The sequence below is a fragment of the Ornithinibacillus massiliensis genome (assembly GCF_018310345.1).
Taxonomy (GTDB): domain Bacteria; phylum Bacillota; class Bacilli; order Bacillales; family Amphibacillaceae; genus Ornithinibacillus; species Ornithinibacillus massiliensis.
On the sequence record NZ_JAGXBY010000006.1, the window covers coordinates 216237 to 273907 of the forward strand.

Consider the following 57671-nt stretch of genomic DNA (forward strand, 5'->3'; position numbering starts at 1 on the left):
CCATTACAAGAACACATGTAGAAGACTTAGGGAAGCCAGGTGTTGTCAACGATGTACGCAATAATTTTGATAAAAAAATGGAAGCAATTCTCTGCCACCAATCCCAAGCAAGCGGAGTTATTCGCAGCTGGAATCAATCAGACGACTTGACAGACGATTTAAAAGAGCAAGCTAAAGAGCGTCTTGGCTTTGAATCCTTTTATATTTGGAAATATTAAAAGAATCCCCTGTACAAATGGTACAGGGGATTCTATGTTGGAAGGAAGGATACTTGAACAATACAGTAAGGCATGCCAGAGTGACGAGCACATGTACCTGAAGATCAGTAAGATGAGCCCAAATTAGGGTACATGCATCTGAAGTTCGGTAAGATGCACCCAAAACTAGAGCCCATGCGCCTAAACCTAGAGAACATGAGCCCAAGCCCGAGGGAGATGCGCCCAACCCCTCCACTCCAATTCCATTCATATTTCCGACTTCCATTAATAAACTATAAAAGAGGACAACTACTAGAAAGAGAAGCAATTTTTATATAGAATAGAATAATGGTGCGGATAGGAAGGGTGGTGGATGTTTTGTTTTTGAGAGGAATTTTATCTTTAGTTTTGAATGCTGTTGCTTTAATTGTGGTTGCGCAGTTATTTAATTCCTTCCATTTGGAGGGATTTGGTACTGCTTTGTTAGCAGCGTTAATTTTAGCAGTGCTTAATGTAGTGGTTAAGCCTATCTTAATCATTCTTACGTTACCATTTACAATTTTAACATTAGGGCTATTCTTGTTTGTTATTAATGCGTTGACATTGATGATTACACAAGGTGTGATGGGTGATTCTTTTGTTATCGATGGATTTGGTACAGCGCTATTAGCTGCTGTTATTCTTTCCATTATCAATTTATTGCTTAACAGAGTAGTAAAAGATACCTTAACTTCATAATAAATTATGTAAAGCATCGGAGTGATACCGATGTTTTTTCTTTGGGTTTCAACTATTGGGTGATACATCTTTTTTCCTTCCACATACGAAAATATGCTACAATTAGAAGCAGTTAGGACTTCTGATGGAGGAAAAGTAAATGACAACAATTGTACGTACAAAAGATTTGCTCGAAAACTTCAATTTAGAGTTAGTCGCTGGAGAAGAGGGTATACATAGAGAAATTACAACGAGTGATATTTCTCGTCCGGGCATTGAGATGACGGGATATTTTAAGTATTATCCGAAAGAAAGACTTCAATTAATTGGAAAAACAGAAATGACATATTTTCTTGATTTGAGTCAAGAAGAACAGCGGGACCGTATGGAGAAGATTTGTACTGATATTACCCCTGGTATTGTGGTTACAAGAGGGATGACTATTCCTCAGGTAATGATTGATGCAGCGAATAACTCCGGTGTTCCCATATTACATTCTCCGAGGAAGACAACTAGGGTTATCAGTAGATTAACGAACTTCTTAGAGGCAAAATTTGCACCGTTTACGGCGATTCATGGTGTGTTAGTGGATATTTATGGTGTAGGTGTTCTCATTACTGGCCAGAGTGGTGTTGGTAAAAGTGAAACTGCATTAGAGCTTGTGAAAAGGGGACATCGTCTCGTTGCAGATGATAGTGTCGAGATTCGCCAGGAGGATTATGATACGCTAATTGGTAACTCACCACCATTAATTGAGCATTTATTAGAAATCCGTGGTCTTGGGATTATTAATGTGATGACTTTATTTGGAGCAGGTGCCGTACGTAGTAATAAGAAAATATCATTGATAATTAACTTGGAAATTTGGGATCCGAAGAAGCAGTATGACAGATTAGGATTAGACGAAGAAAAGATGAAAATAATGGATGTAGAATTACCGAAAGCAACCATTCCCGTTCGCCCAGGACGTAACTTGGCGGTTATTATCGAAGTGGCAGCGATGAATTTTCGCTTAAAACGTATGGGTGTGAATGCGGCTGAAGAGTTTTCGGAACGATTATCTAAAATGATTGTACAAGAGAAGGAACAGGAGTGAGCGTATGAGTTGTGATGCACCATCTCTCGATCGCGTTTTCTTTCAATTAGGTTCTTTACCAATTTATTGGTATGGGGTCATTATTGCAACAGGGGCTTTTCTAGGTCTCTATATTGCTATGAAGGAAGCGGATCGGATTGGACTGAAGAAAGACTTATTTGTTGATTTAGTAGTTTTTGCAATACCGATTTCCATTCTATTTGCAAGGATCTATTATGTAATTTTCGAGTGGGAGCGTTATGTAGGGGAACCATGGTGGAAGATATTTGCAGTTCGGGATGGTGGAATTGCCATTCATGGAGCATTAATTGGTGCCGTATTAACAGCAATCGTTTTTGCTCGTGTGAAAAAAATTCCATTCTGGCAATTAGCAGATGTTGCAGCACCTAGCTTAATCTTAGGGCAAGCAATTGGTCGTTGGGGAAATTTCATGAACCAAGAGGCGCATGGCGGCCCAATAATGAGCCAAAATGTAATCGATACACATTATTCGCTACTACCTGATTTTATTATGGATCAAATGTGTATCGGTGGGACATATTATTACCCGACATTCCTATATGAATCGTTATGGAACATAGTAGTTCTTATTTTATTACTGTGGTTACGTCGACGAAACCCAATCCGCGGTACCGTATTCTTAACTTATTTAGCAGCATATTCTGTTGGTCGCTTCTTCATCGAAGGAATGCGTACAGATAGCTTGTACATTGTAGGTAACCTACGAACAGCACAGTTCCTTTCTGTGTTATTAATTGTTGGTGCGATTGTATTTATTATTTATCGCTATAAAACTGTTAAAGAGCGATATCAAGATGTTGAAACAAAGAAAAATCTAGGCAAGAAAAGGAATGCTAAGAAGAAGAAAAAATAACAGCTTTGGAGAGAGGGAAGCAGTAGATGTCGGGTATATTATTGCGAGGTCTTAAACAAGGCCTTCAGACAACCTGGACGCTAGGGAAGGTTATATTTCCGATAACCTTAATTATTACTATCTTGCAATTTACTCCTGTACTACCTTGGGTTATTGACAAAATTAGTCCTTTAATGGGCTTGGTTGGACTGTCAGGGGAAGCGGCAGTACCGATTGTACTAGGAAATGTCTTGAATTTGTATGCTGGTATCGCAGCCATAATTTCCTTTGACTTTACAGTGAAAGAAGTATTTATTATGGCGATTATGCTATCGTTCTCTCATAACCTTATCATTGAGTCTGCAGTTGCTTCCAAAGTAGGAATTAAATGGTGGATTATAGTTGGTGTTCGTATTGGGCTTGCGTTAGTTGCAGCGATAGTCATTAATTTAGTTTGGAATGGTGGCGGAGAAATAGCCCAGTACGGATTCATTTCGAAGGAACCGACCAACTTAACTGGTTGGACAGAGATAGGCTTACATGGTGTAACCACAGCGTTTATTGCTGTAGTGCAGCTAGCTATAATCGTTATACCTCTTATGATTATTATGCAATACTTGCGAGAAAAAGGATGGTTAACAAAGCTGTCCAATGGCTTTGCCCCAATTACAAAACTATTAGGAATGGAAAAAAATACATCCATGACCTTAGTAGCTGGATTGACGATTGGGCTTGCCTATGGTGCAGGACTAATGATTCAAGCAGTCAAGGAAGATGGTGTGTCCAAAAAAGATATGACACTAGCGTTAATTTTTCTGGTATCCTGCCATGCAGTAGTGGAGGACACGTTAATCTTCATTCCTTTAGGGATTCCTGTATGGCCGTTGTTAGTAATGAGGCTAGTGACGGCAATCGTGTTAACCATGACGATTGCATACTTTTGGAACCGATCGGACCAGCGTAAGAGAAAGGAAATCACCAATGAACATTCATACCATACTATTTGATTTAGACGGAACATTAATTGATACAAATGATCTAATTAATGAGTCTTTTTACCACACATTCAAACAATTTGGATTGGAATTTACCCATGAAGAGATTGTTAGCTTTAACGGACCACCACTTAAAGAAACATTTGAAAAGATTGATTTAGATAAAGCAGAGGCGATGATTACAACATACCGTGAACATAATCTGGCACATCATGATAGCTATGTAAAAGCTTTTCCCCATGTTAAGGAAACCTTAGAAGCGTTAAAAAAACATGGCTTACAGCTCGGAATTGTGACAACAAAGATGCGGAAAACGGCAATAAGAGGAATGAAATTGACAGGAATTTATGACTATTTTAATACGATTATTGCCTTAGATGATATCACTCATGCTAAGCCACACCCAGAGCCAGTCCTACGAGCGATGGAGAATCTTAATGCAGAAGCAAATACGACATTAATGGTAGGAGACAATACCCATGATATCGAGTCAGGTCAGCATGCAGGAGTATTTACTGCTGGGGTAGCCTGGTCATTAAAGGGAGAAGAAGTATTAAATCAATGTAAGCCAACCTATATGTTACAGGATATGAAGGATTTATTAGAAATCATTGGGGTGTAAGAAATGAGAAATACAGAGCGCCATTCTGTTAAAGAGAATAATTCCCTTTGGCAAATATATAAAACCGTATCCTTTTGGAAGGTTGTTAAAAATTTTATCGTCATTCAAGTTGCTAGATATACACCTTTTTTACGCATGAAAAATTGGTTGTACCGTGTCTTTTTACGCATGAAAGTTGGTAAGAATACCGCTTTTGCGCTCATGGTAATGCCAGATATCATGTTCCCGGAGAAGATTACGGTTGGCAACAATTCCGTTATTGGCTATAATACAACAATCTTAGCTCATGAGTATTTAATTAAAGAATATCGCCTTGGTGAAGTGCGGATTGGCGATGAAGTAATGATAGGAGCCAATAGTACCATTCTTCCTGGTGTTACAATTGGCGATGGCGCGATTGTTTCAGCGGGTACATTAGTACATAAGGATGTACCTGCAGGTGCTTTTGTTGGTGGTAATCCGATGAAGCTTATTTATACAAAAGAAGAGATGGAGAAGCGCCAGCAAGCACCTCTCCCAGATGACAGTCAATAAGAAAACCTCAAACATCTAAAGACAAACTTTAAAGATGTTTGAGGTTTTTCACTTTTTCTTTGTTTTTTCTATTCGTCATTCTAAACGTAACAGACGAACTAATAGTATGAACTAGTAATACAATTTATAAGGAGGAACCGGTAATGGGGAAATTTTCAAGCGTGCATCGAAACGAAATTATGGAAGAAATGAAAAGAAAAGAACTAGATTTACTGGTTATAGGTGGCGGGATTACAGGTTCCGGTATTGCTTTAGACGCAGTTACACGAGGACTAAAGACGGCGGTATTAGAAATGCAAGACTTTGCTGCAGGTACTTCCAGTCGCTCGACAAAGCTAGTACATGGAGGATTACGGTATTTAAAGCAATTTGAAATAAGGATGGTTACAGAAGTAGGGAAAGAGCGTGCTATCGTCTATGAAAATGGTCCACATGTTACAACTCCTGAATGGATGCTTCTGCCCTTTCATGAGGGGGGAACGTTTGGGCCCTTTACAACGAATATCGGTCTTAGAGTTTACGATTATTTAGCAGGCGTAAAACGGGGCGAACGAAGAAAGATGCTATCACCGAAAAAGGCCTTACAGCTGGAACCATTGCTTAAAAAGGATGGGTTAAAAGGAGCGGGTTACTATGTGGAATATAAGACAGATGATGCGCGATTAACAATAGAAGTTATCAAGAAGGCTGTAGAAGAAGGTGCCCATGCTATTAATTACGTAAAAGTTATTTCTTTTATTTATGATGATCATGGCAAGGTTATCGGTGTAAAGGCTGAGGATCAAACAAATGGTGAAATCCATATTATTTATGCAAAGAAGGTTATAAATGCATGCGGTCCATGGGTAGACAAATTGCGTGAGCTAGATGGTTCTAAGCATGGCAAGCATCTTCATTTAACGAAAGGGGTCCATCTTGTGTTTTCACAAGAGAGGTTTCCATTACAACAGGCTGTGTATTTTGATACGCTGGACGGAAGGATGGTATTTGCTATACCTCGTGATGGTAAAACATATGTTGGAACAACCGATACAACATATAAAGGAGAAATAGCCCATCCAACTATGACGAAAGAAGACCGTGAATATATTGGGTGCGATAAATTATATGTTTCCTTCCCTTCGTGTTAAGGAGGAGGATGTAGAATCAAGTTGGGCTGGTATACGACCTTTAATTGCGGAAGATGGAAAAAAGCCTGGGGAAATTTCACGTAGGGATGAAACTATTATTTCTAAATCAGGGTTAATTTCGATGGCTGGCGGAAAATTGACCGGTTATTGGAAAATGGCTGAGCAAGCAGTAGATACCGTTGTAAGTCAATTAAAAGACGAGCTTGGAATCATCTATTCGGAGTCTGAAACAAAAACATTACCTATTTCTGGTGGAGAGGTAAATGGGTCTAAAGGCTTCCAAAATTTTATGAAGGGTAAAGTAAAGCAAGGTGTAAAGCTAGGTATTGAGGAAAAAGTAGCAAGAAAATTAGTGAAGAGATATGGGGCAAATGTGGATAAGGTCTTTAACTTATATGAAACAAGGAAACAAGAGGCAGTCGAAGAAGGAATCGATGCGGTCGTTTTTGCCGAGCTTTGTTATGGATTAGAATATGAACTAGTCTATAAACCTACTGACTTCTTTATTAGAAGAACAGGTGCATTGTTTTTTGATATAGATTGGGTAAGAGTGCATAAAGAAAACGTGATGCTCTATATGAGGAAGCAGCTGAATTGGAAGGCTGAACGGAAAATCAACTTTGTTCACGAGTTAGAGCGGCTATTGAAAGAAGCGGTTGAGCCTGAAGAATAGTACCTCTGGATAAGGACCTAAATATGAGATGGTAGAAGGGCGTATAGTATAGATAACCTTTCGTTCTATAGGCAGAAACTAACTATGTTATTCCACAAATAATTATGGTATACTTTCAACGATATGTGAAAAAATAGGGGGATATGCATGCAACCAGTAGAAAAAAAGAATAAATTAGCTCAGACTAACAATGTTATCCCTTTTATCCCTACAGGTGATTTTTACTTTGCGAAAGGTGTAGAATCATTTCGCAAGCGAAAGTTTGACATTGCATTAAAGTGGCTCACCAAGGCGGTAGATGCTGCACCAGATAACCCTTTATACCAATGTCAAATGTCAATCATCTATACGGAAACCGGCTCTTTTCATAAAGCAAATCAAATTCTAACGAATGTATTACAGTCTACAGGAGATCAATATGTAGATTGTTATTATTTACTTGCCAATAATTATGCCCATTTGGGACTTTTAAATGATGCGAAAAAATTTGCAGTGTCTTATCTTGATAAAGAACCAGATGGTGATTTTAGCGAGGATGCGAAAGCATTATTGCAATTAATTGAAATTGATGATGATTTTGATGAAGATGAGTGGGAGCTTGATGAAGAGGATGAACTCCTCGTATATCAAGAAACCGTTTTTCATCATTTAGAAAATAATGAGTGGGATAAAGCTTTAGCTTTGTTAGAGGAAATGATATTACTATTTCCAGATCATAAGATAGCACATCATGAATATACGTTTGCACTATTCTTTTCCGGTAGAAGAGAAGAAGCAATTGAAAAAGAACTAGAATTATTTAAGGAAGACTCAAATAGCTTATATAGCCATACGAACTTAGCTGTATTTTACTATGAGACAGGCTATATGGAGGAATATGAAAAGCATATACGTGCATTACTAAATATATATCCAATGCATGAACAACAAAAATTACGTATTGCAGTGACCTTAGCTCGAACAGGATTATATAATGAAGCATTTACACGTTTCCGAATGCTTGATAAAGCAGTGGTGAAAAGTCACATTTCCTATTATCGTTGGTATAGTATGACCATCTATCATTTAGGCGAACCTTCTAAAGCGCTAAGTATATGGGAGGAAGGTTGTAGAAGGCATCAACGATTATCGCCACAGGAAGTGCCATGGGAATCTTGAGCATTTAATTAGACGAGGAAAGGTAAATCTTATACCCTTTATATAGACCAAGAATAGAAACAGAAAGGGGCGTTATTAATGTCCGAAGAAAAAATATATGATTTAATTATTGCTGGTGCAGGACCTGCTGGTATGACTGCAGCTCTTTATGCATCTCGTGCTAACTTGGATACCTTAATGATTGAACGTGGTATTCCAGGGGGACAAATGGCTAACACGGAAGACGTAGAGAACTATCCTGGATATGATCATATTTTAGGACCAGACCTATCCAATAAAATGTTTGAACATGCGAAAAAATTCGGTGCAGAATATGCATACGGTGATATAAAAAGTGTCGATGACCAAGGTGATTTCAAAATTATCCATGCTGGTTCTAAACAATACAAAACGAAAGCCCTAATTATTGCAACGGGTGCCCAATATAAAAAACTTGGTATCCCAGGTGAGGAAGAATTAGGTGGTCGTGGTGTATCTTACTGTGCCGTTTGTGATGGTGCGTTCTTTAAAGAAAGAGAATTGATTGTTGTTGGTGGTGGAGACTCTGCTGTTGAAGAAGGGGTTTACCTAACTAAATTTGCAAGCAAGGTAACCATTATTCACCGTCGTGAGGAATTACGTGCACAAAAGATTCTTCAACAACGTGCATTTGACAATGAAAAAGTAGACTTCATTTGGAATACAACAGTAGAAAAAATCAATGGTCCTGATGGAAAAGTGAGCAGTGTTACGTTGAAGGATGTTCATACAGGTGAAGAATATGAAAAGCCTGCGGATGGTGTTTTCGTATATATCGGTATGGTACCGTTAAGTGAACCATTTAAATCTCTTGGTATTACGAATGAGGAAGGGTATATCGTAACAAATGATAATATGGAAACGTCAATACCTGGAATCTATGCTGCTGGTGATATTCGCGACAAAAAACTTAGACAAATTGTAACCGCAACTGGTGATGGTTCAATTGCCGCACAAGCAGCACAAGCATATATCGAAGAATTAGAAGAGAAAATTAAAGCGAAAAAATAGGATGTATTTTGAAAGTAAAAGCATCTTAACGTGTCTGTAACACGGACGAAACATTTATGGGGTACAATAAGAATAACTAATTGACCCCCTTTTTAATAGATAGATTAGTTTTGGCGCAGATGTTTATCATCTGCGCATTTTTTTTATTTCGTAGGATAATTGGCGGATGGCATATAAAAAAAGGAAAAATAATCATATTCTTGTAGCATTAAATTGATTACATGTATAATAGATATAGTAGTATACAATTTAACTACATTCGAGATGTAGATATATAAAAATCTAAGCGAACGGTATGAGGTGATACAAGTGACAAATGTTGAACAGGAGACAAAGATGGTTATTATAACTGGAATGTCTGGTGCCGGTAAAACCGTCGCTATTCAGAGCTTTGAAGATTTAGGCTATTACTGTGTAGACAATCTCCCACCGGCCTTACTACCAAAATTTCTTGAATTAATGCGGGATTCAACCAACAATATTCATAAAGTTGCCCTAGTAATGGACCTTCGTGGCCGAGAATTTTTCGATTCCTTATTCGAAGCACTCGACCTGCTAAGTGATGAAGAGTGGTTAGATGAACATATTTTGTTCCTTGATGCAAAAGATCAGCAGCTAGTTACACGATATAAAGAAACTCGACGCTCCCATCCTTTAGCATTTGGTGATTTACCATTAAAAGGTATTGAGCAAGAACGTCAAATTCTTGACGAGATGCGAGGTCGCGCACATCGTGTGATTGATACATCTAATTTAAAGCCACGACAATTACGGGAGAAAATCCTTAATTACTATGCTGAAGAAAAACAGGAAATTTTTTCTGTCAATATGGTATCCTTTGGCTTTAAATATGGAATTCCAATTGACGCTGATCTAGTGTTTGATGTGCGTTTTCTTCCAAATCCACATTATGTCGCCCACTTACAGCCTTTAACAGGATTAAATCAGGATGTATCCTCCTATGTGTTCAAATGGTCGGAAACACAGAAATTCCAGGAAAAAGTGTTGGATTTATTACAATTCATGCTTCCACAGTATAAGAAGGAAGGTAAATCTCAGCTTGTTGTAGGTATTGGGTGTACAGGTGGCCAACATCGATCTGTAGCACTAGCAGAGTATTTCGCAAAGAAATTAGCAGCTAACTATATTACACATGTCACACATCGAGACATTGAGAAGAGAAAGGGCCATTAAATAATGACAGAACAGAAGCTACCACGGATTGTGGTAATTGGCGGAGGAACTGGGATGCCAGTTCTTTTGCGTGGTCTAAAAAGCCTCCCTATAAAATTAACTGCATTAGTTACGGTTGCCGATGATGGTGGAAGTACCGGAAGAATTAGAAATGATATGGCAATTCCTGCACCTGGTGATATTCGCAATGTTATCGCAGCAATGTCGGAAGTGGAGCCAATGTTAATTCAGCTTTTTCAGCATCGATTTGTGAATGGAAATGATTTATCTGGCCACTCTATGGGGAATCTCCTATTAGCTGCGATGACATCCATTACCGGGGATTTTTATACTGGAATAAAAGAGATTTCTAGAGTGTTAAATGTGAAGGGGAAAATCTACCCGATTTCCAATGAAAACATTAAACTTTGTGCCGAGATGAAAGATGGAACCATTGTGGAAGGGGAATCTAATATCCCTACATCTGGTAAACAAATTAAGCGAGTGTTCCTAAATCCGGAAGATGTAACACCACTTCCAAATGCAATTAAAGCAATTGAAACTGCTGATTTAATCGTCATTTCACCAGGGAGTTTATATACTAGTATCATGCCCAATTTAATTATTCCGCATATAGGTGAGGCATTACAGCATGCAAAGGCTAAAATCGTTTATGTCTGTAATGTGATGACTCAATATGGCGAGACGACAGGTTTCTCAGCAAGTGATCATGTACAAGCCATTACCGATCATGTTGGCAAGCATGTCATTGATGCGGTCGTAGTAAATAGAAAGCAGATTGATCCAAAGATTCGTAATGTCTATGCTGGAGAAAAGGCAGAGCCAGTAGAATATGATATTGAACGATTATTGGATATGGGCTTAGAGATAATAGATGGCGATATCATTGATTATTCCAAAGGTACGATTCGTCACGATACAAAAAAAATTGCTACCCTATTGTATTCATTAATAAAAAAATAAGGTAAAGGAGGGAGTAGAATGTCCTTTGCTTCTGAAATTAAAAAAGAACTAACTGCTACAGAGATTGAGGATTGTTGTTCTTATGCAGAGCTAGCGGCACTTATTCGGATGAACGGTACAGTGTCCTTGTCCAACTTTAGGTACACATTAGATGTGCAAACAGAAAATGCAGCAATTGCTAGACGTATCTACACATTAATAAAAGCTAGCTTCTCACCGATACCGGTAGAGCTTTTAGTACGTAAGAAGATGAAACTTAAGAAGAATAATGTGTACATTGTTCGTCTAAAGGAAGACGTCCATGAAATGCTTACAGAATTAGGCATTATGAAGGATTCTTATACATTTGTACGAGACATATCGCCCCAATACTTAGAAAAAGATTGCTGTAAGAGAGCCTATTTACGAGGGGCATTTCTAGCAGGGGGATCGATTAATAATCCAGAGACCTCTTCTTACCATCTAGAAATTTCCAACACGAGCGAAGAGCATAATGATGCCTTATGTGAATTACTAAATTCTTTTGGCTTACGTGCAAGGGTGCTGGAGCGTAAAAAGGGATTTATTGTTTATATGAAGGAAGCGGAAAAGATTACCGAGTTCTTAAGTATTATTGGAGCAAACAACGCCCTATTTAAGTTTGAGGATGTACGTATTGTAAGAGATATGCGTAACTCAGTAAATCGACTAGTTAACTGTGAAACGGCTAATTTAAATAAAACGATTGGTGCTGCTTTCAGGCAAATTGAGAATATTAAATTGATCGAGAGAACGGTAGGACTAGAAGCATTACCTGAAAAGCTACGCGAGGTGGCGTTGTTACGGGTTCAACATGAGGACGTATCCTTAAAAGAATTAGGGGAATTAGTCTCTAGTGGTAAAATTTCAAAGTCAGGTATTAATCACCGACTTAAGAAAATAGATGAATTTGCAGAAAAAATCAAACAAGGCGAAATTTTGTCTTAACTTAATTGTCATTTTGGATATTCATGATATAATAAAATATCATGAATATTTTTTTAATTATACATCATGTTGTTTGCGCTTACTTTGGGGGGAGGGTGAGATATATGGTGGAGAGAGTTGTTACAGTTGAGCTTGAGTCGGGGTTACAGGCTAGACCTGCTGCACAATTTGTGCAAGAAGCAAATCGCTATTCCGCGCATTTATTTTTGGAAAAAGAGGGCAAACGAGTAAATGCAAAGAGTATCATGGGGCTAATGAGTTTAGCGATTACAACTGGTGAATCGATTAAATTAATAGCAGATGGATCAGATGAGGAAGTAGCATTGGATCATTTGGTATCTTTTGTTAGCAAGAAATAAATTCCTTTACGTATTTAAGTATGTGAAATAGATAACATTATAGACAGCAAAAAGAGAGGGTGAATACCCTCTCTTATTACTTTCCTATTCTGGTTTACGCTCTAACACTTTATCAATTAAACCATATTCCACAGCACCTGCAGCTGTCATGAAGTTATCACGCTCTGTATCACGGTTAATTACTTCAATTGGCTGACCAGTACGCTCAGATAGAATTTTGTTTAAGTTTTCTCTCATTTGAATGATGCGTTTTGCATGAATTTCAATGTCAGTAGCTTGACCTTGTGTACCACCTAGTGGTTGGTGAATCATTACTTCACTATTAGGTAAAGCATATCGCTTACCTTTTGCACCAGCTGCTAATAGGAAAGCACCCATAGATGCAGCCATTCCAGTACAAATAGTAGATACATCAGATTTAATAAATTGCATGGTATCATAGATTGCCATACCAGCAGTGATGGATCCACCTGGTGAGTTAATGTATAGGGAAATATCTTTTCCAGGATCTTCAGCTTCTAAGAATAATAATTGAGCAACGATAGAGTTTGCTACATTATCATCAATTGCACTTCCTAACATGATGATTCTGTCTTTTAATAAACGGGAATAAATATCATATGCGCGTTCACCACGATTTGTTTGTTCAATAACTGTAGGTATTAAGTTCATTGGAATTCCTCCTTTAATCTTTTCCTATGGATATATCCAATCTTTGGATAATTTTATCATATAACAATGGTCAATTAAGGTCAAACAAAAACGTTCGACTAATATTTCATCTTGTTCATATTGTCAAAAGCACATTTTCCATCATGCCCGTCAGATGAACGAATTAAACCATTTTCAACTAAAAATACTTGTTAATTAAGTCTACAGACGTTATAATAGCCTATGTGTTCGATTTTTTGATTAACTAAATTCTTATGCGCCCATAGCTCAGCTGGATAGAGCACTGGTTTCCGGTACCAGGTTTGCCGGGGGTTCGAATCCCTCTGGGCGCGTCTTAGAAAAAATAAAAGCAAGGGATAGAGGGCGACTCTTCCCTTGCTTTTTAGTTTGCCAGGCATCCGCGTATTCTCTAGGGTTTCAGTTCCTAATCTCGGACTTAGTAGTAATGCTTGTATCCTTTCAACTATCGATTCCTGTATATCTTAGTATGGTACCAATCTTTATGACTAAGCTAATATTTTGTAGGTATATCATCCAGTACAATTATTTTATCATTCCGAATAACATAACTGTATACTATATCATTATTGTCTTTTAAAATAATGAATCCTCCATATTTTTTTCCATAACTTCCTTTCCAATTGTAGTTTCCTTTAACCATTAGTATACCAGGGTTTTGATATCCTTTTTCTTCTTTTAAATACTCTACTGCAATTTCCTCTGATTCTATAATTTTTTTAGGATTTCCATAGATAAAAGCACTATAAGTACTATATAAAGTTCCTATCGCTAGAATTACTAGGGTTATCACAAAGGTTATTTTGACATATTTTGACATTTTCTCACGGCCTTTAAGTATATGCATAATGTATATGAGGTGTTCATTTTTTCAATTTGGGGTGAGGAGAGAATATGAATAACACTATCAATAATTACTCAGTTAATAAGATAGCTTACTTAATTATCTATTTCACCCTGTAAAATAATCGAGTCAAATAGCCAAAAAATGATTGCAGCTGATCCACTAATAACATAGTACGAAGTCATAATAAATGGGTTACCAACATCATCCATTAAAAAGAATACAATAGCAGAGGCTACCAGTGCGCCTACAACATAGACTAGCAAGTATGGGATATAAAACTTTTTAGGTTTCAAGCTAAGCATAATCTGGATCGTAGAAGCAAAAAGTAAGTAAAAGAGGAAGTAAATTATAGTATACATAACTGTATAACCAAAAACAAAACTATGAAAAGTTAAAACAACTGTCAGTATACCTAGAGTCACTGCTGACAGAAGAGAACAGAGAATCGAGAAGGAGATAACTAAATCCAGATCAAGGTCCTTTAATTTTTTCATACCTTCACACCCTATCTCTATTATTCTATAACTATTATATAGGAACCAATACATATTTTAAATAGATGAAATTATTAGGTAAGGTATGAAGGTAAGTATATAAATAACAAACAATAAGGTGGATACTTTTGTGTATCTTGATTCAAACAGATTACGTAAACCATGATTAATAATCCCCAAAATGAAAACGCAAAAGCATAAGCCTAAAGCACTTATAGACACAATAAATAATAGTTGTTCCATTAGATAACCCGCCTTTCTAACTAATTGTTAATCTAATCTTAGCAAGAGGCAGTTCGTATACAAAATCGAATTATATAACAAATAATGATATGGTGTGACAGTATTGTCACACCATATCATTCAGTTTTAACTAACCCTACCTGGTTTCCGGTACCAGGTTTGCCGGGAGTTCGAATCCCTTTTAATCGCGTCAAAAAAGCAATGGATTAAGTATTTCTTATCCCCCCTTGCCCTTTTTGAGAAAAATAAAGTTTGCAAACCTCTTCTTAACTACATACCCAAACATAAGTCATTCCCATCAAAATTCAATTTACTCTGATACATTTCTAGTCTTCTAAGTGCAAAATCAAATTCAACATTAAAAATGCTTATAATATCCGTTACAGTAGGTGTGTGTATTTTTTCCAACATAAAGGTTGGAACGCAAAAGTGATAAGCAAAATGGTTCGCTTGCCATTCTTGAAGGTCCTTAAAGGATTTTTTCATGGTCAGCTGGTTACCGAAATGCCTTAAATAATGACAGATTTCATGCCCGAATAATTGCCATTGTTTTTGTTTAGTATCATATTGAAGAATAATGTTATTACCATATCTATAGGTAGAAGAACTGTAATAAAGATTAATCCCAAGTTTATTGGCTATTTCTTCTATATCTAATTGTTCAGGACGGCTAATGGATAAATTATGATATAAGTTGAAAACATAATCTTCTAAATGTGTATACATTTCATTCCCCCTATGTTGAATAATACGAATATATGTTCTGTTTTATAGTAAAAGATTAGGCGTGCAAGTTGCACCCCTTTAAAAGTCCATGTATGAAATTAACTTTATTCTTTTTAGTAAGTGATATTTTTCAAAAATATGATTCTAATGCGAACTAATCTTCTTTATTTCTTACTTAATTTAAATTTTATAAATTCATATACCTCTTCTAATTGTTCTGGTGTCATGTTGGCAAGGTCATTAAACATCAAATCCGCTTCATGGAATTCGCTAGTAATCTTATCGATGATTTTAACCTTCTGAAGCTCTTCAGGATCCGGATTGGAATAAAGCAAATCGGAACTACTGATTTTTTTCTCAGGTGCAAACCCAGCCATTATGAAGAGGTCATCCAAATTTAGGTCTAGCTTCTCAGCCAATACTCGCAAGGTGGGTTTAGAAGGATTGTGTTCTCCACGTTCAATTTTACTTAAATGGGAGAAACTAATACCTGTCTTTTCGGACAGAGCACGTAAAGACATTCTGTTATGTTCTTTACGATAATTCCTCAAAAACTCTCCAATTTTATTATTATCTACCATACTTATCACCACTGGTTCCTCGACTTATTTGTAATTGTATCGTAAAGCAACACAAAAATAAAGAAAAATCTATTTTGTGTTGACATTTAACACGAAATAGATTATCTTAGTGTCAAGTCGCAACACGTAAAGACACTACTACATTTCTAAAAGGAGGTCATACTATGCCAATTTATAATAGGCTTCTACAGCTTTCAATAAGGAAAATCGTGTCAGAATACAAAGTGGGGGGAGTACATTCTTAACAGTAAGTCGATGCAAAATAATTAGCAAATCTCTAATTATCAATGGAGAGTATTTTTATAAAAGTTATGTGTCGAAAAACAACACAAGTAGATGCCATCTATTAACAATAGTACACATACTATGAATGTTTGATAGACCTTATAAACTAGTAAGAATAGTAGACTTAGCTGAAATGCATTGCATCTTAATTGAAACCACAGGATTCAAGAACAACCAAAAAATAGTAATAGGATAGTTTGTGAGAAGTATAGATAGAGGAGTGAGGTAGATGGCTAGATTTAGAATGGTGCATACGGAGTTCTGGGATGATCCTAAAGTGGTAGAGGAAATGACACCTGAGGATAAGTACTTTTTTCTATATCTCTTAACAAACGCAAACACGACACAAATTGGTATATATCAGATTACCAAAAAACAAATGGCATTTGATACTGGCTATTCTTTAGAAAGTATAAACGCACTGTTAGATAGATTCATCAACCATCATGAAATTGTTGTTTATAACCCGAAAACAAGAGAAATAGCATTAAGAAATTGGGGTAAATATAACTTCAATAGAGGTGGTAAACCAGTTATCGATTGTGTCAAATCAGAATTGAATCAAGTAAAGGACAAGTCCTTAATATCCTTAGTTGCAGAACGAATCGAAAAGCAAGAAATTAAAAAAATTTACGATTCGTTCTACGATGCGTCAACGATAAGTGGACAAGAAGAAGAAAATCAAGAAAAAGAAGAACAAGAAAAAGATGTAGAAAAAAAGTCAGCAACTACTTCAAATACTATTGCCTTTTATCAAGATAATTTTGGACACATAAGTCCACATATTGCAGAAGAAATCCTAAGTTGGGTAAAAAAACTTGGAAACGAAATGGTAATCGAAGCTTTAAGTAGATCCTTAAATAGAAATAAGCCTAACTGGGGCTATGCCAAAAGTATCTTATTATCATGGGTAAAAAAGAATATTACGAATATCAATCAGGCTCAGGCTGAAGAAATAATGTATCTGAAACAGGTACATAGCGAAGTTGTACCTGATTGGTTCAAAGAACGTAAGGGGAACGCTAATCATTTTTCTAAAGAACTGGAATCCAGTCGAGAGGAAGTTGCAGCTTTGCTAGCCCATTATAGGAAAAGTGCGGGGAGTAGCTAAATCAATTTTAAAGGAGGAATCGATATGAAAGAAATTTCAATTATGATTTTATTACTAACCATTATGGTTTATGCCATTATGGTAATAATTTATCTCAACCTTTACAACAAGGCTAAAAAGAGAATTAAGCTGCTGGAAAGGGAGAACAGAATTTTATTATGGAAGAACAGGAGGAGATAATATGAGATTAAAAGATATTCCTATTAAGAGAGGTGTATTAACCATGGACATCAGTGAAAGTCAGAGCCCATTTGTAGTTGTCTATAGTCAAGGAAAGGCTAGAATTACTTATTTACCTGAACATGGTGAGACAAAGGTTGTTACACATCAAGGGAAGGTAAAGCGAATTAAGTTTGATGAAGGGGAAGAATTTTGAATAAAACAAGCTGAAAAATAGATTCTTTGAATCTTGCTAGAGTTAAAAACGGCGAATAAATCGTTCTACCAGTAAGCTGGAGGACACTGAATATTAGCTACGGCTAATGTTTAGTGGCCTCTTTTTTGTTTAAATTCATATGAAGAGTTTGGAGGAGATTAGATGGGTGAAAAAACAAAGGATAATTGGGCGGATAAGTTAATTTTAGAGTATGAACAAAGCAAGCAAGAGCTATACAAAATGAAAAACAATCTAGGAGATTCATTGCTCGATCAGTTAGATAAGACACAGATAAATAGCATGATTGAAACGGTTCAAGAAGCAATTGATTGGATGTCTACCGGTCGAGAGCCAAATAAAATACGAGGAATTGATAAAAAGGCAGCTTATCAACGAATGGCAATAGAGGATATGGACATGTTTCCATCACTGGAGATAATTCCTCAAGAACGGAAATTAGATGAGAAGGAAAAAAGTACGGTTCTCAATATACTAGCAGAGATGACACCGAGACAGAGGCAATGTTTTCTATTGCACACTGTCTATGCGCAATCATTCGCGGAAATAGCTGAGGAATTAAATATTGGAAGAAGTACAGTCCAAAAGCATATTGAACGTGCGAAGAGTAAGATTTGTCGTGCAAATGTCGTATGAAGTTCTTAATAAGTGAAGGGAGCTTTTTCAAATGGAGCTCTTGGATTAAATAGACTATACACAAAGTATATTGAATGTGCGAAGAGCAAGAATTGTCGTGCAAATGTCGTATGAAGTTCCTAATAAGTGAAAGGAGCTTTTTCAAATGAAGCTCTTGGATTAAATAGACTATACACGCTTTATATATTTTATCTGAGCGATTAACAAAGTCTCCTAAGCTTATTGGAGCCTTCAATACGGTGGAATAGGAATAGTGTGGAGTGTGTATATAGGGTAGGAGGGATTGAATGATTTAAGGGAGTTAGGAAAGGAAATATGAATTTACTAGGCTAATCTGAGCCAAGTAATTCATGCAACCAAGTAATGTCAACATGATTCCTGAAATCTAAGCAGGAAATCAATTACTTTACGTTATGATTGAAGTAAAAATGTATACAAATCTAGGAGGTAATTAAATGGATCCAAAACGTGCAATGTTAGAAGGGAAGAATAAGATTCTTCTTTTTCGTAAATTAAGTGAGGCAAATTCAGAAGCAGCAAAATTATCATTTCAAACTAGTCATACGTTTGATTTTTCGCGAGATGCAGAAGCAATTATGACAAAGGATGGAACGATTAGGAAGTTAAGTGAGTTAGAAAGCGAAGTAACAGGAATTGAAGCGATTCAGGCTAAAGACGATCCTGTAGCAACTATGCTTTTGGAAGCGGTACTTGAAGGGGACAAAATGGAACTGTGGGAAGTTACCGTTGATGAGGACCTAAAGAACGAGGATGGAAAGTATCCCGCTATCTATTGTCAGGGTTACATGACGAGTTGGAGTTCGGAAAATGGTGCAGAAGATGAAGCAACTTATTCAGGCGATTTTGCAATTGAACTAACACCTCAGTTTGGCTTTGCTACACTTACGGAAGAACAGCAACAAGCTGTTCAATATGCATTCCAAGATACAACTCCAGAAGGGGATCAACAGTAAGAGGAAGCATTAGAAAAATGATATTTTTACAAGCACAAAAAGTAGCTGCTGAATGGCAATAGCAATTTAAAATATAGGATTATAAGAGTGGGCGTATAGCCTTCTCTTATAATTACAAAAGAGGAGAACTAGCCGTGAACTTTAAAATTAATAATAAAGACGTAAAATTAAAATTTGGATTAAAGTTTTGTAGATCATTAGATGAAGTATATAAAGTAGATTATCAAGGTCTAGAATTTGGAATGGGAGTAAACTTTGCCTATATGAATTTAGAGCAACGTAATCCGGTTGCTATAGCGGAGATAATTAAAGCGGCATCTGCTCATGTTGGTTTTTCATCAGATGAAATCGATGAAGCGGTCGAACATTATGCTGAAGAAAACGATGGATTAGAGAAGCTTTTTACCAATTTAATTCATGAAATGGGAAAGTCTCAGGTAGTAGCGTCAACAATCAAGCATTTTCAGGAAAACGCAAAAGTCACGAAGTAAACAGAAATCGATCATTAAGAACGTATGAGCAAATAATAATCAATTGTTTTCGCTATTTAGGTTGTCAATCTCTTTATGAGATTGAGATTATGTCAATTTACGAATATCAAATGAGAATGAAAGCTTTTAATCTAGGGAGAATTGATAAAGAGTATGTTATGCACCAACAGGCATGGTTAAATCATCAGGTAACACTTACAAAGGAACAAGGTAAAAAACAAGTCCCGATCTATAAACGATTCGAGGACTTTTTTGATTACAAAAAACGTATTAAAGAAGTAGAACACGACGAAAAACGTGAAATCACTCCACAAATACGGAAAATGGCACAAATCGCTGCCGTGGTTAATGGTGGAAGGAGGTAGATTGGTATTGCTGAACAATATAGCTTTGAAGCTTTTATAAAAGCAACGGGTATAGATAAAGTTGCCAAAGGTATTGATGACACAACAAATAATATAGAAGGTATGCTTTCCAAGGTAAAGAGCGCGGCATTAACTGTTAATAATGCATTCTCTGCCTTGAATATAGAGATTAATCCAGAAAGTGTTGCTGTCTTGACAGGGATTTATAAATCAATAAGTGATACAGTATCAGTTATTGATAGTTCAATCGATACATTTAATAAATTTCCAGACGCATTAAGTAATTTTATTAATTTGAGTAAAGGGTTAATGAACCCTATGGGTATAATCATTGGATTACTAATAGGGCTAGTATCAGTGTTTGTCTATCTGTGGAGAACAAATGATAGTTTTAGGGACGCAGTGATTAATGCCTTCAATAATATTAAAGACGTAGTTATGCCTATTGTCCAATTAGTCGGCGATTTTATTATGCAAATATGGGGCTATGTAGTCGAATGGTGGAGCGAAAATGGCGAAAAACTACTTTCTGTTGCTTCAAGTGTATGGAATACCATTTCAGAAGTTGTGACGCTTGTAATTCAAGAGGTTGTGAACTCGGTGAAGGAAATTTGGAGTGCCCTCGTAGCTTTTTGGGATGAGCATGGAGAAATGATACTTGAAGTAGCACAACGTGTATGGAATAAAATTTGGGATGTCATTAGTTTTGTTTCAGAGGTTATCTGGAGTGTAATTGAAGGGGTTATAACTAATATCTTCAATATAATGCAAGATATTTGGCCTTCCATACAAGGGATTATTATTACAGTTTGGGAAGTAATTCAAGGAGTAATAAGCGGGGCTACTGATTTTATCGTGGGAATAATACAGTTCTTTAGTGCTCTATTTAGTGGTAATTGGTCTGGTTTATGGGATGCAGTGAAACAGGTTCTTAGTGGAGCTTTAACTATTATAAAGTCCCTGATAAGTGGTGCATTTAATCTTATCAAGGGCATTATTTCAACCATTCTAAATACCGTAAAAAGCATAGTTACAACTGTGTGGAATAGTATTAAAGAAGCTATATCAAATATTTTAAATAGAGTAATTGATACAGTGACTGGTGCATTTACCTCGGTTAAAGATGCTGTAACAGAGGGAATTGGGAAAGCTCTAGATATTGTATTTAACATTGGTGATAAGTTCCTAGAAGCTGGTAAAAATATTGTTACGTCCATTGCAGATGGTATTATGGGCGCAATTAGTTTTGTAACTGATGCAATTGGTAATGTAACACAAAAAATCCGTAACTTTTTACCATTTAGTCCAGCGAAAGAGGGCGCTTTGAGGGACATTATGAAAATACAAATTCCACAATCGATTGCGAAATCCATTGATAATGGAAAACGGGTTGCTGTTAGAGCTATGTCGGATTTGACGACTGCTATCAATGATGAAATGCCTATTACGGATATTGGTGGGGTTGTGGCTGGAATTAATCATCAAGCCAATGGACAATTAAATCACACGATTAACAGTGAAATATTTGTATCTAAACAACCGGCATATATTAATCTTGCAATCGGTGGAAATGACTTCGAGGGATTTGTTGATGACATTACTTCCGTTCAAGATCGAAAAACAAAAGTTAAGAAACTATTTTTATAGGAGGTGCTTTATGTATAAATTTGTAGATACAGTTGCAGGAAGTGGTACAGAAAGCACTTCCATGTCAATTGAGACAGTATTTAATTCATTTAATCTCGATCAATTACTTACTGACAAGGATGGTAGTTTCATAACTCTGACAGTTAGTGGTAGAAGTAATATAGATCAGAAAATTAATACTGTAGCTGTTCCTGGAATGGATGGATTAATAGAGCAAGATGGAGCGAATTTAGAAGCTCGTGAGATAACTGTCATGTATAAAATAACGGATCGTACCAATGAGGGATTAAGGAAAAGATTGGACCAGTTAAATTCACTATTAGAGGGCTCCAAAAAGGAATTGTCATTTACTGATGAGGATGCTCTGTTTTATGCAACCATGCAGTCAAATCAATTACCAGAAGAAGATTCTAACACGTTAAATGGTACGATTATTTTTCTTTGTTCGGATCCTTTAAAATACGGACCTGAACAAACAGAGAATTTTGAATCAGAAGTACACACAGTGACTAATGATGGCACAGTAGAAGCAGCGCCAATTGTTGAATTTATAGTAAGAGAACCAATCACATTTGCGTTGATTCAAAACAACAGCGACGCGAATAAAATAGGGGATCAAGTTTACCCAAAATATACCATGCTTGGGAGACCAGTAGATGTAGAGAGCCAAACTCCTTATTTAAAGTATGAGAGAATTTTCTATTCTAACGGTGACAGTTTAGTAGGATTTGTAAATGCTTCTAATAGTGATATTGACGGTGGAATTGTTGCTGGAGATATCATAACTAGGAATAGTAGGTTTGTAGCAGATTCTTACGGTGAAGGTTCTAGTTGGCATGGTCCAGCTATTAAACACTCGTTATCTGAGCCATTAAGAGATTTTCGAATGAAAGCATTTTTAGGATTTTTTAATAGTAAGGCAGGGCAGGTCGGACGTGTTGAAATTTATCTTAAGGATGTACTTGGTCGTGATGTCTGCAAAGTTGCTTTAAAAGATACTTCTACTGGGAGAGCTAACACCCGGGCAGAGTTTAGATCTGGTGGATTAACTGACGGTAAATATATTATAAGTGAACATGGTGATAATGTTGGCACTTGGAATAACTTTTCTGGTCAAGTCCATATTGAAAGAGAAGGGAACAAGTGGTATTGCTATTTAGCGAAAGTTGACACATCTACAGGTCGACACCATGCAAGACGTACTGTGGAGTGGGAAGATAGTGAAAACAAATATACGAATCAAGTAGCTCAAGTAGTCATTCATATAGGTGCTGTAGGAAACCACTTGATACTAGGATCCAATACTGGCTTATCCTCTATTAGTATCGATAAAATCAACCAGAAAACAAATGGCGTTCCATTTATTGCAGGCGAGGGTGATATTATCACTCTCGACAGTTTAACCGGTGACGCTTTTATTAATGGAGAACCACGTAATGATTTACTTGATTTTGGCTCCGACTTTATCAGTCTTGTAAAAGGTGAGAATCAGTTGGTGGTACATCCTAACAGCTTTGATACACTACTGAGATATAGAAAACGGTATAGATAAGAAGGGAGGATGAGCTTTGACTAAAATTTTCATAATAGATGGTCAAACTGATGACTTTTTAGATTGGATAAATAAACAGGATGTAATTGACAATATTCATGAACGTGATATGTCAGCTATGCTTGAAACATTTAAGTTTACTGCATTTGCTGACAGACGTTATTCGCAACATCTAACAGATAAAAACAGATTAGTTATTCCCGGTGAAGATGGTGAGTACCGGGAATTTGTTATTAAGTTGACTGATCGATATCGCGATAGTGATGGTGCAAATCTTATTGATGTAACTGCTTTAGCTTCATTTCAAGAGCTGATAGGGGCAAAAGTAGTATCACCTACAAAAACAGCCCAACAGTCAGCGGAAGTACATGTTAGAGAAATTCTAGCCGGCACAGAGATAGAGGCGGGCAATGTTGCTTACAAAGGATTGCGAGCAATTTCTTTCGATAATTACACTGATCCATTTTCTGCTTTAAAAAAACTAGCTACAGAGTTTGAACTAGAACTAGACTTTAGGGTTGAAATAAATAGCAATCGAATCACTAAAAGATATGTAGATTTAGTTGAGCGAGTAGGTGGATGGAGAGGTAGACACGTAGAGTTCGGAAAAGACCTTCAAGGTATTAGAAGGAAGGAAGATTCCAGTGAAATTGTAACAGCCCTCTTATGCTTAGGACCTGAAATGGAAGATGGTACACGATTAGAAGTGTATGTAGAGGATAAAGAAGCACTAGAACGATGGGGGCGCAGAGGTCAGCATATAGTAAGTATATATGAACCTCAATCCGAAGGCCGTGATATGACTGAGGAAAATCTTATTAGACTTGGTAAAGCCGAGTTAAAAAAACGTATTAACGCAATTGTAAGCTATGAAGCCAATATCATAGATTTAGAACATATAACCAGAATGGAAAATAAAAGGATTCGTTTTGGTGATATTGTAAAAATAAAAGATACTACGTTTAATCCGCCCTTGTTCGTAGAAGCCCGTATTTATAAGCAAAATCGGAATATCTTTAATCCAGCAAGTAAAAAGGTTGAGCTCGGAGACTTTATAGAATATACCGTCGAACAGGTCCAAAATAACTGGAAAGCTATTCGTGATGAAATTGATAGGAAAGTAAGGATAGCTGAACTCCGTGCAGGAATTGGAGACATCCGTTTTACTATTATTGGTTATCGAGAGCCATTAAGAGTGCAGAAATCAAGTGTCGATAGTCAGTTTGATAGTTTAGTAAATAACCTTGATTTAGATACTGGTATCCGGAATAGCCTAACCACTGTTAAAGCTTCTTATGACAATACGTATGGAGTATTATTGGATACGATAGACAGTACAGTGGATAAAGAGGAATTAACAGAAGATGATTTGCAGCAAGTAAATGTTCAGTATGCGAACTATGAATCTGGACTTGCTGAACTAACTAGGCTATTTGAATTTGCAACAGATACCATTGCAAAGAGAAAGGCTGATGATGCAGAGGATGGTGCTAATAGGTACACCGACGAGCATTTAGTCGACATAAACCTCATTTTGGAAAGAGCTCAAGAAAGAATTGATGAAGCACGAAATGAAATAGAAGAAGCTGACAAAAGAATAGGTGACGCTTTAGATGAATTAGAAAATTTAGAAAATAGGTTGAATGAACTTGATGGTGACAAAGTAAACATAATTGATTATGATGTAAAAATTAAAGAATTAACAGATGATATAGCTGATAAAGTTGATGGGCAATGGGTTGGTGGACAAATACAAATAGCGCTTGATAATTTAGAAATTGGCGGTTACAACTTAGCTAGGGGTCTGGGTGGAGATATATATAATAAAAATAGACTTTATTCTCAAGATAGACCTAAAGCTGAAATAGTTACTTTTAATGGTAAAAAGTGGATAAGGTATACAGGTAATAATCTTCGTATTCAAAATATAGTAATTGAGCCTAATACAACGTATACATGGAGTTTTACAGCTTATACAACTAATAACCCAATACAAGTTAGAATTTATGATTGGGACGGGTCTGGCTATGGTGGAGTTTATCATGAGATTAAAACAACTCCAACTAGAATAAAACATACGTTCACTACAAACAGTAATTCTAGTTACGAAATATTGCATATAAACAACCTTGACGCTAATGATGTTTACTATTTTGCCGATTTTCAGTTACAAAAAGGTAATAAAGCAACTGACTGGTCATATGCACCAGAAGACATTTTTGCAGACATTGAACTGAAAGCAAATGTTGATGATGTATATGTGAAATCACAAATCGATAGCATGTTTGACAATGTTGTATCATACACAGTTTATCAAGCTGATCAAGAAGGTATAGTAGAACGTTTTGACAGTATTGAAACAAAAATATATCAAAATGAGCAAGCAGTTGGTGTTAAGGTAGACCAAACAACTTATGATACTACAATAGGTCAAATTAACAACAGAATGGCGCAATGGGAAATGACAGCAGATGGTATTGAGCAAAGTGTAAGCAACTTACAATATGATATTGACCATATGGAAATTGGCGGAAGGAACATAGTATCACTACAAAGTGTCTCTACTTCTGGTAGTGTTGATATAAAAGGTTATGTTTATACAATAAATAGAACATCATCTGGTAATCCATATATACGTGTTACACGAGAGCGATTTGAGGAAGGTAATTACTATGTAGCTACATTTAAGGTCAGAAAAATTAGTGGTAATGTTGTATCTATGGGCGGTCATACAAATTCATTTAGTGTTTTTGAAGTTTATAGGGATGGGGTCCAAGTTGGGACTTCTTGGTCAAGTGCAGATCGAACATACCCTGACGATACAGAAATGCATGAGTACAGGGTATATTTTAAGGCGTTAGACAGTTTCCCTTCTGATTCAGCCCCATATTGGTATATACAACCTAACCGTCCGTCATATGGGCAAGATTATGTTGTAGAAATTTGGGACTTTCAGATAGAAGAAGGTAACAGACCCACAGGTTGGGCTCCTGCTCCTGAAGATCAGATACATTATACAGAAACACGCATAAGACAATTAGCTAATGAGATTGACCTGTCTTATGTAAAGAATAATGAAGTTATTTCACGTATTAACCTATCAAGTGAAGGCGTAAGAATCGATGGCAGTTTGCTAGAAATAACTGGTGATACCTTAATTCATGGTAATTTATCTGCAAGAGATGCAACATTCTTAGACATGACTACAAGAAATATGACAGCTATTAATGCAACTATTCAAAGCAGTACAGTAACTGGTAATTTAACAGCTACCAATGCAACTTTTTTACAAGGTACTTTTAATAAAGCGACTATTGTAGATGCAACCATACAAAACGCAACTATAACGGGGAGATTGAATGGTGCTACTGGTACCTTTAGAGGGGATATGACAGCAGGAAGTATCAATATTGCGACAGATGCTACTGTTGGGAACAACTTGAATTTAGGAACTAACACTATAAGTGGTGCGAAATCAATACGATTTTTTGGAGCAACTTCTTATATCCGTTCAGAATATGTTTTACAAAGTGGTTTTCTAAGAAATCAATTGAGCATAGTCGCTGGTGGAACTTCTGGTATAGTTACTATCTCTGGGTCTGAATTAATATTAACTGGTACAAATTTAATTACGTTTGAAGGGCAATCAAGTGCGGCATCGATTGATATAACTGGCGGTCCTGCAAGATGGAGACAGTCTAACTCACATTACATCATGCAAAATACTGTCGGTGAAGTAGCCTTTTATAAAGATGGCTCCCAACTTGCAAGATTTTCACATAGAGATGGAACTACAAGAAATCCGTTCTTTCGTATGGGTGGCGGAGGATTAAAATTTTTATCAAGTGGTTCTCAAATACAAGTAAGAAACTCTGCCGATACAGGTTATATACCTATTACAGCAAGTGCATTTAACCCGCCTAACTCAAGTTTTAAAACCAAGAAAAACATAGATATCTATACTGATAGTACATTAGAAAAACTGAGAAGTATGGAGCTATATACATTCCATTATAATTATGAAATAGACACAGACCACAAGCATCTAGGGATAATGGTAGAAGAATCACCAGAGATTATTATGGCTTCTTCAAAAGAAACTATTGATTTATATTCTACGATTGGCTTTGCACTTAAAGGGATAAAAGAGTTAGACCGGAATATGGAAGATCATATCTCTTGGCTAAAAACAGAAAATCAATACCTCAAAAATGAGATGAAAATTTTACAAAATAAAATAGAGCAGTTAGAGGAGAAGATAGCATGATAAAAATTCAGAATCAATATTTAAAAGATGTAGCAGAATTTTTGCAAAACAACATTACAACAAAGGGCAAAAAAAATATCCACCGTATGAGAATTGTTAAAATTATTCAAGATCGATATAAGGAAGTGGTAGAAGAAGAAGTAACCCTCTTGAAAGAATATGCTAAAACAGATGAAAACGGTGAGGTAATTCGTAATAAAGATGGTGGTCTGGATATTGAAGACAAAAAAGGCTTTAACGAACAACATAAAGCGTTGTTTGATGAGTATTTTGTAATTGATGGGATAAATCTCGAACCAGCTTTAAAAACAGTTGAAAAACTTGTAAATGAACATGACAAAGAATTAGTTGGAAAACCCGCAGAAATGCATTTTATTTTATCTGATGCGTTTGAAGAAAATAAAACAGAGGAGGAACAAGAATGATGTCAAACTATATTTTTGAAGAAGTTAGTTCTAGATATATAACAGAAAATGGTGAGCAGGTAAGACTAGTGAATTACCGTGGGAAAGATGAGCAGACTATTCCTAATACCGTTTTAAATATTGATGGAAGTTTTACTATGCCAGTGAAGGACTTTTTTGAAGCAGGTGTTAGTGGCAATTTATCAGAAGTGATTAGGGATAAAGTGGTTGAAAGAATAGTGGGAAATAAAAATACAGAGGAAACGGTAGACGCTGAATAAGGCGTTATTTTTTATGCCATACAATAGAGGAGGTAACCATGGATGAAACATTAATTCAATACTTTCTTACACAAGGACCATTTGCGGTTCTTTTTGTTTGGCTTTTTTATACAAGTAGAAAAGAGGCAAATGAAAGAGAGAAACAACTCTATCAAACAATCGATGATCAAAACGAAATATTAAAAGGATTTAGCACGAAGTATGACATTGTTATAACTAAGCTGGATGATATTGAAGAGCGTTTACCACCACGGTAAGGGCTCTTTTTTATCGCCTTCTGAGGGGAGGTGATGAAGGTTGAAGATTAACTGGAAAGTTAGATTTAGTAATCCAGTATTCTATGCCCAGCTTATTCTAGCAATCTTGTTACCCATTATCAGCTATTTAGGTATTAAATTTGAGGATTTAACTACATGGGTGATAATGGGGGATGTTCTTGCACAAGCAATCTCTAATCCATATGTATTGGCACTAGTATTGGTAAGTGTTTGGAATGCACTGATTGATCCGACAACCAAGGGCTTAAGTGATAGTGTACAAGCAAGAACATATCAAAAACCGAGAGATGATGTGTAATATTACGATACAAAAACTAACGGATTAAATAAGTGGCTAGTCCAAATGGGCAAGTCACTTTTTTAATATAAAAAATATTAGGAGGAGATTGTTTATGGCTAAAATCGCATTAGACGCAGGACATGGTATGAATACACCGGGGAAAAGAACTCCGGATGGTGAAAGGGAATGGTATTTCAACAACAAAGTAGTAGTTGCAGCTACTAGGTATTTGAATGAATATGAAAATGCCATTATTATTCGTTTAGATGACCCAACTGGGAACACCGATGTATCTTTAACAGCACGTACGAATAAGGCAAATAGTGAAGGTGCAGATATTTTGGTATCTTATCATCACAACGCTAACACAGGTCAATGGGGTACTTGGACTGGTACTGAAACCTACCATTATCCCGGTTCTTCTACCGGTCTTGCTTTAGCAAGAAAAATTCACCCGGCTATAGTTGGTGCAATGGGCTTACGAGATCGTGGTATTAAATCGGAAAACTTCCATATGCTTCGTGAATCCAATATGCCAGCAATTCTAATTGAAGGTGGGTTTATGGATTCCACCATTGATATTGTCAAAATGCGTGATGATATCGTAATGGATCGAACAGGGAAGGCACTAGCTGATGCCATTGCTTCTCATTTTGGATTAAGAAGGAATGATAATGGAGGAACTAATACTTACACAGTACAGCCTGGTGATACATTGTGGAGTATTGCCCAAGCCCATAATATGACGGTACAACAATTAAAGGATTTAAACAGTCTTACAGGTGATACCATTTATCCAGGCCAGGTTCTGATTGTCAGTGGTGGGGTAGTTTACCACATTGTCCAATCTGGGGAAACATTGTGGGGTATCGCACAACAGTATAATACTACAGTTGAAGCTATTAAGAGCTTGAATGGAATGACAAGTGATGTTATTCGTCCAGGCGACCGTTTGAGAGTTAGGTAAGTAATTTACTGTGTAATCTAGAAGTAATCAAAAGCCCCAGTTATTAGAATTGGGGCTTTCTCTAATAAATCTAGTGCTCTCAGATATGTATTCACTAGTCAGTCATAATTGTAATCTTAGATACTTAAAAGATTCTTCCGAAAGTTGATAATCGACACGGGAGTATTTGGTATGTAGTTAAGGGATGCAACTAAATACATCCCTTAATGGTTCCTATTTGAACAATGAAAGTAATCCTTTTTTCCTTTTTTTAGACAGTGGTTGTCCTAACAGTCTTTTCTTTACGTATTTCTTTGGATTACTTAAAGCAGTTGCTCCGCCTTTACCATAACCTGGTACAACTGTCTTGTTCACTGACCTTTTTACGCTAGATTTAACTTTTGAAATAGGAGATTTTGGTTTTTTGAACTTCATTTCAACACCTATCTTCTACAATTTATTAGAGAGTATGGGCAACTAAATGTAGTTATCTAGGTTTAATTTTCAAATGTAGTATGTTTTACTTTCCAATCTTCTAGTTTTATAAACACCCAGAAACCATAGATTCCAAGCGTGATTATTGTTAAAAACCACCACTTAATCCAATTCCCAAATAGACCAATAGCAGTACCATTAAACTTCAGTCTTTTCCCTTCAACTACGGTATGATTGATTTTCCAACCATAAATCATTGTAACTGCCCAAGGATAGCAAATTCCTAAAGTAAAAATAGTAACTAACCAACCTGCTATTCGCCACCCGATGTACTGTACTAATCCTCCATCAAAAAAAGATGTTCTCCTCTTATGAGTTTGAATTCTTTCTGTCGTCATTGACTAATCCCTTCTTTCCTTCAAAATTCCCCAGACTCTTTATTCTTTTGGTATATTTAAATCTTGTAGGGTAACTACAAACTATCTCATAAGCTACAGCAATTTTTGATTTTGGCATGATATCACTCTTTATTATATTTTATTGAATAAAATAATTAGCGTTTAGGGAATTATAATTAGTTCTTTATACTTATAATCGCATATTATTTTATCATTTTAGTTTAGTAGATTTCTATAAAAAAGATTTAAAATTGACGTTTGGATAGGCGTTCTATAAATGACTTAGTACGTATTATATAAGTACTAAGTGCTATAGAGTTTTATAAAACATAGCCTTGCTTCAACATGTTCTAAATGATATAATGAGAACAAATGTTCCTGTCGGGAGGCTTTGGCTATGAAGAGGCTGTTTCTACGTTCAATGGAAAACAAAGAGAAAATAATTATTTTCTATATCGATCGACATAATAATGTTTCTAAACGTTTTATTCGGGTATTAAGTATGAACCAGGATTATATGTTGGCTTATTGCTATTGGCGTAAGAAAATAAGAACCTTTAAACTAGACAATATATTATCTACTGGTGCAATTTCTAACCATGTAGGAGCATAATTTTTGGATTTATTGGTTTGTATTGTATACTATGGTCTTAGAAAAGTTAAATATAGAAGGTGCCCTAATGGAAAAAGTCATATTCTACACGAAAGAAAACTGTTCTCTTTGTGATAGCGCTGAAGCATTACTAGGAATGTTCCAACAGGATTATCATTTTGAAATCGAGAAACGAGATATTTATACAAATGACGAATGGTTAGAAAGCTATCATTTATCCATTCCAGTAATCGAAATAAATGGAGTTCAGTTGAATTGTGAACAGATTGACTACAATTCGGTTGAAACAACCTTGAATGTGAATTTACAAAAGAAATAAGGATAATTTACAATCATATTGGTTGTATATTTTACGCATTATGATATGATAATAATGTACATAGGATTCTACTATGTGTATTTTTTTGGGACATGTGGGACACCATAAGAATGCGTGGGACATTTTTGTTCCCGATTCTAAAGGGGTAATGTCATGAAAGAAATATTCGACCTACAGAAAAAGCTCATACCTGACTTGTTAGAAGTAATGCAAACCAGATTCTCTCTGTTGCGCACGGTAAACCTCTATCAACCTATTGGTAGAAGGGGTCTTGCGGAAAGTAGTCAATTAACGGAAAGACAGGTTCGAAGTGAAATTGATTTACTTTACGAACAGGGGTTATTAGAAGTTACGACAAAGGGTATGCTTGTTACGGAACAAGGTGAAAAGGTTCTAGAACAACTCAATCAATTTATGAGTGAAATAATGGGCTTAACTGTTTTAGAAAATCGAATTAAGGAAACATTACAAGTAGAGAATGTTATTGTAGTTCCAGGAAACAGTGATGACGCAGAATGGGTTAAACAAGAGATGGGAAAAGCTTGTGTCTCATATCTTAAAAAGATTATATCGCCCAATGCTACGATTGCTGTAACAGGTGGAACGACGATGGCTTCTGTTGCAAGTGTAATGACACCGTTCGAATTAGAAAATAATTGCCTATTTGTACCAGCACGTGGTGGCATTGGAGAGAAAATGGAAAACCAAGCCAATACGATTGTGGCACAAATGTCCCGTAAAGCACAGGGAGATTATCGTCTACTTTATGTCCCAGATCCAATTAGTGACTCTTCCTATCAAAACATCATCCAGGAGCCTTCTATAATAGAAGTCTTACAGCTTATAAAAAATGCTGATATTGTCTTACATGGAATTGGAGATGCATTGACGATGGCAGAGCGCCGAAAGACACCACATGAATTAAGGGAAAAGCTAGTAGAGGAAAATGCAGTTAGTGAAGCATTTGGTTACTACTTTGATCAGCAAGGTAATGTTGTTCACAAGGTGCGTACTGTTGGATTGCAGTTAGAGGATTTAGAGTCGATGAAACATGTGGTTACCGTTGCTGGTGGTAAATCGAAGGCTAAAGCAATCGAATCCTATTTCAAGCATGGTACAAGCAATGTGCTCATTACGGATGAGGCAGCTGCGGAACAGATTTTAAGGGATACTTCCCTTTAAATAAATAATACTTATAGAATTTTAGGAGGAATATACAATGGCAGTAAAAGTTGGTATTAATGGTTTTGGTCGTATTGGACGTAATGTATTTCGTCAAGCACTAAAAAGAGACGATGTAGAAATCGTAGCAGTAAATGACTTAACAGATGCTAATATGCTTGCACATCTATTAAAATATGACTCAGTACATGGTGTATTAGAGGAAGAAGTATCCGTTAACGGTTCTAACATCGTTGTTGGTGGAAAAGAAATTAAGGTATTAGCTGAGCGTGACCCAGGCAATCTTCCATGGGGCGAGCTTGGTGTTGAAGTAGTAGTTGAATCTACTGGTCGCTTCGTTGATCGTGATTCTTCTCAAAAACATATTGATGCTGGTGCGAAGAAAGTAATCATCTCAGCTCCTGCGAAAAATGAAGATTTAACTATCGTAATGGGTGTTAACCAAGATCAATATGATCCAAGTCAGCACCATATCGTATCAAATGCTTCTTGTACAACAAACTGTTTAGCACCATTTGCAAAAGTGCTTAACGATAAATTCGGAATTAAACGTGGTCTAATGACAACTGTTCACGCATATACAAATGACCAACAAATTCTTGACTTACCACACAAAGATTATCGTCGTGCACGTGCGGCAGCTGAAAACATTATTCCTACAACTACTGGTGCTGCAAAGGCAGTTTCTCTAGTATTACCAGAGTTACAAGGTAAATTAAATGGTATGGCTGTTCGTGTACCAGTTCCAGACGGTTCTATGGTAGACTTAGTAGCAGAAGTAGAAAAAGATGTTACTGCTGAAGAAGTGAACCAAGCGTTCAAAGAAGCAGCAGAAGGTGAACTTAAAGGAATCTTTGAATACAGTGAAGCTCCACTAGTATCTTCTGATATTGTTGGAAACACACATTCTTCTATCCTAGATGGTCTATCAACTATGGTAATGGAAGGAAACATGGTTAAAGTTCTTTCATGGTATGACAACGAAATGGGTTACTCAACTCGTGTTGTTGACCTAGTTGCTTTCATGGGACAAAAAGGACTATAAGTTAAATGGGCAAAAGGTGGAGGAATATATTCTCCTCCTTTTCTCATGTAATTTTAGTACGCTCTGAGTTAAGAAACAAGGACTAGGGAAACCTACCAATTTTAAAGCTTACATATCTTTATCCCACACGCTGGCAACGTAATGTTGTTCGTGGGAAGGAAAGTATTTAACGTATGACGTAATAAGCATATTCGTATAAAATTCCATGCGAATAGGAGTCTTTTTAAGGAGGGAATCCAATGAATAAACTAACAGTAAAAGACCTTGATTTAAAAGGGAAAAAAGTTTTCTGCCGTGTAGATTTTAACGTACCTATGAAAGATGGAGAAGTAACAGACGATACACGCATTAAAGCTGCTTTACCAACCATTACCTATTTATCTGAGCAAGGTGCAAAAGTAATTTTAGCTAGTCATCTTGGTCGTCCTAAAGGTCAGGCTGTAGATGAACTACGTTTAGACGCAGTTGCGAAGCGTTTAAGTGATTTAATTGGAAAAGAAGTTGTAAAAACCGATTCTGTTTATGGATCTGAAGTAGATGAAGCTATTTCTGGATTACAAGATGGTGATTTATTGCTTCTTGAAAATGTGCGTTTTGAAGCTGGAGAAGAAAAAAATGATCCTGCGCTAGCTGAAGCTTTTGCAAATATGGCTGATGTTTATGTTAACGATGCTTTTGGAGCGGCACACCGCGCACATGCATCGACTGCAGGTATTGCTGAAAAGCTTACATCTGCTGCTGGTTTCCTGATGGAAAAAGAACTTTCTGTATTAGGTAAGGCACTGGAGAATCCTGACCGTCCATTCACGGCAATTATTGGTGGAGCAAAGGTTAAGGATAAAATTGGCGTAATTGATAATCTATTAGATAAAGTAGATAATTTGATTATTGGTGGTGGCCTGGCATACACCTTTGTTAAAGCACAAGGGCATGAAATAGGAAAATCCCTTCTTGAGGAAGACAAAATTGATTTAGCAAAAGAATTTATGAAAAAAGCGGAAGAAAAAGGCGTTAATTTTGTGTTACCTGAAGATGTAGTCGTTGCAGATGATTTCTCAGAGGAAGCTAATACAAAGATCGTATCCACATCTGAAATTCCTTCAGATTGGGAAGCACTTGACATTGGTCCGAAAACAAGAGAAAAGTATGCTCAAATCGTAAAAGATTCTAAACTAGTGATTTGGAACGGACCTATGGGTGTATTCGAATTAAATGTATTTGCTAATGGTACGAAAGCAGTGGCCGAGGCATTAGCAGAAACAGAAGGTTATACCGTTATTGGTGGTGGAGATTCTGCTGCAGCTGTTGAGAAGTTTGACTTAGCAGATAAAATGGACCACGTATCAACTGGTGGTGGAGCATCCTTGGAATTTATGGAAGGTAAAGTTCTACCAGGTGTTGAAGCCCTAACAAATAAATAAGTTTCACAATTCTTTAATAGAGGTGATACCATGCGTAAAAGAGTAATTGCAGGTAACTGGAAAATGAATAAAACTCTTACGGAAGCAACACAGTTTTTGGATGAAGTTGTAAAATCTATTCCTGCTGATGAAAAGGTAGAAGCGATTGTATGTGCTCCTTTTCCACATCTTGCAACTTTAGTGGAAAAAACAAAAGGAACTAATCTTAAGATTAGTGCGCAAAACATGCATTTTGAAGATAATGGTGCATTTACTGGTGAAGTAAGTCCGGTAATGTTAAAAGACTTAGGCGTTAGCCATGTAGTTATTGGCCACTCAGAACGACGAGAGTATTTCGCGGAGACTGATGAAACAGTAAATAAAAAGACCCATGCTGCATTTAACCATGGTCTAACTCCAATTGTTTGTGTTGGAGAAACATTAGAACAACGTGAAGCTAATGAAACGATGTCATTAGTAGAAACACAAGTTAAAAAGGCGCTAGAAGGTCTTACTAACGATCAAGTAGCACAGACTATCATTGCTTATGAACCAGTATGGGCAATCGGTACTGGCAAAACAGCATCCAACGAAGATGCTAACGAAGTATGTGCACACATTCGAAACGTAGTGAAATCACTAACAGATGAAGCAACTGCTGAAGCTGTGGTTATCCAATATGGTGGAAGTGTTAAACCTTCTAACGTGGATGAATTATTAGCACAATCTGATATCGATGGCGCTTTAGTTGGTGGTGCAAGTTTAGAAGCTGATTCCTTCTTACAGCTTGTGGAGGCAGGTACAAAATGAGTCAAGACAAATTAGCTGCGTTAATTATCCTTGATGGATTTGCTATCCGTAATGAGGTAAAAGGTAACGCGGTAGAACAAGCTAATAAACCGAACTTTGACCGCTACTGGAATACGTATGCACATAATCAATTAAAGGCTAGTGGAGAAGCGGTGGGACTACCAGAAGGTCAGATGGGTAACTCTGAGGTTGGACATTTAAATATTGGTGCAGGACGTATCGTGTACCAAAGTCTTACCCGTGTCAATTTATCGATTCGTGAAGGTGATTTTTTCGAAAACGAAGCCTTTCTTAAATCGATCCATCGCGCCAAAGAGAAGAATAAAGCACTACACATCTTTGGTTTGTTATCTGATGGTGGTGTTCATAGCCATATTGATCACTTATTTGCATTACTGAAGCTAGCAAGTGATCAAGGTCTAGATAAAGTGTATGTACATGCGTTCCTTGACGGTCGTGATGTTGGACCTCAGACAGCAAAAGGTTATATTGAACAAACGGAACAAAAAATGCAAGAGCTAGGCGTAGGAGAAATTGCTACCGTTTCTGGACGTTATTATTCAATGGACCGCGATAAGCGCTGGGACCGTGTTAAAAAAGCGTATGACGCTATGGTTTATGGTGAGGGACCTAGTTATAACCATCCACTTGAAGTGGTAGAAGACTCTTACCAAAATGGTATCTATGATGAGTTCGTCATTCCTTCTGTCATTACAGATGAGAATGGTCAACCAGTTGGAAAGGTTGAGGATGAGGATTCTATTATCTTCTTTAACTTCCGTCCGGATAGAGCAATCCAAATATCTCGTACATTTGCTAATGAAGACTTCCGTGACTTTGACCGTGGACCAGGAGTTCCGAAAAACTTAGATTTTGTTATGCTTACTCAATTCAGTGAATCTATTGATGGATTTGTTGCCTACAAACCAACTAACTTAGATAATACAATTGGAGAAGTATTAGCACAAAATAACATGAAGCAGCTTCGTATTGCGGAAACAGAAAAATATCCACATGTTACCTTCTTCATGAGTGGTGGACGTGAACAAGAGTTTCCTGGAGAGAAGCGCATCCTAATTGATTCACCAAAAGTGGCAACATATGATTTAAAACCAGAGATGAGTGCTTATGAAGTAACCGATGCACTGCTAGAAGAATTAGACAATGGTGATGTAAATGCCATTATCTTAAACTTTGCTAACCCAGATATGGTTGGACATTCTGGTATGCTTGAACCTACAATTAAGGCAATCGAGGCAGTAGATGAATGTCTAGGAAAAGTAGTGGACAAAATAATTGAGTTAGGTGGGCATGCTATTATTACAGCAGATCATGGTAATTCAGATGAAGTCGTTACATTAGAGGGCAATCCGATGACAGCCCATACTACTAATCCGGTTCCAGTAATTGTTACGAAGGATGAAATAGAATTAAGCGATGGCGGGATTCTAGCAGATCTAGCACCGACAATGCTTGATTTATTAGATATTGAAAAACCAAAAGAAATGACAGGGACATCCCTGATTAAAAAGTAAAAGGAGAGAAAAAAATTATGCCATACATTACAGACGTATACGCACGCGAAGTATTAGATTCACGAGGAAATCCAACAGTTGAGGTAGAAGTTTATACAGAATCAGGAGCTTTCGGTTCAGCAATGGTACCAAGTGGAGCATCCACAGGTGAATATGAAGCAGTAGAACTTCGTGATGGTGATAAAGGTCGCTATCTTGGAAAAGGTGTAGAAAAAGCAGTTCATAATGTAAATGAAATCATTGCACCAGAATTAATCGGTTTAGATGTAACTCGTCAAAACATTATCGATGCTTTAATGATTGACCTTGATGGAACAGAAAACAAAGGGAAATTAGGTGCTAATGCTATCCTTGGAGTATCTATGGCTGTAGCACATGCAGCAGCTAACTTCCTAGAAGTACCTTTATACAACTATTTAGGTGGATTTAATGGTAAAACTCTTCCAACTCCAATGATGAACATCGTAAATGGTGGAGAGCATGCTGATAACAACGTTGATATACAAGAATTCATGATCATGCCAGTTGCAGCTCCTACATTCAAGGAAGCACTTCGCACTGGTGCAGAAATTTTCCATTCTCTTAAAAATGTATTAAAGTCTAAAGGCTATAATACTGCTGTTGGGGATGAAGGTGGATTCGCTCCTAACTTAAGCTCAAACGAAGAAGCACTACAAACAATTGTTGAAGCTATTGAAGCAGCAGGTTATAAGCCTGGTGAAGAAGTTAAATTAGCAATGGATGTTGCATCTTCTGAAATGTATGAAGATGGTAAATATGTTCTTAAAGGTGAAGGCGTAACACGTACTTCTGCAGAAATGGTAGACTGGTACGAAGAAATGGTTAATAAATATCCAATCATTTCTATTGAAGACGGCTTAGATGAAAATGACTGGGAAGGTCATAAATTACTTACAGAGCGCCTAGGAAACAAAGTACAGCTTGTTGGTGATGATTTATTCGTTACAAATACGAAAAAACTTGCACAAGGTATCGAACAAGGTGTAGGAAACTCTATCCTAATCAAAGTAAACCAAATTGGTACATTAACAGAAACATTTGATGCAATTGAAATGGCGAAGCGTGCTGGTTATACAGCAGTTGTATCTCACCGTTCTGGTGAAACGGAAGATGCTACGATCGCTGATATCGCTGTAGCAACTAACGCTGGCCAAATCAAAACTGGTGCACCGTCCCGTACTGATCGTGTAGCGAAATACAATCAATTACTACGTATTGAAGATGAATTAGCTGGCATGGGTCAATATGCTGGACTAAATGCATTTTATAACTTGAAAAATAAATAAATAATTGCAAAAGACTGCGGTGACGCAGTCTTTTTTTATACAGGTAAATGGAGTTAACGCATTAGCTAATGGATGAGAGCTAATGCGTTTATTTTTTTGGAATACCAGATGCTTTTTATGTAAAAATATGCCCGATGCTTCAAAAACCGTAAAATAGTTGGTCACGGACACAATCGGTATTTAATAGGCTATAATAATTAAGGCTTTTAGAAAGGGCGATAACATTTGGCTGAGAAAGTGTTAGTTTTTGCAGATATAGGGGTAGATGATATTACTGCACTCTTATATGGGTATTTAAATGATGATATCGAGATTGTGGGGATTGTTACAGACTATGGGAACATCCCAAGGGAGAATGCATTAAGAACTGTACAATATTTAAAGTCCATTGTCGTCACAGAAGAAGCTCAAGATACACCAATTATAGCAGGTGCAGAAAATCCAATGACAGCCGAATTACCGGACTTTGTACCAGAGATTCATGGGGAATATGGGTTGGGCCCAATTACTCCTCCAACAACTGAGGATCCATTGCCAGAGCTGGAAAACTTTTTTGAAATTATAGGGATTATTGACCAATATGAAGGTGAACTTAACATTGTCAATATTGGAAGATTAACCTCACTTGCTACATTGTATCTTCTCTATCCATTAACAATGGAAAAAGTAAAAGCAATTTATATAATGGGTGGAGCATTTTGGGTACCAGGAAACGTTACAGCGGTGTCTGAGGCGAATTTTCACGGTGATCCAGTAGCAGCACAAATTGTCTTAACCTATGCGGATAATGTGACGATTATCCCATTAAATGTTACAGAAAGGGCAATAGCTACACAACAAATGGTAGATTATATTGACCAAGTGGGGCCAATTGATATTGTTAAACCTATGATTGATTACTATTATGAGTACTATAGGGAAAGAAATCCTAATGTACAAGGTGCACCATTACATGATGTACTAACCTTGATGGCGGTAAATCGGGGGGATATGTTTACTTTTCAAGAGCTTCCTGTCCACATCGTACAGGCTACTCAGGGGACTGAACGTGGTCAAAGTATCGCCGATATCCGTCCATTCGGAAGTTTAGAAGAGGAAGCAGAGAAAGAGATTAAAAGACATCGTATTGCGGTAGACTTTGATTATAAGCGGTTCTTCATTGATTTTATGACAACTATGTCCGGGCAGCAATTTTAATTCTTTGGGAGTACTGTTGTAGTACTCCTTTTTAAAAGAAACAATAAACAAAGTATCCTAACACCTGACGCTTAGATTTTACAGCGGCTTCCTCATGCTCACCGTGTTACTGTATCTTCTAGAAATCAGTCGTTCGTACATTCTAAACCTTGGCCTTGTACTTTTCTTAATGGATTAGCATAACATATAATTTATCTTTATAATAAAACTACAATCTGTGTTAGAGATGGGGGAAATTATGGTATTGGATATTATTAAGGATCGGAGAAGTATCCACTCTTTTCAGGAAAAAGAAGTAGATATGAAGCTATTAAATGAGATTTTTACATATGGGTCCTATGCCCCTACGCATTATATGAAGGAACCATGGAGAATCAAGCTTTTTCAAGGTAAAGGAAAAGAAATGTTAATCTGGTCTATTCTCAATAGCTACTTAAGAATGGGAATGCTAAAAAAAGACCAGGATAAAACGATGGCTTCTATGAAATCATTCCTCATGGCAATTCCACATCATGCCGTTATCTATTTTGAAAAAGAGAATGATCCTGTTCGGTATGAAGAAGAATACTCAGCAGTGTGTGCATTTATTCAAAATGCTCAGCTTGCAGCTTGGGAATTAGGTGTAGGGATGCTCTGGACTATTACACCATATATGCATGACGCTAATTTTTATGATGAGATAGGACTAGATATTGAAAAGGATAAAATCGCAGCAGTTATGCAAATTGGCTATCCAAAGAAAGTTCCAAAGAGCAAAGGGAGAACACCGATTGATCATAAAATGGAAATAATAGATTGATATGAAACGAGTGATAATAAGAACCAGGAGAGAAATCAGGTTTGAATTGAGTGAAAGAGAGTGCCAAAAAAGTAAATATGAGATTAGTTAAGGTTTCGGTTGTTCACTGTAACTGTCTATACTCACTATCTTTTAGGACAGAATACATGGCGCTTACGAAATAACACGAGTGACTATATCCATTTTTGGAATTAAATTTGTAAATTGATACAAAAATCCGGCCATTATTTATAAAGTAGTCTTTATTTTAACTAAATCACTTATAATTAAATTAGAACGTTGATTCAATTTGAGAGGAGGGTGAATTAAGCGCGTTACGACAGTGAGAAAGCAAAATTAGATATATGTACTAAGCAACAATTTTATCTATCTGAGTTTGAAGCCTGTAATATAGATAATTGTACTGTATCGGTGGGATTATGGCTAGATACCTAAGAGTTAGAAATGATTACTTTGTACAAACGAACAAAAAAAAGGAGGGACTAAAATGAAAGTAGGACTAATTGGTGACAGTTTAACCGAAGGACGCCCTGGAGTATCTTTTATTACTATACTTGAAGGCAAGCACCCGTCAATCTCCTTTGCAAATCTTGGAAAAAATCAGTTAAAAGTTTATATACACGTTTATCTAAATCCAAATTAGATACGGACTATGACTTACTATTCCTCTGGATCGGGGTTAATGATGTTTATACTAAATTGTTGAAGGTTAAAGCCCAACCTATAGCCGAAAATCACCAAGAATTTAGTGATTACTTCAATAAAGTATTAGATTATGTGATTCCTGCTTCTAAACATGTGGTTGTTGTAACACCGGCAATAGTGGGTGAGAATATAGAGAACTCGTCAAATATTGAATTAAATCGGTTGTCTACTATTATGGAATCCATTTCTACTAAACATCCAACTGTTACATTCTTAAATATGCATTCTGTGTTTGAGAAGTACCTATCTAAAGTTAGTAGCTCTGAATACATTGGTACCAGTGTTATCAGAGTAATGAAGGATGTACTCTTTTATAAAAATCCATCCCGAATTGATCGATTATCTACTAAGCGAGGTCTTTATTTGACATTAGATGGCATTCATTTAAATAGTCGTGGCGCTAAGATAGTGGCTGAAGAATACACATCCTTGATTGATCAAATTTTATACAGTGGCAATACGGAAAACAATAGTGAATAGAGTTTTTTCAATGTTAATTTCTAATGAAACGAAAAAAATTGATATTGTAATAGGCTTCACTTCATGAATAGGTAAGGATTATGTCATGTAGGGGCTGTGTTTATACTATCTGTGATATAAATGAAGAAGATGCAGTTACTAGGAGCTTAGATAAATAATGAAAACAACAGCCTCGATCTACAATTTGGAAAGCCTCGAGCTATTTGGATAAATTGTTTAATTAAGCAATACCTTAAAAGGTAGTACCACTATCTAGAAATATTTAAATCCAATGTAATAACTTGTTAAACATGCTCTGATGGCTAATCATGACCTTTGGAACGAAACACTATTCTTTTGTATTAATAACATTCTTAGAAAGAACAATGGATAAATCATAAGATATAAATTAAAAGCCCACCACATTAAATCAAAATCCCTTATGAATGCCCAGTAGGCTATTGCCTGTAAACCGGAACAGAATGTTAATACTAAGGAAATTAACGCATAGTCCTTCCAAGAATCCTTTTTCAGTTTATATAAATACAGACTGAACAAACCTGTAATTGAAATAAGTATATCCAGTGGAAAAAAGGACCAATTCCACGCTATAATTATAGGGTTATCGTAATCTTTAAAAGCAACACTTTTAGGTATTAGGTGGAAAAAGGTAGCAAACCAATAAATAATAAAACCTATATCTGTAACTAAGAAAAAAGGTTTCAATAGTTTCATTTCTATACCGCCTATCATATGATTAAGTTTTTGTTTATGTAGGTCAGAATTTTAATCCTCATCTACAACCCCATAAACAAGTTCCCAATTAACACAAGAACCCCAAATTAGTTAGATTCATGCTCCATTATATCTTTATGGGTAGGAGCTTTTTGACCTTCAGTCATATTTAATGTCACTACTCCAATAATAATTAAAGCAATAGCAAAAACTTTCAGGTAACTAATATTTTCATTAAAATAAACAAACCCTATAACTGTGATAATAACAATACCCATACCGGACCAGATAGCATATGCTATGGAAACCTCTAAATCCTTTAATGTCAATGTCAGGAAGATTAAACTACAGATATAAAATAATATAAGCATGGTACTAGGTATAACCTTACTAAAACCTTCCGAAATTTTCATGGAAATGGTACCAGAAACTTCAAATATTATTGCTAAACTTAAATATATCCAATGCAAAGCTCCTTCTTCCCTTCCTTTTTATTCTACATAGATACCATTTAATAGAATATCTATAGCGGAATTTAATATTTGGCTCATTGTTAAACGATTTTTGAGGGAGAATTTCGCATCATATATCTGATTGATTGCACCTAAGTACAACTCTATGAATAATTGTATATTAATTTTGCGTATTGCCCCTTCATTTATCCCTCTTTCTATAAGTTCTATTACAATGTCCCATTCATGTGATATAAAATTATTTAATTTTTCCCATTGGTTATAATGTAGCTTTTTTAGTTGAATTAATAGGCGAAAATCCATTATCTGAAATTCTTCCGGTATGCAGATAAGTAATTCTCTGATTTTTTCTATCAAGCTGAGATCCTCATTATTGTATATATGTTGTTCTTTCAGTTTGATTTCAGAGATTAATTCTTCAATTATCGCTTCAATTATAGAATCTTTAGAATCGAAATATTGATAAATGGTTCGTTTACTTGTTCCTAGATTCCTAACTAAGTCACTAATAGTAAATGAAAAACCTTTCTCATGAATCAGATTAATTGCTTCTTGGATTATTCTATCATGCATACTTATTTACCTCCTTGGTACTAATGGTAATATTATAGTACCATAATTATTATACATTGATTCTATTGAAAAATAAATAGTTGAGTTAGGAGTTTTTTTCAACAATTCTCTAAAAGAATGAAATAAAATGAGGAGTGTTTTTAAACAATCCTATAAACTTATGAAAAATTGAAGAAACGAAACGAATGTTCCTAATTTAATCGGACACTTTCGTATAAATGATTTATTAAGGTCCATAATGTTTTTTTGATTTAGGTTTTTTCAGAAAAAAATATATAAATTAATTAGGAGTGGTGATCACAATGGACAGAAAAAAATTGGCTAATGATAACGTGATGGAAATTAATTGGGAACAACAGAAAGTGCTATCGAATCCTTTACGAGCTAGAATAGTAGCTTATCTTTACGAACAGCCGATGACACCTAAGCAAGTAGCAGATTTAGTGGGAAAAAACCATGGGACTGTTTACTATCATATTCAGCAGCTTTTAAAACACGATATTCTAGAAATTGAGAGTATTAATATGGAAAAGGGGATTGTAGAAAAATATTATAGAGCTCGAGCTAGAATATATAAGAATCCGGAGAAAGTATCTCCACCGGGGCATATGGATGGTAGAACTACCAATATCTACTTGTCGAAAAAACTTGTGGCTCAGTTAAGTGAAGAATTAGAGAATTTGTTCTTTAAATATGGACATTTATCCCATAAAGAGAAAGATACTGAAGAACAATCACCTTATTCCATTGAATTTCTTATAAAAGAATCTAACGAGGAGGAGAAGGAATAATGAAAAGAATAATAAAGCCATTTATGCGGGAAAGAAACTTTTTAATCTTAATGACAGGTATATTTGTTAATGGGTTAGTCATTGATTCCTAACATGATATTCTCTATAACTTTTATTAACATTGCAATGACTATCATGACAACCAATTTACCCGCATTCTCCCTTTTGAAAGGAAATGGGACAGAAGCAATGTATGGATTTTATCTAGCTGCCTTGTCAACAGGAATAATGATTGGTACGATGATTACTCCTAAATTAAAGCAATTAGATTTCGGGAAAATCATTATATTTTCATACATTGGTACTGGTATTATGTGGGTCGGTACAGCAACTTTACCTTTAATCCCATCTATGATTTTATTCAGTATAGGTGCAATCTCTATTGGGATACTAAACATTCTTGTATTTTCAGCTATACAAAAACAGGTAGAGACAGCATTTATAGGGAGAGTAATTACCTTGTTAAGTAGTACAGCATCTTTAGGAATGCCTGTTGGTGCTTTAATTGGTGGTTTTATCGGTGATACCTTCGCACCAGAAATCGCTGTATTATTCTGCGGTATTACAATGATTATCTTCAGCATGTATTGGTTAAGTAGTTCTGTTTTACGAAAACTTCCTGATATTGAGAGCAAGGCGATATAGTCTATATAAGGGGAGAAAGAATAGACTTCATTATAGAATTCTATCTAACATAGTAAAAGCCCAGACTCAATGTCTGGGCTTTTAAATCTTTATTCTGTTTTTTCTTTTATAAATGCAACAACTTCTTCTGCTGTAGACATAGTTAATAGCTTGTCCTTGTAAGAAGCCATTTCCTTCCTAGAGATGCCTTTTAATTGTGTACGTGCTGGTAAAATAGATGTTGCGCTCATGCTGAATTCATCTAGCCCTAAACCAAGTAGGATAGGAATCGCGATTGGGTCTCCTGCCATTTCTCCACACATACCAGTCCATTTACCTTCACTATGTGCAGCTTCAATAACATTATTGATAAGGTTTAAGATTGATGGATGGTATGGTTGATACAAGTATGATACTTGCTCATTCATACGGTCAGCAGCCATTGTATATTGAATTAAGTCGTTTGTACCAATACTGAAGAAGTCTACTTCCTTAGCAAATTGTTTTGCGATAACAGCAGTGGATGGAATCTCTACCATTATACCTACTTCAATATTATCTGACACGTCGTGACCTTCATTTTTAAGGTTGTCTTTTTCTTCTAATAGGATTGCTTTCGCTTTACGGAACTCTTCTAGTGTCGCAATCATTGGAAACATAATTTTCAAGTTTCCATAAACACTTGCACGAAGTAGTGCACGTAATTGCGGACGGAAAACATGTTCATTTTCTAGGCAGAAGCGGATTGCTCTATAGCCTAAGAATGGGTTTAATTCTTTTGGTAAGTCAAGATAAGGTAGCTCTTTATCCCCACCAACATCTAGTGTACGAACTACAACAGGCTTGTCTCCCATTTGTTCCAGAACAGATTTGTATGCTTCATATTGCTCGTCCTCAGAAGGGAGATCACTTTTACCCATATATAAGAATTCTGTACGGTAAAGACCAACACCTTCTCCACCATTGTTAATAACACCAGTTACATCTTCAGGTGTACCGATATTTGCCACAAGCTCCACTTGTTCACCATCAGAAGTAAAGGTAGGCTCATCTTTTAATTCTGCCCAAAGTGCTTGTTGTTTTTTGAAGCTTTCACTTTTTGCTTCGTATTCTTTAATTTGCTCTTCTGTTGGATTGACAATTACATTACCGTCGATTCCATCAATAATGACGATATCACCTTGGGAGATGGTTTTTGTAACTTCTTTTGTACCGACTACAGCAGGTATTTCCAAAGATCTTGCCATGATAGCAGAGTGTGATGTACGTCCACCGATATCGGTTGCAAATCCTTTTACAAATTGACGGTTTAATTGAGCCGTGTCAGATGGTGTTAAATCACCAGCAATAACGATAGCCTCTTCGTCAATTAATGCAGGATTTGGGAAAGATACGCCAAGAAGATGTGCTAATACACGCTTGGTTACATCACGAATGTCAGCAGCACGCTCACGCATGTACTCATTGTCCATGCTTTCAAACATTTCGATGAACATTTTAGCTACTTCATCTAATGCGGCCTCAGCAGATAGTTTTTCATTTTTAATTTTATCTTTAATTGGATTAATTAGTTCTGGATCTCCTAGAACTAGTAAATGTGCTGAGAAAATTTCTGCGTGCTCTTCACCAAGTTCTTTTAAAGTGTGAGCCTTAATTTTCTCAAGCTCTTGTTTTGAGATTTCTAACGCATCTTCTAATCGCTTGATTTCGCTTTCTGGATTATCAACAGTCTCTGCAGTATATGTTAGGTCCGGTGTTACTAGCTGGTAGGCTTTTGCAATTGCAATGCCAGAAGATGCAGCAATACCATGGATGTTTGTCATACGATTGTACCAACCCTTCAAATAATTTTTACTATACTTAACTACTTTAACCGTAATATACCTAGGTTTCAAGCGATTACACTTTTGTATACAAATTGTTCAAATTGAAAGCGTTTTAGGTGGATAAGTTGTCATATTTTGTAAAAGCCATTGTCGGATTATGTTGTAAACTTCCTCTTTATTTATTTCATTCAACACTTCATGTCGTGCTCCCTCGAAAAGTGTCGTTGTAACATTATCAAGTCCAAGCTGTGTATAGAGGGAAACAGTTTTCCAAATTCCTTTTCCATAGTTACCAACTGGATCTGCTTCACCGCTAATAAATAGCATTGGCAGGTTTTTACGTATATTAGCATTTCGCTTTGGATTATGTATGAATTGTAGGCCTGTCATTAAATCGAAAAAGAAGCGTGCTGTTGGTATATATCCTGCAAAACGGTCTTGCATATATGCTTTTACTACGTCAGGATCTCGTGAGATCCAGTCGAACGGGGATTTTGGGTTATGAATTTTACGATTAAATGCGCCAAAGGCAAGTTTATTCATCAAAGGGGATTTCTCTACAGGGTTTAACCGAGCTGAAAGAGCTTTACCGAGACTAGTAGTTAACGATGGATAAAAGCCTGTACCTGAAAGAATTACACCTTGAAGAATGTCACTATGCATTTGTATGTAATTTCTTGCTAGAAAGGAACCCATACTATGGCCTAGTAAAAAAATGGGTACATTTGGGTATTCCTCCTGAATCTTCTTGGTGATGGTGAACAAATCATCTGTTGTTTTTGTAAAACCATCTGCCTCAGCGAAATAGCCCATTAGCCCCTGTCTTTGACCTGTTTTTCCGTGTCCTCGATGATCATTTCCATAGACGAATATGTCTTGTTCTAGCAGATATCTAGCAAAATCATGATAACGTTGGATATGCTCTACCATCCCATGTGCTATTTGAACAATGGCTTTCGGTTGTCTATCAGGGGTATGCCATTTTTCGACATAGAGTTCTACGTTATCATCCGTTTTCATCCAGAAAGTCGTTTTCATTACAATCACTCCCTATTACATGATCTGGTAATATGCTTATCATAGATTAATCTTTTAGGAAATGCTATTATATGTATAATATATTCTACTTTTATAAAAATAGCTTGATAAAGTATTTGAAATTATGCTAAAGTATGAATAGTTAACTGTCTGTTTAAGATCAGGAGGTGCCATGGTAACATGGGAAGTGTTGTGAATTTTCTATTAGTTCTGGATGCAATTATTATGATTATCTTAGTTCTATTACAAAGTGGTAAAAGTGCTGGTCTTTCTGGGGCTATCTCAGGCGGAGCGGAGCAATTATTCGGGAAGCAAAAAGCTAGAGGAATTGACCTTGTTCTACACAGATCAACTGTTGTAGCGGGAGTATTATTCTTTGTCTTAGCTTTCTTAAGTGCTTACGTATTACAATAGTCGATGACAACCCTTATCACAAAAGTGGTAAGGGTTTTTTACTGTATATCGATTAGAATAATTGATTAGTTTTTCTACTCAAATTCGTGTAAGTTATAGTATAAAGGGTAAAGTAAGAATAGAGAAGGAGTTTATGTCAGATGAAAGTAATACAACCAAAACCATTTACATTTGAAGCAGGACCAAGAGCTGTTTTATTATTACATGGATTTACTGGACATACAGCCGATGTACGGATGCTTGGACGCTTTTTAGAGAAGAAAGGATATACGAGCCATGCACCAATTTATCGTGGACATGGTGCTCCGCCTGAGGAATTAATTGAAACAAGACCTGACCAATGGTGGGAGGATGTTCAGAAAGCCTTTCAACACCTTAAAGATTTAGGCTATAACGAAATTGCAGTTGCAGGCCTGTCATTAGGTGGTGTATTTAGTTTAAAACTTGCATATTCGCAAAATATAAAAGGGGTTATACCGATGTGTGCTCCGATGTTTTTTGACAATGAAAAGCAGTTAACTTCTGGTTTCCAGGTTTTTTCAAAGGAATATAAACAACTAGAAGGAAAAGATAAAGAAACAATCCAAAATGAGGTATCCTATTTAATGGAAAATTCTAGTCCAATGTTTGAAGCACTTGGTAAGTTGATAACGGATGTTAAGTCTAATGTGGACACCATTTATACACCAACCATGGTTGTTCAGGCGAGACAAGACAAGATGATTAATCCTGCCAGTGCTACATATATTTATGAGAATGTGGAAGCAGAGCAAAAAGAAATTAAATGGTATGAAGAATCTGGCCATGTCATTACAATTGATAAAGAGAAAGAGCAATTACATGAAGATATTTATCAGTTTTTAGAATCATTAGATTGGGCAGAATGAGATACAACAATGAAGAGTAGAAAGAGAAGGAGGGTGTCATATGAGTGAAACAATGGTAGAAAAGGTACGCGCGTTTTTTAAAACCTATGATTCCAAGCCCTTAGCGGTAGAAGAATTAGAAGAGATTCTGGAAATAACGGATGTAGTCGAATTTAAGGAGCTAGTAAAAGCGTTAAATGAATTAGAATACAATGGTGAGCTTGTTCGGACAAGAAAGAATCGATTTGGCCTTCCAGAAAAGATGAACTTAATCCGTGGTCGAATTCAAATGCATGCAAAGGGCTTTGCCTTCTTAATTCCAGATGATGAAAATGAAACCGATGTGTACATTCATCATTCGGACTTAGCATCCGCAATGAATAATGATCGTGTATTAGTGCGGATTGAAAAGCAGGATATTTCTGGAAACCGACCAGAAGGGGTTGTCATTCGGATTCTTGAACGAGCTATTACCGAGGTTGTTGGTACGTTTGAGTACAACAGAGCATTTGGCTTTGTTATAGCTGATGATAAACGCATCCCAAACGATATTTTTATCCCTAAAGGTAAGATGAATGGAGCAGTAGATGGCCATAAGGTAATTGCTCGTATTACGAAATATCCTGAGAATCGAATGAGTGCGGAAGGGGAAGTCATACAAATTCTTGGTCATAAAAATGATCCTGGGATTGATATTATCTCGATTATATATAAACATGGCATTAAAATGGACTTTCCACCAGAAGTGTTAGAACAAGCGGTTAATACACCAGATGAAATCGATTCAGTAGAGCTAGAAAATAGACGCGACCTTCGTGATGAAGTAATCGTGACCATCGATGGTGCAGATGCCAAGGACCTTGATGACGCGGTAACAGTGAAAAGATTAGATAACGGCAATTATAAATTAGGCGTTTATATTGCAGATGTTAGTTATTATGTAAAAGAAGGAACACCAATTGATAAAGAGGCGTTTGAGCGTGGGACAAGTGTCTACCTTGTAGACCGAGTTATCCCGATGATTCCCCATCGTTTGTCGAATGGAATTTGTTCCTTAAATCCGAAAGTGGACCGATTAACACTAGGCTGTGAGATGGAAATCGACTCAACGGGAAAAGTAGTTAATCATGAAATTTTCCAAAGTGTCATTCGCACTACCGAAAGAATGACCTATTCCGATGTCAATAAAATACTTGTCGATCGAGATGCAGAAGTCAGAGAGCGATATGAGCCACTAGTACCGATGTTTGAGCAAATGGAACAGCTTGCTTCTATTCTACGTTCGAAGCGGATGGGTCGCGGGGCAATCGACTTTGATTTTAAAGAGGCGAAAGTATTAGTAGATGAAGAAGGAAAGGCAACGGATGTCGTAATTCGAGAACGTTCTGTAGCGGAACGGTTAATTGAAGAGTTCATGTTAGCAGCTAATGAAACGGTTGCCGAACACTTCCACTGGATGGATGTACCATTTATTCACCGTATCCATGAGGACCCAGATCAAAGTAAGCTACAACACTTCTTTGAGTTCTTAGGTGGGTTAGGCTATAAAGTCAAAGGTACAGCAAATGAAATCCACCCGCAAAGCTTACAAAAGGTGCTGGAGGATGCAGAGGGCGAACCAGAGGAAATGATTATCTCGAAGCTTATGCTTCGCTCGATGAAACAGGCAAAGTATGATCCACAAGGTGTCGGTCACTTTGGACTTGCTACGGAGTTTTATACGCATTTTACATCACCAATTAGACGATATCCTGATTTGATTGTTCACCGTTTAATTCGAACCTATTTAATTGAAAAGTCATTGGACGCAAAGACAATCGGCAGCTGGAAAGAGAAGCTACCTGAGATTGCCAGACACGCTTCTGAGAAAGAACGTACAGCAGTCGATGCAGAGCGTGATACGGACGATTTGAAAAAGGCAGAATATATGCAGGACCGAATTGGTGAAGAATTCACTGGAGTTATTAGCTCTGTGACTAGTTTTGGGTTATTTGTTGAATTAGAAAACACCATTGAAGGGCTTGTTCATGTAAGCTATTTGACGGATGACTACTATCATTTTGATGAGCGTCATTATGCCATGATCGGTGAACGTACCGGTAAAGTGTATCGAATTGGACAAGAAATTGACGTTCGCGTCACTAGTGTGAACATGGACGAGCATGCAATTGATTTTGAAATTGTAGGAGTAGGAAAGAAAGGAAACAAGGAACTGCCACATAGATTAGATAAAGGCCGGAATGGAAGCCCTAATAAAGGGAAATCTGGTAAGAATGGAAAAGCGGGTAAACCTGCCAAAAACGGCAAATCCTCCAAGCATCCAGCTAAATCTAAGAGAGCAAAAACAAAAAATAAAAAATAAGCATAAATAACGCCTTATTTAAAAGACTGATTCTGTTCTAGCTGGCAGAATTAGTCTTTTTTCTTATAGCAGATAGGGAAGTATAAGAATCTTTCGCGCCAGCATAACTAAAAGACATGTGATCTAATAGTTGAAAGAAAAAAGTGAAATTACGGGTTTGAGGAAAATCATACATTTGTGCAGAATTAATCTAAACTAGTCTATTGTAAATTTTTGAATTTTTTTATTGCATATTTATCATCCATCGAATAATATATTTCTATATTAAAATGTTTCCCTAGGGAAAAACAAATTAGGTAGTCCAACTATGAAAAGGAGATCTACTGAAATGCCACATGAAGTGATACTTGCTTTCTTATTCACGTTAATGGCCGGTTTGGCTACTGGGATAGGAAGTTTACTAGCGTTTTTTGCGAAAACAACAAACACGAAGTTTTTATCTTTTGCGTTAGGTTTTTCTGCTGGGGTGATGATTTATGTATCCATGGTTGAAATATTTGTAAAGTCGCAAGATTCGCTTGTTTCAGAATTAGGTGAGAGTGGAGGGCGATGGTTAACCGTTGTATCCTTCTTTGCGGGAATGTTACTGATTGCATTAATTGATCGGTTTGTGCCGTCGGGTTCCAACCCACACGAATTAAAGAAAGTGGAGGATATGAAGACCAATGGAGCAGTAACAAAAAATCCAGACCTGATGAAAATGGGCGTTTTTACAGCAGTAGCAATTGGGATACATAATTTCCCAGAAGGTATTGCTACTTTTGTTTCGACTATTCAGGATCCAACGCTAGGTTTTGCCATTGCTATAGCGATCGCAATTCATAATATCCCAGAAGGTATCGCGGTTTCCGTTCCGATTTACTATGCTACAAATGATAAGAAAAAGGCATTTAAATATTCTTTTCTTTCCGGACTTGCAGAACCTGTTGGAGCAATTGTCGCTTTCTTATTCCTAATGCCATTCTTAACGGAAACGATGTTTGGTATTATCTTTGCAGCTGTAGCTGGAATTATGGTGTTTATTTCGCTTGATGAATTATTACCAGCAGCGAAAAAATTTGATGAAGCCCATGTCTCCATTTATGGGGTAATATGTGGTATGGCATTAATGGCATTAAGTCTTTTACTGTTATAACATGTGAATCTATAGAGCCCCTAGGTACGAAGCTGGTACCTTTGGGGTTTTTATTACAGCTTGCTTGGACAAGCTTATAACCTGATTACTTCCCTTCTTATTGGAATAACGTTGGATTATTTGGTAAAATTGATGCACGTAGTTTTAGGAGGGCGAAACAATGCCTAAAGGTGAAGGTAAAGTTATTGCACAAAATAAAAAAGCATCACATGATTATTTTATAGAAGATACGTATGAAGCGGGGATTGTCCTACAAGGTACCGAAATTAAATCATTGCGTGCGGGACGTGTGAATTTAAAGGACTCCCATGCTCGAATCGATAAGCGTGGTGAAGTTCAATTAATCAACTTGCATATTTCGGAGTATGAACAAGGTAACCGATTCAATCATGATCCAACTAGAACAAGGAAGCTATTACTACATCGAAAGCAAATTGATAAGCTGATTGGTTTGACCCAGCAAGAAGGGTATGCACTAGTTCCGTTGAAGATCTATTTGAAAAATGGCTATGCAAAAGTATTAATAGGACTTGGAAAAGGGAAGAAGAAATACGATAAACGTGAGGATTTAAAGAAGAAACAAATGAAGCGTGATATTGATCGTGCAATAAAAGACTATAATCGATAAGAATATTTCCATCAGTTTACTAGTGACTGATGGTTTTACACTATAAAGGGGATAAAGTGAATGGGATATTCTTTAATGAAATGTCGTGATGAGGTCTTACATTTAACTAAGCAGCTTGTTTCGATTCGAAGTATTGTGAATACGGATGGCGAGCGTTTAATTGCTCATTCCTTATACACGATGATAGCATCTTTTCCTTATTATCAAGCAAACCCGGATCACTTAGTAATTGAAAAAACGATAGACGATGAGATGGAACGCCATAATGTTCTTGCTTATGTGAAAGGAACAAAAGGAAATAGTAATCGGACAGTTATCATGATGGGACATATGGATACAGTTGGGGTAGAGGATTTTAATCAACAGGCAGACTATGCTTTTCAACCGGATGAATGGATGGAATGGTTAAAGGATGAAGAGATTTCACTTAAGGACCGAGAGCATTTGCTTCCGGATGAATGGTTATTTGGCCGTGGAGCTCTCGATATGAAGAGTGGGCTGGCAAGTAATTTGTATTTACTTCAATATTTCTCTGAACATCCGGAAAAGCTAAATGGTAACCTCGTGTTTATTGCAGAATGCGATGAAGAGGATGGTTCTCATGGTATTCTCTCTGCACTTAAAACATTAAATAAATGGAAAGAAGAGCAAGGATTTGATTATGTTGCTGCGATAAATGCTGATTTTGTATCGCCATTATATGAGGGGGATCCGAATCGCTATATTTATAAAGGCACCGTAGGGAAATTGCTCCCATCCTTTTATATTACTGGGGCTGAAACCCATGTCGGTGCTGCCTTTGAGGGAATTGATCCTAATTTCATTGCATCCGAATTAACGAGACAGATCAGCTATAATCCCGAGCTTTGTAATGAAGCACATGGTGAACATACATTACCACCAGTTGCCCTAAAGCAAATGGATTTAAAGGCTGCATATAATGTACAGACAGCTTTAGGAGCGTTTGTATATTATAACTTTTTCATCCATTCCTGGACGCCAAAGGAAGCACTTGAATTGTTGAAGGAGCAAGCTCATATTGCTTTTCAAAATGCTTTAACTGTTTTTGAACAGAGCTATAACACGTATTGTAACATGTCAGGAAAACGGAATGACGGGGTTCCGTGGGAGCCACGAGTCCTCCTCTATGAAGAAATGGATGAGATGTTAATCAAAGCACATGGTAACAAGTATAAAGAAGCAATGGCTGTTTTCAAAAATAACTTACTTCATGATGATTCTCTCGATACACGTATGTTTGCTTTAAAAGTGGTTGAGGAAGCGTGGAAGTGGATGGAGGATAAGAATCCAACCATTATATTATTTTATTCTTCCTTATATTATCCGCGAATTGAATTGACAGGGAAAACGTCTAATGAACGGAAATTGAATGATGCTTTAGATGAAGCGGTTCATACCATTCAATCCGTATATAAACAACCGATAAAGGTGAAGAACTTCTTTCCCTATATCTCTGACATGAGCTTTATGGCGATTAGCGATGATGAAGCTGGAATAAAGGCTGTAAAGGATAATAATCCAGCTTGGGGAACGAAGCATTACGTAGATTATGATGCTATAAGAGACATTAATGTTCCGGTGATTAATATCGGTCCTTATGGCTTGGATGCTCATAAGAAGCTTGAACGAGTAGAAATAGCGTACTCGATGGAGATTGTGCCGAATATGACGAAGCTAGTGATAGACAAAGTATTAAGTGAGTAGAACTGTGAACTGGAAAACGTAAGTCTTAGTGGGAAAACATCCCACCTTTGAGCCCTTGAAAATGTTTTTGGATATGTTATAATAAATCATGTCGCTAATAAGCGATTAATAATTGAATAATAATGTGCTCGTATTTACCCGAGCGTTTTCCTTTATGGGGACGTTACGGATTCGACAGGGGTAGGTCGAGCTCAGGTTGCGCGTCGAGGTTACGACTCGTAAAACGTTATCGCCTAAATATAACTGGCAAAGAAAACAATTACTCTTTAGCAGCTGCGTAAGCACTTCTAAAGGATCCTTCCCGCTTTCGCCCGTGAAGCGGATTGAAGGGTCTCAACTGAAGCGGGCTATACGGTTATCCGCAGTCTGAGGATGAGCGTTGAAATCAATCGGACTAGCTACTCGGAAGCCTGTTGGTAGGCTGAAGAGCTAGTGAAAGATAATATACCAACTACACGTGTAGAAGCCTGAGTGCCGATACCTTTGGACGCGGGTTCGACTCCCGCCGTCTCCACCAATACATATGTTGGTGGTTTTTTTGTATGGTGTGATAGAAAGCATAATAATATACTAAGTAAGTCTATACTTCAATTAGTGCATTAACAAAGATTAGGGACGAGTTCTTGCTAAAAGGACTAGTCCTTTTTTATAGTTATTTTCGTAAATAAAATAGATATCGACAATCAATATTTTTGAATAATCCATTTTAATGTAAAAGAATGAAAACATCTCCTTTGGTTGGTGTTGACACTGTATACCACTTATTTATATCTTTTTTTCGCTTTACGACAAATTGTATTAAGGCGAATTTAAAGGGCATGCTCTCCGAAAATTTTCGAGCTCATGCCCTGTATGCTGTATATAAAATGTTTGATTAAAGATTGCTTTACTGATATTTTCCAAAATTACAAAATCACCGAAAAGTGATGATTTTGAAAAAGAGACTTTAGGATGAAACTTTTAATAATCTTGGACTATATCTATTAGTATTAGCTTTTACTATTATAGTTACAGTTGTATCAAAGACATTCCTATAACTGTTATCGTGTACTAATTAATGCAGCAGTAAATGTTACCGGACCATTTAAAAATACTGGGTCTTCATCTGTTTCTAATGTCACAGTATAAGTTACATTTTCATCATTTTCAGTAATCACGTCAACGTGTGCCAATGGCTCTAGTACTTGATCATCATTACCTGCATCGTCTATTTCAATAACTGCTCGGTAAATCTCTTCTCCTGGTATAAATACCGATGGGCTCCCTTTATAGATTCTCATAATAATTGTTGCAAAGTCGTCTGGATCATCATTGTCTAAGCCAAAGACACCATTCAACCATACAACGTCACCTTTTTTTACCTTATCTAATGTTACAGAAGCAACTGGGGTTTGTACGTCTACCGGTAATTCAAAACGATTAGGTTGTTGTACATTCGGATTTAAGGTGTAGAATTCAAAGTTTTTTAAATTTGCTTTGTCTTTATGACCATCTTTTTTATGGTCTTTTTTGTCATCCTTCTTATGATCTTTTTTATGATCTTTTTTACAGTCACATTCATCGTGACAATCGTAACACCAACACTTGAAACCTTCTGATTCTCGATGTTTTTCACATAATTTTTTACCCATTACACGCAACTCCTCTTCTTGGTAGCTATCACATTTTCTTTTTTCCATAGTTTTATCACCTCCTATACTTCTATTAAATGCGAACGAAATTCAATATGAAACGGATAATAGTTTAATTGTAAAAAATGTATGAATACTATATGTCAAAGGGTTTATTATGCGGAGCGCCCGTACATTACTAGATTTATTCCTTATACTATAGACTATTAAACAGTCATTCCGTAGTCCTCCACATAATCTAATAAAAACAGTGAAATCCTGAAAGGGGTGATTATATGAACAGCAAAAAATATGAATCTAATTATGAAAATTGTATTAGTGATGTAGTTAGAAAGATCATTGATGCACAAGATAAGGTTAAACAAAATAAATGTGACTCTGGATGTGAAAAGTCTATTATGGAGTTATTATCGCAGTCTAACTATAAAAGGAATTTTAATAATACTATCCCGTTTTTTCTTACTTCTAGAGATAACAAACCCTATATAGCAAGTGGAATAATAAAAGCACCTATTAAAGGTTATCCAAATGAAAGTTATTTCAAATGTATAGAAACACCAATATTACGAGCTATTAAATTTAATGATAATAAGAATAACTGTGTTGTAGTAGAATTATTAAGACCAGTAAATGCTAATGGCATTCCGGTAGCAGATCGTGGCGAGTAT

General features: G+C 36.5%; 62 protein-coding genes, 1 tRNA gene, 1 other RNA gene and 1 pseudogene (2 of these 65 cut by a window edge). 52 read left to right on the forward strand and 13 right to left on the reverse strand.

The annotated features are described in order from the left end of the window. The 14 genes and pseudogenes from bshB2 to KGF86_RS16420 form a co-directional block, all read left to right on the forward strand. Positions 1-218, forward strand: the 3' end of a protein-coding gene (bshB2, locus tag KGF86_RS16355; protein WP_211742459.1) for a bacillithiol biosynthesis deacetylase BshB2. The gene continues 454 nt to the left of window position 1, outside the view; the window shows 218 of its 672 coding nt (coding positions 455-672); its start codon lies off the left edge, out of view; it ends in the stop codon at positions 216-218. A gap of 357 nt (positions 219-575) precedes the next feature. Then, positions 576-935 carry a phage holin family protein gene (locus KGF86_RS16360; protein WP_211742460.1) on the forward strand — a complete coding sequence of 120 codons (360 nt, stop codon included), beginning with the start codon at positions 576-578 and terminating at the stop codon, positions 933-935. Positions 936-1074: 139 nt separating this feature from the next. Continuing rightward, entirely contained in the window at positions 1075-2010 is a 936-nt protein-coding gene (gene hprK, locus KGF86_RS16365) for an HPr(Ser) kinase/phosphatase (RefSeq protein ID WP_186870582.1), read from the forward strand. A 4-nt stretch (positions 2011-2014) separates the two neighbouring features. Then, positions 2015-2884 carry a prolipoprotein diacylglyceryl transferase gene (gene lgt, locus KGF86_RS16370; protein WP_211742461.1) on the forward strand — a complete coding sequence of 290 codons (870 nt, stop codon included), beginning with the start codon at positions 2015-2017 and terminating at the stop codon, positions 2882-2884. Positions 2885-2910: 26 nt separating this feature from the next. Beyond that, positions 2911-3870, forward strand: a complete 960-nt coding sequence (locus KGF86_RS16375; protein ID WP_186870580.1) for a nucleoside recognition domain-containing protein — start codon at positions 2911-2913, stop codon at positions 3868-3870. Further along, the gene (gene ppaX / locus KGF86_RS16380) at positions 3845-4480 is read left to right on the forward strand and encodes a pyrophosphatase PpaX (protein ID WP_211742462.1); all 636 of its coding nucleotides are present in this window, start codon (positions 3845-3847) and stop codon (positions 4478-4480) included. Before KGF86_RS16375 ends, ppaX begins: the two co-directional genes overlap by 26 nt. A gap of 3 nt (positions 4481-4483) precedes the next feature. After that, complete coding sequence (locus KGF86_RS16385) at positions 4484-5014, forward strand: acyltransferase (protein WP_186870578.1); 531 nt, start codon at positions 4484-4486, stop codon at positions 5012-5014. A 143-nt stretch (positions 5015-5157) separates the two neighbouring features. Continuing rightward, positions 5158-6817: pseudogene (locus KGF86_RS16390) on the forward strand (glycerol-3-phosphate dehydrogenase/oxidase). 147 nt (positions 6818-6964) lie between these two features. Beyond that, positions 6965-7975 (forward strand): tetratricopeptide repeat protein, encoded by a 1011-nt coding sequence (locus KGF86_RS16395; protein WP_186870576.1) that lies wholly within the window; start codon positions 6965-6967, stop codon positions 7973-7975. Between the two features lie 78 nt (positions 7976-8053). Continuing rightward, the gene (trxB, locus tag KGF86_RS16400; protein WP_211742463.1) at positions 8054-9004 is read left to right on the forward strand and encodes a thioredoxin-disulfide reductase; all 951 of its coding nucleotides are present in this window, start codon (positions 8054-8056) and stop codon (positions 9002-9004) included. Between the two features lie 336 nt (positions 9005-9340). Then, a complete protein-coding gene (rapZ, locus tag KGF86_RS16405) occupies positions 9341-10198 on the forward strand; it encodes an RNase adapter RapZ (protein ID WP_186870653.1) in 858 nt (285 codons plus the stop codon). A gap of 3 nt (positions 10199-10201) precedes the next feature. Continuing rightward, complete coding sequence (locus tag KGF86_RS16410) at positions 10202-11161, forward strand: gluconeogenesis factor YvcK family protein (RefSeq protein ID WP_186870574.1); 960 nt, start codon at positions 10202-10204, stop codon at positions 11159-11161. Positions 11162-11179: 18 nt separating this feature from the next. After that, complete coding sequence (gene whiA, locus KGF86_RS16415; RefSeq protein WP_186870573.1) at positions 11180-12127, forward strand: DNA-binding protein WhiA; 948 nt, start codon at positions 11180-11182, stop codon at positions 12125-12127. Between the two features lie 104 nt (positions 12128-12231). Further along, entirely contained in the window at positions 12232-12486 is a 255-nt protein-coding gene (locus KGF86_RS16420; RefSeq protein ID WP_186870572.1) for an HPr family phosphocarrier protein, read from the forward strand. Positions 12487-12570: 84 nt separating this feature from the next. On the opposite strand, the gene clpP is transcribed toward KGF86_RS16420, so the two are convergent. Beyond that, a complete protein-coding gene (gene clpP / locus KGF86_RS16425; RefSeq protein ID WP_186870571.1) occupies positions 12571-13158 on the reverse strand; it encodes an ATP-dependent Clp endopeptidase proteolytic subunit ClpP in 588 nt (195 codons plus the stop codon). A 256-nt stretch (positions 13159-13414) separates the two neighbouring features. Between clpP and KGF86_RS16430 the strand changes: the two genes are divergently transcribed. Further along, positions 13415-13490 (forward strand) — tRNA-Arg (locus tag KGF86_RS16430). 179 nt (positions 13491-13669) lie between these two features. Here the strand turns inward: KGF86_RS16430 and KGF86_RS16435 are convergent. From KGF86_RS16435 to KGF86_RS16450, 4 genes are all read right to left on the reverse strand, one after another. Beyond that, positions 13670-13996, reverse strand: a complete 327-nt coding sequence (locus tag KGF86_RS16435; protein WP_211742464.1) for a hypothetical protein — start codon at positions 13994-13996, stop codon at positions 13670-13672. Positions 13997-14115: 119 nt separating this feature from the next. After that, complete coding sequence (locus KGF86_RS16440) at positions 14116-14517, reverse strand: UPF0715 family protein (RefSeq protein WP_211742465.1); 402 nt, start codon at positions 14515-14517, stop codon at positions 14116-14118. A 513-nt stretch (positions 14518-15030) separates the two neighbouring features. Further along, on the reverse strand, positions 15031-15486 hold the full coding sequence (locus KGF86_RS16445) for an ImmA/IrrE family metallo-endopeptidase (RefSeq protein WP_186870568.1): 456 nt from the start codon (positions 15484-15486) through the stop codon (positions 15031-15033). 164 nt (positions 15487-15650) lie between these two features. Further along, positions 15651-16067, reverse strand: a complete 417-nt coding sequence (locus KGF86_RS16450; RefSeq protein WP_211742466.1) for a helix-turn-helix domain-containing protein — start codon at positions 16065-16067, stop codon at positions 15651-15653. A gap of 514 nt (positions 16068-16581) precedes the next feature. Between KGF86_RS16450 and KGF86_RS16455 the strand changes: the two genes are divergently transcribed. The 15 genes from KGF86_RS16455 (at position 16582) to KGF86_RS16525 (ending at position 29999) form a co-directional block, all read left to right on the forward strand. Further along, positions 16582-17463: a DnaD domain-containing protein gene (locus tag KGF86_RS16455; RefSeq protein WP_211742467.1), complete on the forward strand. Its 882-nt coding sequence runs from the start codon at positions 16582-16584 to the stop codon at positions 17461-17463. Between the two features lie 24 nt (positions 17464-17487). Continuing rightward, on the forward strand, positions 17488-17643 hold the full coding sequence (locus KGF86_RS16460; protein WP_186870565.1) for a hypothetical protein: 156 nt from the start codon (positions 17488-17490) through the stop codon (positions 17641-17643). Position 17644: 1 nt separating this feature from the next. After that, complete coding sequence (locus tag KGF86_RS16465; RefSeq protein WP_186870564.1) at positions 17645-17839, forward strand: XtrA/YqaO family protein; 195 nt, start codon at positions 17645-17647, stop codon at positions 17837-17839. Between the two features lie 162 nt (positions 17840-18001). Further along, positions 18002-18493 (forward strand): sigma-70 family RNA polymerase sigma factor, encoded by a 492-nt coding sequence (locus KGF86_RS16470; protein WP_186870563.1) that lies wholly within the window; start codon positions 18002-18004, stop codon positions 18491-18493. 455 nt (positions 18494-18948) lie between these two features. Continuing rightward, positions 18949-19467, forward strand: coding sequence for a phage major tail protein, TP901-1 family (locus KGF86_RS16475; protein ID WP_186870562.1), 519 nt, complete (start codon positions 18949-18951; stop codon positions 19465-19467). A gap of 134 nt (positions 19468-19601) precedes the next feature. After that, complete coding sequence (locus tag KGF86_RS16480) at positions 19602-19958, forward strand: tail assembly chaperone (RefSeq protein WP_186870561.1); 357 nt, start codon at positions 19602-19604, stop codon at positions 19956-19958. 89 nt (positions 19959-20047) lie between these two features. Further along, positions 20048-20323 carry a hypothetical protein gene (locus KGF86_RS16485; RefSeq protein ID WP_246521641.1) on the forward strand — a complete coding sequence of 92 codons (276 nt, stop codon included), beginning with the start codon at positions 20048-20050 and terminating at the stop codon, positions 20321-20323. 102 nt (positions 20324-20425) lie between these two features. Then, on the forward strand, positions 20426-21970 hold the full coding sequence (locus tag KGF86_RS16490) for a phage tail protein (RefSeq protein ID WP_211742468.1): 1545 nt from the start codon (positions 20426-20428) through the stop codon (positions 21968-21970). Positions 21971-21980: 10 nt separating this feature from the next. Continuing rightward, complete coding sequence (locus tag KGF86_RS16495; protein WP_211742469.1) at positions 21981-23522, forward strand: distal tail protein Dit; 1542 nt, start codon at positions 21981-21983, stop codon at positions 23520-23522. Positions 23523-23538: 16 nt separating this feature from the next. Next, the gene (locus KGF86_RS16500; RefSeq protein ID WP_211742470.1) at positions 23539-27789 is read left to right on the forward strand and encodes a phage tail spike protein; all 4251 of its coding nucleotides are present in this window, start codon (positions 23539-23541) and stop codon (positions 27787-27789) included. Beyond that, positions 27786-28214 (forward strand): hypothetical protein, encoded by a 429-nt coding sequence (locus tag KGF86_RS16505; RefSeq protein WP_211742471.1) that lies wholly within the window; start codon positions 27786-27788, stop codon positions 28212-28214. The genes KGF86_RS16500 and KGF86_RS16505 overlap by 4 nt, the downstream gene beginning before the upstream one ends. Then, complete coding sequence (locus tag KGF86_RS16510) at positions 28214-28474, forward strand: hypothetical protein (RefSeq protein ID WP_211742472.1); 261 nt, start codon at positions 28214-28216, stop codon at positions 28472-28474. Before KGF86_RS16505 ends, KGF86_RS16510 begins: the two co-directional genes overlap by 1 nt. Before the next feature lie 38 nt (positions 28475-28512). Then, positions 28513-28731: a BhlA/UviB family holin-like peptide gene (locus KGF86_RS16515; protein ID WP_186870556.1), complete on the forward strand. Its 219-nt coding sequence runs from the start codon at positions 28513-28515 to the stop codon at positions 28729-28731. A gap of 40 nt (positions 28732-28771) precedes the next feature. Further along, positions 28772-29050, forward strand: coding sequence for a phage holin (locus KGF86_RS16520; protein ID WP_186870555.1), 279 nt, complete (start codon positions 28772-28774; stop codon positions 29048-29050). Between the two features lie 94 nt (positions 29051-29144). Continuing rightward, entirely contained in the window at positions 29145-29999 is an 855-nt protein-coding gene (locus tag KGF86_RS16525) for an N-acetylmuramoyl-L-alanine amidase family protein (RefSeq protein WP_211742473.1), read from the forward strand. Between the two features lie 213 nt (positions 30000-30212). On the opposite strand, the gene KGF86_RS16530 is transcribed toward KGF86_RS16525, so the two are convergent. Both KGF86_RS16530 and KGF86_RS16535 read right to left on the reverse strand, forming a co-directional pair. Further along, the gene (locus KGF86_RS16530) at positions 30213-30353 is read right to left on the reverse strand and encodes a hypothetical protein (protein ID WP_211742474.1); all 141 of its coding nucleotides are present in this window, start codon (positions 30351-30353) and stop codon (positions 30213-30215) included. 122 nt (positions 30354-30475) lie between these two features. Then, positions 30476-30811, reverse strand: a complete 336-nt coding sequence (locus tag KGF86_RS16535; RefSeq protein WP_211742475.1) for a YjgN family protein — start codon at positions 30809-30811, stop codon at positions 30476-30478. A 397-nt stretch (positions 30812-31208) separates the two neighbouring features. Here KGF86_RS16535 and KGF86_RS16540 point away from each other — a divergent pair, with 397 nt between their 5' ends. From KGF86_RS16540 to KGF86_RS16590, 12 genes are all read left to right on the forward strand, one after another. After that, positions 31209-31424, forward strand: coding sequence for a WYL domain-containing protein (locus KGF86_RS16540; RefSeq protein ID WP_186870551.1), 216 nt, complete (start codon positions 31209-31211; stop codon positions 31422-31424). Positions 31425-31491: 67 nt separating this feature from the next. Beyond that, complete coding sequence (locus KGF86_RS16545) at positions 31492-31743, forward strand: glutaredoxin family protein (protein ID WP_186870550.1); 252 nt, start codon at positions 31492-31494, stop codon at positions 31741-31743. Positions 31744-31896: 153 nt separating this feature from the next. Continuing rightward, positions 31897-32925, forward strand: coding sequence for a sugar-binding transcriptional regulator (locus tag KGF86_RS16550; protein WP_186870549.1), 1029 nt, complete (start codon positions 31897-31899; stop codon positions 32923-32925). A 37-nt stretch (positions 32926-32962) separates the two neighbouring features. Beyond that, positions 32963-33970 (forward strand): type I glyceraldehyde-3-phosphate dehydrogenase, encoded by a 1008-nt coding sequence (gap, locus tag KGF86_RS16555; protein ID WP_186870548.1) that lies wholly within the window; start codon positions 32963-32965, stop codon positions 33968-33970. A 239-nt stretch (positions 33971-34209) separates the two neighbouring features. After that, complete coding sequence (locus KGF86_RS16560; RefSeq protein WP_186870547.1) at positions 34210-35391, forward strand: phosphoglycerate kinase; 1182 nt, start codon at positions 34210-34212, stop codon at positions 35389-35391. A gap of 30 nt (positions 35392-35421) precedes the next feature. Beyond that, entirely contained in the window at positions 35422-36180 is a 759-nt protein-coding gene (gene tpiA / locus KGF86_RS16565; RefSeq protein ID WP_211742476.1) for a triose-phosphate isomerase, read from the forward strand. After that, positions 36177-37715 (forward strand): 2,3-bisphosphoglycerate-independent phosphoglycerate mutase, encoded by a 1539-nt coding sequence (gene gpmI / locus KGF86_RS16570; RefSeq protein ID WP_211742477.1) that lies wholly within the window; start codon positions 36177-36179, stop codon positions 37713-37715. Before tpiA ends, gpmI begins: the two co-directional genes overlap by 4 nt. A gap of 17 nt (positions 37716-37732) precedes the next feature. After that, a complete protein-coding gene (gene eno, locus KGF86_RS16575) occupies positions 37733-39022 on the forward strand; it encodes a phosphopyruvate hydratase (protein WP_186870544.1) in 1290 nt (429 codons plus the stop codon). Positions 39023-39247: 225 nt separating this feature from the next. Continuing rightward, on the forward strand, positions 39248-40219 hold the full coding sequence (locus KGF86_RS16580; protein WP_211742478.1) for a nucleoside hydrolase: 972 nt from the start codon (positions 39248-39250) through the stop codon (positions 40217-40219). Between the two features lie 238 nt (positions 40220-40457). Continuing rightward, positions 40458-41018, forward strand: coding sequence for a nitroreductase family protein (locus tag KGF86_RS16585; RefSeq protein ID WP_246521643.1), 561 nt, complete (start codon positions 40458-40460; stop codon positions 41016-41018). A gap of 487 nt (positions 41019-41505) precedes the next feature. Then, positions 41506-41661: a hypothetical protein gene (locus KGF86_RS19405; protein ID WP_246521645.1), complete on the forward strand. Its 156-nt coding sequence runs from the start codon at positions 41506-41508 to the stop codon at positions 41659-41661. 29 nt (positions 41662-41690) lie between these two features. After that, positions 41691-42203, forward strand: a complete 513-nt coding sequence (locus tag KGF86_RS16590; protein WP_343221476.1) for an SGNH/GDSL hydrolase family protein — start codon at positions 41691-41693, stop codon at positions 42201-42203. A gap of 306 nt (positions 42204-42509) precedes the next feature. On the opposite strand, the gene KGF86_RS16595 is transcribed toward KGF86_RS16590, so the two are convergent. The 3 genes from KGF86_RS16595 to KGF86_RS16605 form a co-directional block, all read right to left on the reverse strand. Continuing rightward, positions 42510-42917: a YvaD family protein gene (locus tag KGF86_RS16595; protein WP_186870541.1), complete on the reverse strand. Its 408-nt coding sequence runs from the start codon at positions 42915-42917 to the stop codon at positions 42510-42512. Between the two features lie 107 nt (positions 42918-43024). Then, complete coding sequence (locus tag KGF86_RS16600) at positions 43025-43387, reverse strand: DMT family transporter (protein WP_186870540.1); 363 nt, start codon at positions 43385-43387, stop codon at positions 43025-43027. A gap of 21 nt (positions 43388-43408) precedes the next feature. Then, on the reverse strand, positions 43409-43963 hold the full coding sequence (locus KGF86_RS16605; protein ID WP_211742479.1) for a TetR/AcrR family transcriptional regulator: 555 nt from the start codon (positions 43961-43963) through the stop codon (positions 43409-43411). A gap of 302 nt (positions 43964-44265) precedes the next feature. Here KGF86_RS16605 and KGF86_RS16610 point away from each other — a divergent pair, with 302 nt between their 5' ends. Both KGF86_RS16610 and KGF86_RS16615 read left to right on the forward strand, forming a co-directional pair. Then, a complete protein-coding gene (locus KGF86_RS16610) occupies positions 44266-44754 on the forward strand; it encodes an ArsR/SmtB family transcription factor (protein WP_211742480.1) in 489 nt (162 codons plus the stop codon). A 93-nt stretch (positions 44755-44847) separates the two neighbouring features. Continuing rightward, the gene (locus KGF86_RS16615) at positions 44848-45399 is read left to right on the forward strand and encodes an MFS transporter (RefSeq protein WP_211742481.1); all 552 of its coding nucleotides are present in this window, start codon (positions 44848-44850) and stop codon (positions 45397-45399) included. Positions 45400-45488: 89 nt separating this feature from the next. Here the strand turns inward: KGF86_RS16615 and ptsP are convergent, their stop codons facing one another. Both ptsP and KGF86_RS16625 read right to left on the reverse strand, forming a co-directional pair. Beyond that, the gene (ptsP, locus tag KGF86_RS16620) at positions 45489-47201 is read right to left on the reverse strand and encodes a phosphoenolpyruvate--protein phosphotransferase (protein WP_211742482.1); all 1713 of its coding nucleotides are present in this window, start codon (positions 47199-47201) and stop codon (positions 45489-45491) included. A gap of 99 nt (positions 47202-47300) precedes the next feature. Beyond that, a complete protein-coding gene (locus KGF86_RS16625; RefSeq protein ID WP_186870535.1) occupies positions 47301-48242 on the reverse strand; it encodes an alpha/beta hydrolase in 942 nt (313 codons plus the stop codon). A gap of 180 nt (positions 48243-48422) precedes the next feature. On the opposite strand from KGF86_RS16625, the gene secG reads away from it, so the two are divergent. The 7 genes from secG to ssrA all read left to right on the forward strand — a co-directional run bounded on the left by secG (position 48423) and on the right by ssrA (position 55889). Further along, positions 48423-48656, forward strand: a complete 234-nt coding sequence (gene secG, locus KGF86_RS16630; RefSeq protein WP_186870534.1) for a preprotein translocase subunit SecG — start codon at positions 48423-48425, stop codon at positions 48654-48656. A gap of 140 nt (positions 48657-48796) precedes the next feature. Then, positions 48797-49543: an alpha/beta hydrolase gene (locus KGF86_RS16635; RefSeq protein ID WP_211742483.1), complete on the forward strand. Its 747-nt coding sequence runs from the start codon at positions 48797-48799 to the stop codon at positions 49541-49543. A 40-nt stretch (positions 49544-49583) separates the two neighbouring features. Beyond that, positions 49584-51884, forward strand: coding sequence for a ribonuclease R (rnr, locus tag KGF86_RS16640; protein WP_211742484.1), 2301 nt, complete (start codon positions 49584-49586; stop codon positions 51882-51884). A gap of 328 nt (positions 51885-52212) precedes the next feature. Then, positions 52213-53019 (forward strand): zinc transporter ZupT, encoded by an 807-nt coding sequence (zupT, locus tag KGF86_RS16645; protein ID WP_211742485.1) that lies wholly within the window; start codon positions 52213-52215, stop codon positions 53017-53019. Between the two features lie 160 nt (positions 53020-53179). Then, complete coding sequence (smpB, locus tag KGF86_RS16650; RefSeq protein WP_186870530.1) at positions 53180-53647, forward strand: SsrA-binding protein SmpB; 468 nt, start codon at positions 53180-53182, stop codon at positions 53645-53647. Positions 53648-53707: 60 nt separating this feature from the next. After that, positions 53708-55372 carry a M20/M25/M40 family metallo-hydrolase gene (locus KGF86_RS16655; RefSeq protein ID WP_211742486.1) on the forward strand — a complete coding sequence of 555 codons (1665 nt, stop codon included), beginning with the start codon at positions 53708-53710 and terminating at the stop codon, positions 55370-55372. Positions 55373-55528: 156 nt separating this feature from the next. Further along, positions 55529-55889, forward strand: a transfer-messenger RNA (tmRNA) gene (gene ssrA, locus KGF86_RS16660). A 523-nt stretch (positions 55890-56412) separates the two neighbouring features. On the opposite strand, the gene KGF86_RS16665 is transcribed toward ssrA, so the two are convergent. After that, the gene (locus KGF86_RS16665) at positions 56413-57051 is read right to left on the reverse strand and encodes a hypothetical protein (RefSeq protein ID WP_211742487.1); all 639 of its coding nucleotides are present in this window, start codon (positions 57049-57051) and stop codon (positions 56413-56415) included. A gap of 227 nt (positions 57052-57278) precedes the next feature. On the opposite strand from KGF86_RS16665, the gene KGF86_RS16670 reads away from it, so the two are divergent. Next, a protein-coding gene (locus KGF86_RS16670; RefSeq protein WP_211742488.1) for a CotY/CotZ family spore coat protein crosses the window boundary here: on the forward strand, positions 57279-57671 show its 5' portion. 180 nt of this gene lie beyond the right edge of the window; the window shows 393 of its 573 coding nt (coding positions 1-393); it begins with the start codon at positions 57279-57281; its stop codon lies off the right edge, out of view.

Coding starts and splice junctions, on each gene's coding strand:
- hprK (WP_186870582.1), top strand. CDS start 1,075: ATGACAACAATTGTACGTACAAAAGATTTGCTCGAAAACTTCAATTTA.
- lgt (WP_211742461.1), top strand. CDS start 2,015: ATGAGTTGTGATGCACCATCTCTCGATCGCGTTTTCTTTCAATTAGGT.
- KGF86_RS16375 (WP_186870580.1), top strand. CDS start 2,911: ATGTCGGGTATATTATTGCGAGGTCTTAAACAAGGCCTTCAGACAACC.
- ppaX (WP_211742462.1), top strand. CDS start 3,845: ATGAACATTCATACCATACTATTTGATTTAGACGGAACATTAATTGAT.
- KGF86_RS16385 (WP_186870578.1), top strand. CDS start 4,484: ATGAGAAATACAGAGCGCCATTCTGTTAAAGAGAATAATTCCCTTTGG.
- KGF86_RS16395 (WP_186870576.1), top strand. CDS start 6,965: ATGCAACCAGTAGAAAAAAAGAATAAATTAGCTCAGACTAACAATGTT.
- trxB (WP_211742463.1), top strand. CDS start 8,054: ATGTCCGAAGAAAAAATATATGATTTAATTATTGCTGGTGCAGGACCT.
- rapZ (WP_186870653.1), top strand. CDS start 9,341: ATGGTTATTATAACTGGAATGTCTGGTGCCGGTAAAACCGTCGCTATT.
- KGF86_RS16410 (WP_186870574.1), top strand. CDS start 10,202: ATGACAGAACAGAAGCTACCACGGATTGTGGTAATTGGCGGAGGAACT.
- whiA (WP_186870573.1), top strand. CDS start 11,180: ATGTCCTTTGCTTCTGAAATTAAAAAAGAACTAACTGCTACAGAGATT.
- KGF86_RS16420 (WP_186870572.1), top strand. CDS start 12,232: ATGGTGGAGAGAGTTGTTACAGTTGAGCTTGAGTCGGGGTTACAGGCT.
- clpP (WP_186870571.1), bottom strand. CDS start 13,158: ATGAACTTAATACCTACAGTTATTGAACAAACAAATCGTGGTGAACGC.
- KGF86_RS16435 (WP_211742464.1), bottom strand. CDS start 13,996: ATGTCAAAATATGTCAAAATAACCTTTGTGATAACCCTAGTAATTCTA.
- KGF86_RS16440 (WP_211742465.1), bottom strand. CDS start 14,517: ATGAAAAAATTAAAGGACCTTGATCTGGATTTAGTTATCTCCTTCTCG.
- KGF86_RS16445 (WP_186870568.1), bottom strand. CDS start 15,486: ATGTATACACATTTAGAAGATTATGTTTTCAACTTATATCATAATTTA.
- KGF86_RS16450 (WP_211742466.1), bottom strand. CDS start 16,067: ATGGTAGATAATAATAAAATTGGAGAGTTTTTGAGGAATTATCGTAAA.
- KGF86_RS16455 (WP_211742467.1), top strand. CDS start 16,582: ATGGCTAGATTTAGAATGGTGCATACGGAGTTCTGGGATGATCCTAAA.
- KGF86_RS16460 (WP_186870565.1), top strand. CDS start 17,488: ATGAAAGAAATTTCAATTATGATTTTATTACTAACCATTATGGTTTAT.
- KGF86_RS16465 (WP_186870564.1), top strand. CDS start 17,645: ATGAGATTAAAAGATATTCCTATTAAGAGAGGTGTATTAACCATGGAC.
- KGF86_RS16470 (WP_186870563.1), top strand. CDS start 18,002: ATGGGTGAAAAAACAAAGGATAATTGGGCGGATAAGTTAATTTTAGAG.
- KGF86_RS16475 (WP_186870562.1), top strand. CDS start 18,949: ATGGATCCAAAACGTGCAATGTTAGAAGGGAAGAATAAGATTCTTCTT.
- KGF86_RS16485 (WP_246521641.1), top strand. CDS start 20,048: ATGTCAATTTACGAATATCAAATGAGAATGAAAGCTTTTAATCTAGGG.
- KGF86_RS16490 (WP_211742468.1), top strand. CDS start 20,426: ATGCTTTCCAAGGTAAAGAGCGCGGCATTAACTGTTAATAATGCATTC.
- KGF86_RS16495 (WP_211742469.1), top strand. CDS start 21,981: ATGTATAAATTTGTAGATACAGTTGCAGGAAGTGGTACAGAAAGCACT.
- KGF86_RS16505 (WP_211742471.1), top strand. CDS start 27,786: ATGATAAAAATTCAGAATCAATATTTAAAAGATGTAGCAGAATTTTTG.
- KGF86_RS16510 (WP_211742472.1), top strand. CDS start 28,214: ATGTCAAACTATATTTTTGAAGAAGTTAGTTCTAGATATATAACAGAA.
- KGF86_RS16515 (WP_186870556.1), top strand. CDS start 28,513: ATGGATGAAACATTAATTCAATACTTTCTTACACAAGGACCATTTGCG.
- KGF86_RS16525 (WP_211742473.1), top strand. CDS start 29,145: ATGGCTAAAATCGCATTAGACGCAGGACATGGTATGAATACACCGGGG.
- KGF86_RS16535 (WP_211742475.1), bottom strand. CDS start 30,811: ATGACGACAGAAAGAATTCAAACTCATAAGAGGAGAACATCTTTTTTT.
- KGF86_RS16540 (WP_186870551.1), top strand. CDS start 31,209: ATGAAGAGGCTGTTTCTACGTTCAATGGAAAACAAAGAGAAAATAATT.
- KGF86_RS16545 (WP_186870550.1), top strand. CDS start 31,492: ATGGAAAAAGTCATATTCTACACGAAAGAAAACTGTTCTCTTTGTGAT.
- KGF86_RS16550 (WP_186870549.1), top strand. CDS start 31,897: ATGAAAGAAATATTCGACCTACAGAAAAAGCTCATACCTGACTTGTTA.
- gap (WP_186870548.1), top strand. CDS start 32,963: ATGGCAGTAAAAGTTGGTATTAATGGTTTTGGTCGTATTGGACGTAAT.
- KGF86_RS16560 (WP_186870547.1), top strand. CDS start 34,210: ATGAATAAACTAACAGTAAAAGACCTTGATTTAAAAGGGAAAAAAGTT.
- tpiA (WP_211742476.1), top strand. CDS start 35,422: ATGCGTAAAAGAGTAATTGCAGGTAACTGGAAAATGAATAAAACTCTT.
- gpmI (WP_211742477.1), top strand. CDS start 36,177: ATGAGTCAAGACAAATTAGCTGCGTTAATTATCCTTGATGGATTTGCT.
- eno (WP_186870544.1), top strand. CDS start 37,733: ATGCCATACATTACAGACGTATACGCACGCGAAGTATTAGATTCACGA.
- KGF86_RS16585 (WP_246521643.1), top strand. CDS start 40,458: ATGGTATTGGATATTATTAAGGATCGGAGAAGTATCCACTCTTTTCAG.
- KGF86_RS19405 (WP_246521645.1), top strand. CDS start 41,506: ATGAAAGTAGGACTAATTGGTGACAGTTTAACCGAAGGACGCCCTGGA.
- KGF86_RS16595 (WP_186870541.1), bottom strand. CDS start 42,917: ATGAAACTATTGAAACCTTTTTTCTTAGTTACAGATATAGGTTTTATT.
- KGF86_RS16605 (WP_211742479.1), bottom strand. CDS start 43,963: ATGCATGATAGAATAATCCAAGAAGCAATTAATCTGATTCATGAGAAA.
- KGF86_RS16610 (WP_211742480.1), top strand. CDS start 44,266: ATGGACAGAAAAAAATTGGCTAATGATAACGTGATGGAAATTAATTGG.
- KGF86_RS16615 (WP_211742481.1), top strand. CDS start 44,848: ATGATATTCTCTATAACTTTTATTAACATTGCAATGACTATCATGACA.
- ptsP (WP_211742482.1), bottom strand. CDS start 47,201: ATGACAAACATCCATGGTATTGCTGCATCTTCTGGCATTGCAATTGCA.
- KGF86_RS16625 (WP_186870535.1), bottom strand. CDS start 48,242: ATGAAAACGACTTTCTGGATGAAAACGGATGATAACGTAGAACTCTAT.
- secG (WP_186870534.1), top strand. CDS start 48,423: ATGGGAAGTGTTGTGAATTTTCTATTAGTTCTGGATGCAATTATTATG.
- KGF86_RS16635 (WP_211742483.1), top strand. CDS start 48,797: ATGAAAGTAATACAACCAAAACCATTTACATTTGAAGCAGGACCAAGA.
- rnr (WP_211742484.1), top strand. CDS start 49,584: ATGAGTGAAACAATGGTAGAAAAGGTACGCGCGTTTTTTAAAACCTAT.
- zupT (WP_211742485.1), top strand. CDS start 52,213: ATGCCACATGAAGTGATACTTGCTTTCTTATTCACGTTAATGGCCGGT.
- smpB (WP_186870530.1), top strand. CDS start 53,180: ATGCCTAAAGGTGAAGGTAAAGTTATTGCACAAAATAAAAAAGCATCA.
- KGF86_RS16655 (WP_211742486.1), top strand. CDS start 53,708: ATGGGATATTCTTTAATGAAATGTCGTGATGAGGTCTTACATTTAACT.
- KGF86_RS16665 (WP_211742487.1), bottom strand. CDS start 57,051: ATGGAAAAAAGAAAATGTGATAGCTACCAAGAAGAGGAGTTGCGTGTA.